Origin of the sequence: Mycolicibacterium peregrinum (genome assembly GCF_001665625.1) — a bacterium.
In the GTDB taxonomy this organism is placed as follows: Bacteria; Actinomycetota; Actinomycetes; order Mycobacteriales; family Mycobacteriaceae; genus Mycobacterium; species Mycobacterium peregrinum_B.
Genome location: NZ_LZSY01000096.1, coordinates 1 through 57,671, shown reverse-complemented (window position 1 = coordinate 57,671; position 57,671 = coordinate 1). Strand labels below are relative to the sequence as shown.

Below are 57,671 nucleotides of genomic sequence, written 5' to 3'. Positions count from 1 at the left end.
CGGGCCGTCGAACGACATCCGGCTGCCGTCCCGGGCGGCTTTCTCCACTGCCGCCCAATCGGCCACCGAGACGTGTTCGGTGATCAGCGGGAACACCTCCATCTCCTCGTCGTTGATGTGTTCGGTCAGCAGGGCCGCCAGTTCGGCCAGCTCGATGGCCATGAGGCCGGCGATGTGGCGATCACCCATCGACAGGCGGAACGCCGCGGCCCGGGCTCGCAGCTGCTCCAACCGCGGGTCCAGCGCGGCATGGTCGTCGATCAGCTCGCTCAGGTCCACGTGGTCGCCCACGCTGGCCTGGATCACCGGCCACAGCACCGCATCCTCGGTGGTGTGGTGATGGTGGATGGAATCGCACAGCCGCTCGACATACCGGGAGATGGCCCGGGCCCGGCCGGGGGTGCAGATCACATCCCGGTCGCGCATCGCCGCGGCCAGGTCGCCCAGGCGGAGCAGGTCGGCCAGCATCGCGCGGTGTGCCAACGCGATGCGCAGCAGGTCCGGCGCGGGGTCACCCGCGCAGCGAGGTGAGACGGTGATGCTTGTGGTGGTTGTCGGCACGGGACACTCCTCGGATTCGGCTGATCCGGCGTGGATCGGCACTCGCAGAGCACAGCCTGGTCCCGGCGACTTAAGAGCGACTTGTTACCGGCTTGTCGTGGCCACAGTAGGGTTGCAGCCATGATCGACATCGACCTTGCCGAATTGCGTAACTGGTTCGGCTTCGGCGTGGCCGGTAACTTCGCGGGTCACCTCGAACAGGCCGGGGAGGCCGGGGATTTCGTCAAGGTTGTTACCGAAGGGTATGCACCCAAAGGCATCTTTCCGTGGTACGCGCCGGGCCGGGACGACTTTCTGGGCGAGTTCCCGCTGTCCAGCGACGCCATCGTGATTCCTGACGTCGGCGAGGACCCCGAATTCCAGGGCCCACTGAACCTTCAGATCGAGCCCGAGGTCGGGGTGGCCTGCCGGGTGGTGTGGAACGGCGACACCGTGGTGCGGCTGGAGCCGTTCGCGCTCGGCGCCTTCAACGACTGCTCGATCCGCAGGCCGGGCGCACCCAAGATCAGCTACAAGAAGAACTGGGGCCCGGCCTCCAAAGGCGTTGCGCCGCAATTCTTCGAGATCAGTGATCTCACCCCGGACGGTCCGACCGCAACCATGCGGCTGGTCTGCTACCTGAGCGAGAACGACGGCGAGCAGCATGCCTACGGGGTGGATTCACCCCTGGTGGGCTACTCGTACTACGGCGAGGTGCTGCTGGACTGGATCGTCGAGCGGCTGGCCAACCAGAAGGGTTCGGCCGACACGCCGTTGGAGGATGTCGGTGCGTTGATGGTGGCCAGTGGCCATCCCGAGAACGTGCTGATCGGCATCGGCGCCACCCGCTACACCCCGTTGGGTGAGTCCACCTTCCTCAAGCCGGGCGACGAGGCCATCGTGCGGGTGTACGACAGTGCCTCCAGCGCGGCATCCGAACTGCGGCAGGTGGTGCGCTCCGCGCGCTGACGCCTAGCGCCCCAGCAGTTCGTCGAGTACCGCGATGAACTCTGCGGGCCGCTGCGGGGTGAACGCGGGGTCGGGGCGAGTCCCTTTGACCTTCAAGGTGATCAACGTCGACTTGATGGGCCGCCACACGTCCAGTGGCAGCCAGCGGCGCAGGTCTGAACTGCCCCAGATGCGGAAGCGGTTGAGGACCAGACCGAGTGATTCGGCCCGGTATCCGCTGATGGACCGCAACGGGATCACCTTCGAGGTTCCCGACGGGAAGTGGTAGCGCCGCAACGTGATCGCCTCACGGTCCAACTGGATCAGACCGTCGTCGTAGTACTGGCGCGGGGCGGTCATGACTTGCTGCACCGCAACTCGTGGCCCTTGGTGGTCAGGCATTTGCCGTTGTCCAGGTTCCACTGCCAGCCGTGCAGGTTGCAGGTGAGGGTGTTGCCTTCCACCACACCGAATTTGGACAGGTCGGCCTTCAGGTGCGGGCAACGACGCTGGATTTCCCAGCCGTCGAGGGTGATCGACGAGGAGTCGTCGTGCGCCTCGGCGAACCAGCCGTCGGCGTAGGCGATGCGCTCATCGGTGAGGCATTTGAAGAAGGTGTACAGGTACTCGTTGTAACCGCCCACGCGCCAGGCTTTGAACCGGGTGGACAGGAAGATGGTGTTGACCCAGTCCGGTTCGTCATCCCGCAGCACGGTGCGTACCAGCTCGGGCGGGATCGCGAAGCCGTAGCGGAACTTCTCGTCGGCGATGGGTTCACGGACAAGGCGTTTCGGGAAGTCCAGCACCACGGTCTCGCTGTGGTCGGGGCCGGACAGCCGCAACTCCACCGGGTAGCCGATGCCGTCGCAGATCTGGTCGGTCTGGCTCATGATGGGTTCGAACAGAGCCCGCAGCCCGGGCAGCAGAGGTTCGCCCGCCGCCGGCGCCCACGAGGCCTTGTCGGCGGCCAGGACCGGGGCCATGCGCTGGGCGAAATCCTCGATGTAGGCAGCCTTGCCGGTGGTGAAGATCGCCTCCGGGTCCTCGACGGGGTGGGTCAACGAATTGAGTTGCGAGCCGGCGAAATCGGCGGCGCTGCCGGGGATCATCAGCAGCCCACGGTCATGCCCGTGGCGCCGCATCTGGTCCAGGAACACCACCTGGTCGGGGAAGATGTTGGCCGGATCGCCGTGGTCGTCGTTCAGATCGCGCAACTCGGGATCCAGGAAACACGGCGGACCGGCCGAGGGGATCACCCACGTCGCGCCAACCTGCGCGATGTACTGGCGGCATCGGTCCATCTGGCGCTGCCGCTTCTGGATGCCGAAGGCCTCCTTGGCGCGGGCAGGCATGTCGTAGACCATCGGATACCAGATGGCGCCGGAGTACTGCAGCATGTGCACGTCGATCTGGCCGAAGTCCGAGTGCAACATGTCCAGGTCGACGGGCCGCGCGTCGTTCATGTTGAAGACGACGGTCTCACCGTCGTCGACCACCAGACCCGAATCGCCGATCGGGCCGTCGGCCGGTGCCCGCAGCGCGATGATCATCACATCGAGGTCGCCCTTGGGGCCGCTGACGGTGTGTTTGACCGAATCGGTGGTCTCGAAGAACCGGTGAAAGCCCAGCGCCTGCAGCTCGCGCTGCAGATCGGGCACCGGGAAGTCGGGCAGCAGCACCACAGCGTCCTTGTTGACGTGGCGGCGCAGATTTTCCGGGTCGAAGTGGTCCTTGTGCAGGTGCGACACGTACAGATAGTCGACATTTCCCAGCGCCGTCCAGTCCAACTGCGTGTTGTCGGGGAACGGGAACCAGGAGGCGAAGTAGGCGGGGTTGACCCAGGGGTCGCACAGAATGCTGCCAGCCTTGGTCTCGATCAGGAAGCCGGCATGTCCGACGCTGGTGACCTGCACAAACGGCCTTTCGATGGAGTACTTCGATGCCCGCCCAGCCTAGCCCGAGTTGGGTGATGCGCCGATCCGGGCTGGGATTAGGCTGGCTACGTGGAACCGGTGTACGGGACTGTCATACAAGTTGCTCGAGCTGCCTGGCGTTTGCAGGGGCTGAAGTTCACGGTGACGGGGGTAGAGAATCTCCCGGTCACCGGCGGTGCGGTGGTGGCCATCAACCACACCAGCTACTTCGACTTCACCTTTGCCGGCTTGCCGGCCTACCTGCAGAAGCGGGGCCGCAAGGTGCGGTTCATGGCAAAGAAGGAAGTCTTCGACAACAAGATCACCGGACCGATCATGCGCAGCCTGCGCCACATCGAGGTGGACCGCGACAGCGGGGCCGCCTCGTTCGAGTCGGCGGTCGACTACCTCAAGGCGGGTGAGCTGGTCGGGGTTTACCCCGAGGCGACGATCAGCCGCAGCTTCGAGATCAAGGACTTCAAGTCCGGCGCCGCGCGGATGGCGATCGAGGCCGGGGTGCCGATCGTGCCGCACATCGTGTGGGGCGCCCAGCGCATCTGGACCAAGGGTCACCCGAAGAATCTGTACCGGCCCAAGGTGCCCATCTCGATCGCCGTCGGCGAGCCGATCCAGCCCACCCTGCCCGCGCCGGAGTTGACCGCACTGCTGCATTCGCGCATGCAACATCTGCTCACCCAGGTGCAGGACGCCTACGGCCCGTATCCGCCCGGTGAATTCTGGGTACCGCACCGGCTTGGTGGTTCGGCCCCGACGCTGGCCGAGGCCAACCGGATGGATGCCGAGGAGGCTGCCGCCAAAGCGGCCAAGAGAGCCGAGGCCGGACCCTCAGGGCCCACCGGACCTTCTGGACCGACCGACCTCTCGGGGTAAGTCGCGTATGGAACCGGTCTTCCGAAGTTTGGAGATTGCCGCCGGGCTCGTGGTGCGGGCCACCGGAACCCGGATCACCTTCCGTGGGCTGGACAATCTGCCCACCACGGGTGGAGCCGTCGTCGCCATCAACCACACCAGCTACGTCGACTTCCTGCCTGCAGCTCTGGCCGCGACCGAACGTCGTCGCCGGATGCGCTTCATGATCAAGGCGGAGATGGAGCAGGTGAGGCCGGTGGGCTACCTGATCAAACACACCGGGACGATCCCGGTGGACCGCAGGGCGGGAGCGGGCGCCTACAGCGCGGCGGTGGAGGCGTTACGCCGCGGCGAGTTGGTCGGGGTGTACCCGGAGGCGACGATCAGCCGCAGCTTCGAGCTCAAGGATTTCAAGACGGGTGCGGCGCGCATGGCCCTGGAGTCCGGTGTGCCGATCATTCCGCTGATCGTCTGGGGAGCCCAGCGCATCTGGACCAAGGACCATCCGAAGTCACTGGGACGCAAGAAGATTCCGGTGAGCGTGGCCGTCGGCGAGCCGATCTGGGCATCGGGTTCGGTCACCCAGATCGACGACACCCTGCGGGCCGCGATGTCGGCACTGCTCGAGCAGACCCATCAGGGCTACGCCGAGCCTGCCGGGGCGTACTGGGTGCCGAACCGGCTCGGTGGAAGTGCGCCGACACCGGCAGAGGCGAAGCTGCTCGACGAGGCGGAACTCGCCGAACGTGCGCGTAAGCGGGCGAGCGAAGCGACGGGAAACAACGGCCAGGCGAGCGAAGCGACGGGGAACGATTGATGAGCGACGAACGGGCGCCGGGGCTGATCGCCACCGACGTGGACGGAACGCTGCTCGACGAGGACGAGAAGGTCACGCCGCGCACGCGGGCGGCGGTACAGGCGGCGGTGGCGGCGGGGACGACATTCGTCCTGGCCACCGGACGGCCGCCGCGCTGGATCGCACCGGTGGTCGACGGCCTCGGCCTCGCACCGATGGCGGTGTGCGCCAACGGCGCCGTGATCTACGACCCGGCCACCGACCGCATCGTGTCGGCGCACACGCTCTCGACCGAGGTGCTCGGTGAGCTCGCCGAGATCGCCACGCGGGTGATCCCGGGCGCGGGGCTGGCCGTGGAACGCGTGGGTCGGTCTGCGCACGACGCGGCGACCCCGCAGTTCGTCAGCTCGCCGGGATACGAACATGCCTGGCTCAATCCGGACAACACCGAGGTGTCGGTGGAGGATCTGCTCAGTGCCCCTGCGGTGAAGCTGCTCATCCGCAAGGCCGGCGCACGTAGTGCCGACATGGCCGCCGAGCTACTCAAACACGTTGGGTTACAGGGCGATATCACCTATTCGACCAACAACGGGCTCATCGAGGTGGTGCCGCTGGGCATCAGCAAGGCCACCGGTGTGGCGGAGTTGGCCACCCCGCTGGGGCTCACCGCGACCGACATCGTCACCTTCGGCGACATGCCCAACGACATACCGATGTTGAGCTGGGCCGGGCGTGGTGTGGCGATGGGCAATGCCCACCCCGAGGCGGTGGCCGCTGCTGACGAGGTCACCGTGACCAATGCCGAGAACGGTGTGGCCCACGTGCTCGAACGCTGGTGGTCCTGAGCCGCAACCGGTTTCGGCCAGTCAGGTGATCGGGGTGAAACGCTCCAGTTGCACCGGCTGATCGTCGGGTGACGGCGGGGGCAGTTCGACCGGCACGCCGTCGACGACACGGGTGACCGTCCCCTTCTCGCGGTCGAAGTTCAGCGTGCCGTGCTGGAAGTTCTGCACGATCCACTGGGGTTCACCGATCTCGGAACTGGTCGGCAGGCCGAGGACTCCCCGTTCGAAGCCAAGGGTTCCCCACGCCTCGTAGATGGCTCCGGAGACCGGTTCGGCACCGCTGTCGGGTGACCAGTACACGGCGCCGCGCTCGAAGGTGGCGTAGCGGGTGGCACCTTCGCCCGCGGTCTCGGGCGAGGTTGGATTGCCCAGCATTCCGGCCGCACCGCCCGCGGCCTGCCACCGGTTGTAGATCGCGCCGCCACGCATCTGGTCGGCCAGGTCCGCGGGGCCGGGCGGCTGGTTGAACCGGGCGGCGATGTCGCGGATGCGATCCATCTGGGCGTACGCCGCGTTGCCTGGGCAGTCGGTGATACCGACATCACGGTGGGTGAAGATCGTCGGCAAAGTGGGGGTGGCTCCGCGCGGGAAGTGGGTGAAGGATCCGCCGGCTGAGGTGAGAACGACGGTGCCGTGCGGGTCGATGTGATCGAGGCCGAGTCGCCAGCCCAGCAGGCGGCCGGTGTTGCGCACCTGGATCTCGGTCGGTGGCACGACGTCGAAGTCGCCCATCATCGCCACACCCCAGGTGTCGATGTTGAACCCACCGGTGTGGGATCCCTCGACAGGCTTGTCCATGCCGCCTGCGCGGCCCTCGAACACCTGGCCGTATTTGTCGACCATGGCGTTGTAAGCGATGTCGCACCAGCCCAGCTCGCGGGTGTGGTACTCGTAGATCGACCGGATGATGCCCGCCGAGTCCTCGGGGGCGTAATCGTTGCTACCTGCCGTGTGATGCACGATGCCGGCTCGGATGCCCTTGTCGTACACAGTGTTTCCGCATCGCATCGATTCGTTGGCGCCCCACTGTGCGCGGCTGATGATGGTCGGCGGCTGGCCGGGGTTGATGGCGGCGGTGGGCAGCGGCCCGACGTCGACGGGGGCCTGGGGCGGGCTGATCAGGACCGCGGTGACGTTCTGGCCGATGGGTGCTTCGACGTTGGCAGGTACATAGCCGAGCGCCGGCCCGGCCTTCCCCTTCTTGCCGGGAGGCGGCGGTGGGGCTTGCGGCGCGCGGGTGACGGCGATCTGCACGGTGTTGGTACGCCCGACGAATACCGGTTCGGTGCCGCGCGGGCCGGGAGTGTCGGCGCCGACCCCGTCGAGATTCTCGGCCTGGTACCAGGGTCCCCAGCTGCCGTCGTCCTTGCGGGCGCGAACCCGGGCCGAGGTGCCGCGCAGGTCCGGCGAGGTGAGCGCGACCATCGAGAACGGGGTGTCCTGATGGACCTCGCGGATGCTCTCACCGACCGTGAGATTGTCGAGTGGTTGCTGTGTGAGCTGCGGCGCAGCGTCTGATGCGGGTTGGTGTTCGCCGGAATCGGATCCGGAGATGGCCCACGGCACGATCACAACCGTCGCCGCAAGTGCGGTGAAGAGAATCGACGGCGCGGAGCGGCGGGACTGCACGGACTGATGTTACGTATGAGTCTGGTGTTACGAATGATTCGACACGGCCCGCGCGTCACCTTTCGCACACAACGGCACCGCAGAGCCGATGGCTTCTGCGGTGCCGTTCTTTCAACCGGGCTTATTTACTAGGCGGGCGGCGGCGGGACCGGGGCCGGGGCCGCGGGCACCGGCGGCTTCATCGCCGAGGTGATCGCCGGCATGACCATGCCCTTGAGCAGATCGATGGCCTGGCCGGCGCCGAGCTGGTTGGCCGCGCTGGACAGGTCGCCGAACAGTCCGCCACCGCCGCTGCTGGTGGCGGGCATCGCGGCCAAGGACGGGTCGGCGCCCAGCAACGGGTAGGTGCCCGCACTGGGATCCAGCCCGATCGGAGCCGAGATCGGCACCTCGCCCGGGGCTCCCAGGCCACCGCTCAGGGCCGGGTCCAGGCCCGTCGGCGAGGTCAGGCCCCCGCCCAGGCCTGCCGGGGTCGTGGTCAGCCCGCCCGGTGCGGCGCCGGCCGGCGTCAATGCCGGGTTGGTCAGCGAGCCGGTCCCCGGCGGGGTGAGCGCCGGGTTGGTCAACCCGCCGGGTGCGGCCGGAAGGCCGGCGGTCGGCGAGGTCAAGCTCGGCGTCGCGCCATTGGGGCTGGTCAGCGCGGCGTCAGGGGACGTCAGGCCCGGTGAGGCGAGCCCCGGCGAAGTGAGTCCGGGTGACGTGAGCCCTGGCGAGGTCAGTCCGGGTGAGGTGAGACCCGGGTCGGTCAGGCCCGGCGCGGTCAGCCCCGGTGACGTCAGCCCCGGCGACGCCAGGCCCGGCGAGGTCAGGGTCGGCGAGCCGAGGGTCGGGGCCGGGGTGGAACTGTTGAGAAACGGCATCGGCGGCAGGTTGACGCCGAACTGGGACAGGCCCTGCGACAGTGCGGACATCAGTTCGCCCGGCAGGTCGGTGACCAGCGCTGCCTGGGTGAACTCGCGCTCCTGCGGCGCGGGGGACAGCTGCGACATGGCAACTAGGGCGACTGGACTTGCGACTGCCACTGCGGCGACTGCGCTCATGGCTGTCGAGAGCTTGCGTCGACGGCGGTTCGGCACGGAAGTCTCCTCAATATGTTTGCAGTTAAGGACTGCATTTCGGATTGCACGGGGTGCTCTCCGCTTGCTTCATCGGCGGTTCCGGACCAGGTGGTGTGGAGCCCATGAATGCCAACGAGATCGATGTTAAGGCTGTTACTCGTGTGTCTAGAGTGACGATATTGAATCGTGAGCGAATTGCGACCTGGGCCCTTCGTCGAATTCGGGGCACGGGGGCACGGTCGGATACCCTGGCTGCCGATGACGTCCTTATCTCCCCGGGTCGCTACAGACCAGTCCAGCGGACATTTCGACTTATTCGTCGTCGGTTCCGGTTTCTTCGGTCTGACGATCGCTGAGCGCGCGGCGACGCAGCTGGGCAAGCGTGTCCTTGTTATAGAACGGCGCCCGCATATCGGCGGCAACGCCTACTCGGAAGCCGAACCGCAGACCGGCATCGAGGTCCACAAGTACGGTGCCCACCTGTTCCACACCTCCAACCAGCGGGTGTGGGACTACGTGCGGCAGTTCACCGACTTCACCGGCTATCAGCACCGCGTCTTCGCGATGCATGACGGCCAGGCCTACCAGTTCCCGATGGGGCTGGGCCTGGTCTCGCAGTTCTTCGGGCGCTACTTCACCCCCGACGAGGCCCGCGCCCTGATCAAGGAGCAGGCCAGCGAGATCGCCGGGCACGAGGCGGCGAACTTCGAGGAGAAGGCCATCTCGCTGATCGGGCGCCCCCTCTACGAGGCGTTCATGAAGCACTACACCGCCAAGCAGTGGCAGACCGACCCGCGCGAGCTGCCTGCGGCCAACATCACCCGCTTGCCGGTGCGCTACACGTTCGACAACCGCTACTTCAACGACACCTACGAGGGCCTGCCGGTCGACGGGTACACCGCCTGGCTGGAGAACATGGCCGCCGACGACCGCATCGAAGTGCGGTTGGACACCGACTGGTTCGACGTCCGCGACGAATTGCGTGCCGCCAATCCCGACGCCCCGGTGGTGTACACCGGGCCGCTGGACCGCTACTTCGACTACTCCGAGGGCCGGCTGGGCTGGCGCACACTGGATTTCGATCTCGAGGTGCTCGACACCGGCGACTTCCAGGGCACACCCGTCATGAACTACAACGACGCCGACGTGGACTACACCCGGATCCACGAGTTCCGCCATTTCCATCCCGAGCGGGACTACCCGGCCGACAAGACGGTGATCATGCGCGAGTACTCGCGTTTCGCCGAAGAGAGCGACGAGCCGTACTACCCGATCAACACCGAGGCCGACCGCGCCCTGCTGGCCTCCTACCGCGCCCGGGCCAAGGCAGAGACCGCCTCGGCGAAGGTGCTTTTCGGTGGCCGGCTGGGCACCTACCAGTACCTCGACATGCACATGGCCATCGCCAGCGCGCTGAACATGTACGACAACACCCTGGCACCGCACCTGGCTGACGGTGCACCGCTGGTGAACGAGCAGACCGACAAGGAAAGCAGCAACGCATGAGTGACATCCCTTCCGGCGCACTGGAGGCCGGAGAGTCCAGGGCGGTCAGTCTGCTCGCCCGCGTGATCCTGCCGCGACCGGGTGAGCCACTGGACGTCCGCAAGCTCTATCTCGTCGAAGACCCGACCAATGCCCGCCGGGCCCACGCGCCCACCCGCACGACGCTGGAGATCGGCACCGAATCCGGCATCTCGTTCGCGACCTACTTCAACGCCTTCCCGGCCAGCTACTGGCGGCGCTGGTCCACCCTGAAGTCTGTGGTGCTGCGCGTGGAGCTGACCGGCACCGCCCGCGTCGACGTCTACCGGTCCAAGGCCACCGGCGCCCGGATCACCGTCGGCGGCGCCCCGGTGTCCAGCGGCGACTCCGCCGAACCGGCAAGTGTCGAATTCGAGATCGACCTCGCACCCTTCGAGGACGGCGGCTGGATCTGGTTCGACATCACCAGCAATACCGCGGTGCGGGTCCACAGCGCCGGTTGGTACGCCCCGACACCTGCGCCGGGCCGCGCCAACATCGCCGTCGGCATCCCGACCTTCAACCGCCCCTCCGACTGCGTCAACGCGCTCGCCGCGCTGACGTCGGATCCGTTGGTCGACGAGGTGGTCAGCGCGGTCATCGTGTCCGATCAGGGCACCAGCAAGGCCAAGGACCATCCCGGTTTCGAGGACGCCGCGGCAGCGCTCGGCAACCGGCTCACGATCCACAACCAGCCCAACCTCGGCGGGTCCGGTGGCTACAGCCGGGTGATGTACGAAGCGCTGAAGAACACCGACTGTGAGCAGATCCTGTTCATGGACGACGACATTCGCATCGAACCCGATTCGATCCTGCGCGCCCTGGCCATGAACCGGTTCGCCAAGGAACCGATCCTGGTGGGTGGCCAGATGCTCAACCTGCAGGAGCCGTCGCACCTGCACATCATGGGCGAGATGGTCGACCGGACGAACTTCATGTGGTCGGCGGCCCCCAACGCCGAGTACGACCACGACTTCGCCAAGTACGCGCTGGACGACACCGACTCCGACCGCAGCAAGCTGCTGCACCGCCGGATCGACGTCGACTTCAACGGCTGGTGGATGTGCATGATCCCCCGGCAGGTGGCCGAGGAGCTCGGGCAACCCCTGCCGTTGTTCATCAAGTGGGACGACGTCGAATACGGCTTGCGGGCCGCCGAGCACGGCTACCGCACCGTCACCCTGCCCGGCGCGGCGATCTGGCACATGGCGTGGAGCGACAAGGACGACGCCATCGACTGGCAGGCCTACTTCCACCTGCGCAACCGGCTGGTGATCGCGGCTCTGCACTGGGACGGCGACGCGCGCGGGCTTTTGGCCAGCCACCTCAAGGCCACGTTCAAACATCTTCTGTGCCTTGAGTATTCGACGGTCGCCATCCAGAACCGGGCCATGGAGGACTTCCTGGCGGGACCGGAACACATCTTCTCCATCCTTGAATCGGCCCTGCCGGACATCCGCGCGATGCGCCAGCAGTTCCCCGATGCCGTCGTGCTGGGCGGTGCCACCGAACTGCCCGCGGCCTCGGACCTCAAGCGCAAGAAGGTCCGCATCCCGGTGTCCAAGCCGGCCATCATCGTGAACCTGGCCCGCGGCGTGGTTCACCAACTGCGTCAGCACGACCCGGAAACCCACACCCGGCCGGAGATCAACGTGGCGACCCAGGACGCCCGCTGGTTCTCCCTGTGCCGGGTCGACGGGGTCACCGTCACCACCGCCGATGGGCGTGGTGTGGTGTACCGCCAGCGCGATCGCGCCAAGATGTTCGCGTTGCTCCGGGCCTCGCTGCGCCAGCAGTTGCGTGTGGTCCGTCAGTTCGACCGACTGCGCAAGGTCTATCGTGAGGCGCTGCCGGTGCTGACCAGCACCCAGAAGTGGGAGACGGTGTTGCTGACAGAGTCGGCGGAGAAAAACTGACATGACCGATGCCCCGCGCGGCGAGGACGCCGTGTTGGTTGCCGTGCAGTCTGCCCTGGCCACCCGGCCGGGCGTACTGACCGGCGCTCGTGCGCTGTCTCATTTCGGTGAGCACAGCCTGGGTTGGCTCGGGCTTGCGGCGGCCGGTGCGCTGGCCCAGCCGGCCAAGCGCAAGTCATGGTTGGCGGTGGGTGCCGGGGCTTTCCTGGCCCATGCCGCCGCGGTCCTGATCAAAAGGGTGGTACGCCGTGAGCGGCCGCACCACCCCGATATCGCCGTGAACGTCGGGACGCCGAGCCGGTTGAGCTTCCCTTCGGCACATGCCACCTCGACCGCCGCCGCCGCGGTGCTGCTGGCCCGGACCACCGGTCTGCCGGTGCGTGCGGTGCTGGTGGTGCCCATGGCGCTGTCGCGTCTGGTGCTGGGCGTGCACTATCCCACCGATGTGCTCACCGGCGTGGCCGTCGGGACGCTCGTCGGTTCTGTGGTCGGAAATACTGCCGGTGTCGGGCCGAAGGAGACTGTGGCCAAATGAGTGAGGAAGCGCAGCCGGAGGCCGGTCCGCCGAAGAACCTGGCCGTCGGCCTGGTCAAGGCCGTCCGTCCGCGTCAGTGGATCAAGAACCTGCTGGTGCTCACGGCCCCGGTGGCCGCGGTCGGCAGCGGGATCCAGTACGACTACGCCGATCTCGCCTACAAGGTGTCGATCGCGTTCGTGGTGTTCTGTCTGGCCGCGTCGTCGATCTATCTGGTCAACGACGCGCGTGACGTCGAGGCCGACCGCGCCCATCCCACGAAGCGGTTCCGGCCCATCGCGGCCGGCGTGGTCCCGGCATCGCTGGCCTACACGCTGGCTGTCGTGCTCGGGGTGGCCTCGATCGGCATCTCATGGCTGTTGAACCCGAATCTCGCTCTGGTGATGGTTGTGTACATCGCCATGCAGCTGGCGTATTGCTTCGGGCTCAAACACCAGGCCGTGCTGGACATCTGCATCGTGTCGCTGGGGTTCTTGATCCGGGCGATCGCCGGTGGTGTGGCCGCGGACATCCCGCTGTCGCAGTGGTTCCTGTTGGTGATGGCCTTCGGCGCATTGTTCATGGCGGCCGGTAAGCGGTACGCCGAGCTGCAACTGGCCGAGCGCACCGGCGCCAAGATCCGTAAGTCGCTGGAGCGCTACACCAGCAGCTACCTGCGCTTCGTGTGGACGTTGTCGGCCACTGCGGTGGTGCTCTGCTACGGCCTGTGGGCCTTCGGCCGCGACAGTGCCAGCGGCGGCTCCGGCCTGGACGGGAATGCATCGTGGTACGCGATCACGATCGTTCCCTGGACGGTCGCGATCCTGCGTTACGCGGTCGACATCGACGGTGGCATCGCCGGTGAGCCTGAGGAGATTGCGCTGAAAGACCGAGTGCTGCAGATCCTGTTCCTGGCCTGGATCGGAACCATCGGTGCAGCCATCTACTTCAGCTGACCGGATCACGCTGCGCCGCCTGGCGGGCGGCGTGGGTGCCCGGTTGGCGCGGTGGCCGGTGTTTCCCTACGACGTCTCCGTGCGGGTCAGCCTGTGGGTGAGTGTCGTCGTGGTGGCCGGGCTGTTCGGCTGGGGCGCCTGGCAGCGCCGCTGGATCGCCGACGACGGTCTGATCGTGTTGCGGACGGTCCGAAACCTGCTGGCGGGCAACGGTCCCGTCTTCAATGCGGGTGAGCGGATCGAGGCCAACACCTCCACCGCGTGGACCTATCTGGTGACGCTGGGCGCCTGGCTCGGCGGTTCGGTCCGGATGGAGTACGTGGCGTTGGCCCTCGCGCTGACGTTGAGCGTGCTCGGTGTCGTCCTGGCGATGCTCGGCACCGGCCGGTTGTATGCCCCGAGTCTGCAGGGTCGCCGCGCCCTGCTGCTGCCCGCGGGCGCGCTGGTCTACATCGCCGTCCCGCCGGCCCGCGACTTCGCCACCTCGGGGCTCGAAAACGGTTTGGTCCTCGCCTATCTGGGTCTGCTGTGGTGGATGTTGGTGTGCTGGTCGCAGGCCCTGCGCGCGGCTCCGGCAACACGGCGCGGCGCGGCCAAGGAGGCGCCGAACCCGGTGTCCAGCAAGTACTTCGATGGTGCACTGGCCACCGTGGCCGGGCTGAGTGTGCTGATCCGTCCCGAGTTGGCGTTGATCGGCGGTGGCGCACTGGTCATGATGCTGATCGCCGCCCGGGGCCGGCGTCGCCGCGTCCTGATCTTGGTGGCCGGCGGACTGCTGCCGGTCGCCTACCAGATCTTCCGGATGGGCTACTACGGGCTGATCGTGCCGGGCACTGCGGTGGCCAAGGACGCGTCGGGATCCAAGTGGGCCCAGGGCCTGACCTATCTCACCAACTTCAACCACCCGTACCTGCTGTGGGTGCCGGTGCTGTTGCTGGCCGCCCTCGGCGCGGTGCTGCTGACCACGCGGACCCGGCCGTGGTGGGTGCGCCATCAGGTGCCCCGCGGCTACGGCTGGCTGGCCCGCACTGTCCAGAGTCCTGCGGCCGTAGTGCTTTTCATGTTCGCGAGTGGGTTGCTGCAGGGCATCTACTGGGTGCGCCAGGGTGGTGACTTCATGCACGGCCGGGTGCTGCTCACCCCGCTGTTCTGCCTGCTGATGCCCGTCGCGGTCATACCGGTCGTGCTGCCCGACGGCACCAGGTTCACCCGGGAAACCGGCTACCTGCTGGCCGCGGCCACCAGTGTGTTGTGGGCATCGGTGGTGGGCTGGTCGATCTGGGCCGCCAACTCGCCGGGCCTGGGGGCCGACGGCACCCGCGTCACCTATACCGGGATCGTCGACGAGCGCCGGTTCTACTCGCAGGCCACCGGTCACGCGCACCCGCTGACCGCCGCCGACTACCTGGACTATCCCCGGATGCGTGCGGTGCTGACCGCGATCAACAACACCCCCGACGGGGCGCTGCTGTTGCCGTCGGGCAACTACGACCAGTGGGACGTCGTGCCCGCCTATCCGCCACCGCCCGATCTCAGCCCAGCCGACCGTCGGGCGCTGGAAACCCCGCACACCGTCTTCTTCACCAACATGGGCATGCTCGGCATGAACGTCGGACTCGACGTGCGGGTCATCGACCAGATCGGTCTGACGAATCCGCTGGCGATGCACACCCAGCGGCTGACCGACGGCCGCATCGGCCACGACAAGAACCTGTTCCCGGACTGGGCGGTGGCCGAAGGGCCGTTCCTCAAGACCAAGCAGTGGATCCCGCCTTACCTGGACGAGGAATGGGTCTCGCAGGCCGAGGCCGCACTGGAATGCCCGGACACCGAGTCGATGCTGAACTCGGTGCGCGGCGAGATGAGCCCACGGCGGTTCCTCTCCAACCTGGCGCACGCCTACGAGTTCACCAAGTACCGGATCGACCGCGTGCCTCTCTATGACCTGAAGCGGTGCGGCCTGCCGGTTCCCGAGCCCAAGAACCCGCCGTACACAGGGATGCCCGCCACCGGACCGTGACCGCGCGCGAGATCGTAGGACCGAATTCTGTGTATCCGGTAACGCCCGGGCGGGCGGCACCGATACCCAGACGAGCCCGCGTGATCGATCTTGAACGGACGGTACGAGAAACCGATGCTGACCTCTGGTGTCTCCGGTATGCGCCCTTGGGGTCGGCGCTTACCGATGGCCACGGCCCGTGCGTTCTCTCGCGAGACCTTCCTCACACCCGGGTTCCCGGGTCATCTGGCCGCCGACGAGCAGGTCGTCTGGACCGGGAACGCTGCGGAGGCGTTGACGATGTCGGCCGGGTCCGCGTCGAACATGTCGGTCTACCGCCCGGGCCGGCCCACCCGTGCCGCGTCGTTCCCGGCATTGCGCACCGTCGCCAGGACGCGCAACGACCCGATCAAGTGCAACAAGGACTTTCAGACTGCCCGCGGCAACGCGGGCGGGAGCAACGTGAGCTCTCATTTTCCCCCGGCGGGCAACCACGCCCGGCCGTACCGGGCCGCTCAACTGCGGGCCCTCCAACCAGACCTGATCGCGACCATCAACGGCTGAGGGGCGACCAGGGACGACAACTGCTGAAGAGAAGCATCACGCAATCGTGTGGTTGACTACACGGGCACGTGAGCCGCTTACGTCGGTCATTTATCGATGTGCGGAATACGAAGAAGAGATTCAGATAGGGAGCGGTATGAAGTTCGTTGGGAAGATGCGCGGCCTGTCGCGCCGGTTGACGGTTGCGGTCGCCGCAGCAGCCGTGCTGCCTGGCCTGGTTGGCGTCGTAGGCGGCTCGGCAACCGCTGGAGCCTGGTCTCGGCCCGGCCTACCGGTCGAGTATCTCGAAGTTCCGTCGGCAGCGATGGGACGTGACATCAAGGTCGAGTTCCAGAGCGGTGGCGCGGGTGCACCTGCGCTCTATCTGCTGGACGGTATGCGCGCTCGCGAAGACCAGAACGGGTGGGACATCGAACTGCCTACGTTCGAGTGGTTCCTGAACTCCGGCATCTCGGTTGTCATGCCGGTCGGCGGCCAGTCCAGCTTCTACAGCGACTGGTACAAGCCGGCCTGTGGCAGCAAGGACGGCGGCTGCAAGACCTACAAGTGGGAGACCTTCCTGACGCAGGAGCTCCCGGCGTGGCTGGCGGCCAACAAGGACGTGAAGTCGACCGGCAGCGCTGTGGTCGGTCTGTCGATGGCCGGTTCGTCGGCGCTGATGCTGTCGGCTCGGCACCCGGATCAGTTCATCTACGCCTCGTCCCTGTCGGGCACGTTGAACCCGTCCGAGGGCTGGTGGCCGATGCTGATCGGTATCTCGATGGGTGACGCCGGCGGCTACAAGGCCGACGACATGTGGGGCAAGACGGGTGACCCGGACAACGCCTGGAAGGCCAACGACCCGACCGAGAACGTCGCGACCCTGGCCAACAACGGCACCCGGCTCTGGGTGTACTGCGGTAACGGCAAGCCGGGCGAGCTCGGTGGCGCCGACATGCCCGCGAAGTTCCTCGAGGGCTTCGTGTGCCGCACGAACTCCACCTTCCAGGAGAAGTACATCGCGGCCGGCGGCAAGAACGCGGTGTTCAACTTCCCGCAGAGCGGTACGCACAACTGGGCCTACTGGGGCCAGCAGCTGCAGGCCATGAAGCCTGACCTGCAGCGCGTCCTGGGCGCTACCCCGACCGCCTGAGCGGACGATAGGTAGCGATCCAACGCACCTGACAACACGGAAGACGGCGGCGATCCCCACGGGGTCGCCGCCGTCAGCCGTTTCTGGGCCCCGGCTGTGGTTGCGATGTGGTTCACTACAACGCGGATTACGTGTGCGGGGGCACGCCGAACGACCGGCAGCGGGAGAGGTTGATGATGAGACGTGCGTTGAGTCTGATGCGGGCGATGCTGCTGGCGGTGGTGTTGGGAGCCGGCCTGTGGACAGCGTCGGCGACGACGAGCGCTCCGGCCCGGGCGGACGGTGTCGAGTACCTGATGGTCCCGTCGGCGGCCATGGGCCGTGACATTCCGGTGGCGTTCCAGGGCGGTGGCCCGCACGCGGTGATCCTGCTCGATGCGTTCAACGCGGCCCCCGATGTCAGCAATTGGGTCAACGCGGGTCATGCGATGTCGACCCTGGCCGGCCGCGGTATCTCGGTGGCGGCCCCGGCCGGTGGCGCGTTCAGCCTCTACACGAACTGGGAGCAGGACGGCAGCAAGCAGTGGGAGACCTTCCTCTCGGCCGAGCTGCCGGACTGGCTGGCCGCCAACAAGGGGCTGGCTCCGGGCGGGCACGGGGTCGTGGGCGCCTCGCAGGGCGGCACCGCCGCGCTGACGCTGGCTGCGTTCCACCCCGACCGGTACCGCTTCGCCGGATCGCTGTCGGGCTTCCTGACTCCGTCGGCCACCACTCTCAACGGCGCGATCACCGCGGGTATGGCCCAGTTCGGCGGGGTGGACAGCTACGGCATGTGGGGTGCCCCACAGCTGGGCCGCTGGAAGTGGCATGACCCCGACGTGCACGTGCAGTTGCTGGCCGATGCCAACACCCGGCTCTGGGTGTACAGCCCCGCCGCCCTGACATGCAGCGACCCGGCCGCCATGATCGGTGTCTGCGATCTGGCGCAGGGCAGCAACCGGTCCTTCTACCAGCACTACCGCTCGGTCGGCGGCAGCAACGGGCACTTCGACATGCCGGCCGGAGGCCAGCATGACTGGGGTAGCTGGGCGCCGCAGCTGGCGCAGATGTCGGGTGAGCTGGTCGCGACCATCAAGTAGCGGTTCGAGCGGGCCGCCGTGGTGACCAGAATCAGCTGCGCCGGGGCACTTTTCACCAGCCGGTACGGTGGAAGCGTGCAGCACACGGTACGGTCGGCCACCCTGGTGGCAGCGGTGTCCGCTGCGTCGTTGCTCACGGCGTGCGATGCGGGCGGCGACATCATGGCGCCGCTGGCCCTGCCGACGTCACAGGTCAACGGTGCGCAGCCGCAGGCGGTGTCCGCGCAACCTCAGCAGGGTCGTCCCGGTGAGCTGGACCTGACGTCGCAGCAGCACACGTATCTCGACAAGCTCAAGGACACGGGGATCAACCCGTCCAGTGAGCTGCTGGCGCTGTCGATCGGGTCGTACGTGTGCCAGGCTCACGCCGCCAAGCTGAACGACCAGGCGGTACGGGATTTCGTCCTGCCGTTGGTCCGTAGTGATGTCCGGGCTGCCCATACCTCGGAAAGCCCCACGTCCGGCGAGATCGATGCCGCCGCCACCGACTACATCCGTATCGCCACCGAACATCTCTGCTGACAAGCAGATCACCGCACCGCACGCGAGGAGCCCGAGTAACCCATGGCAAAAAATGCCGGCCGCCGGAAGCGGCACCGCATCCTGGCACTGATCGCCGCCGGGGCGATGGCACTCGTCGTGGTGCTGGTGGTGTCCATCGTGGTGATCTACCTGCGTCGCCCCGAGAGCCCGTCGGCGCCGCCGTCGGCCCAGCCGCCGGCCGGGGTTCCTGGACCGTCGACGACACGTAAGCCGCGCCCGGAGTTCCAGTCCGCCGACTGCCCCGACGTGATGCTGGTTTCGATCCCCGGCACCTGGGAGTCCTCGCCTCAGGACGACCCGTTCAACCCGACGCAGTTCCCGCTGTCGCTGATGAGCAATATCAGCCGGCCGATGTCCGAGCAGTTCGGGAAGGACCGGCTCGAGGTCTACACGGTGCCCTACACCGCGCAGTTCCATAACCCGTTCGCCGCAGACAAGCAGATGTCCTACAACGACAGCCGCGCCGAGGGGAAGCGCACCGCGGTCAAGGCGATGACGGACATGAACGACCGGTGCCCGCTGACCAGCTATGTGATCGCCGGGTTCTCGCAGGGCGCGGTGATCGGTGGGGACCTTGCCAGCGATATCGGCAACGGCCGTGGCCCGGTGGACGAGGATCTGGTGCTGGGCGCGACGTTGATCGCCGACGGGCGTCGCCAATTCGGCGTCGGGCAGGACATCGGTCCCAACCCGCCCGGCCAGGGAGCCGAGATCACGCTGCACGAGGTGCCGGTGCTGTCCGAGATGGGTCTGACCATGACGGGACCGCGGCAGGGCGGCTTCGGGGCGCTCAACGACCGGACCAATCAGATCTGCGGCAAGGGAGACCTGATCTGCTCGGCGCCGGAGGAGGCGTTCTCGATCTTCAACCTGCCCAAGACCCTGGAGACACTGACCGGCAGCGCGGCCGGCCCGGTGCACGCTCTGTACAACACCCCGCAGTTCTGGGTGGAGAACGGGGAGACCGCCACGCAGTGGACGTTGAGCTGGGCCAAGGGCCTGGTGGACAACGCGCCGCACCCCAAGCACGGTTGACACCGAACACGCCCGGACCGCGACTCGCGTGGCGGATTTGGCCGGGACCGTCACGGTCCCTTAACATTAAGAGAAAAATAAGAGCTTTGCGCGTGCGTGGTTGGTTGACTAGAGCCGTCAGCTGACTCGTAGGCGTGGTCGCCGCGCCCGGTACGATCGTCCGGGTTTGGGTACGTACGGCCGCCCGAGTGGCTGCAACGCACCTCCAGTGACGTGCGACAACGCGACGAGTACGGCTCTGACAGGAGAGTTATATGCCGTTCATCAATCCGTTCATCAAGGACGGTCAGATCAAGTTCCCTGACGGCGCCAGCATCGTCGAGCACGTCGAGCGTTGGGCCAGGGTTCGCAGCGACAAGCTGGCATACCGCTTCCTGGACTTCTCGACCGAGCGCGACGGTGTCGCCCGTGACCTGACGTGGGCGCAGTTCAGCGCCCGCAACAAGGCGGTGGCCGCCCGGCTTCAGCAGGTCACCCAACCCGGTGACCGCGTCGCCATCCTGTGCCCGCAGAACCTGGACTACCTCGTCGCCTTCTTCGGTGCCCTCTATGCCGGCCGCATCGCGGTGCCGCTGTTCGACCCGTCGGAGCCCGGCCACGTCGGCCGCCTGCACGCGGTGCTGGACGACTGCCATCCGGCGGCGGTCCTGACCACCACCGAGGCCGCCGAGGGTGTCCGCAAGTTCTTCCGCAGCCGACCGGCCAACCAGCGTCCCCGCGTCATCGCGGTGGACGCCGTGCCCGACGACGTCGCCGCCACCTGGGTCCACTTCGAGGACGTCGACGAGTCGACCATCGCCTACCTGCAGTACACCTCCGGCTCGACCCGGATCCCGACCGGTGTGCAGATCACCCACCTGAACATGGCCACCAACGTCGTGCAGATCGTCGAGGCGCTCGAAGGTGAGGAGGGCGACCGCGGACTGTCCTGGCTGCCGTTCTTCCACGACATGGGTCTGGTCACCGGTCTGATCGCCCCGATGATCGGCCACTACTTCACCTTCATGACCCCGGCCGCGTTCGTGCGCCGACCTGAACGCTGGATTCGTGAGATGGCACGCAAGGAAGGCGACACCGGCGGTGTCATCTCGGTGGCCCCGAACTTCGCGTTCGACCACGCCGCCGCGCGTGGTGTGCCCAAGGACGGGGAGCCGCTCGACCTCTCCAATGTCAAGGCCGTGCTCAACGGCAGCGAGCCGATCTCGGCGGCCACCGTGCGCCGGTTCAACGAGGCCTTCAGCCCGTTCGGGTTCCCGGCCAAGGCGATCAAGCCGTCCTACGGTCTGGCCGAAGCGACGTTGATGGTGTCGACCACGCCGTCCGCCGAAGAGCCGAAGATCATCTGTGTCGACCGCGACGAGCTCAACACCGGTCGGATCGTCGAGGTGGACGCAGACTCGCCCAAGGCGGTCGCCCAGGCCTCGGCAGGCAAGGTCGGCGTCTCCGAGTGGGCCGTCATCGTCGACGCCGAGAGTGCGACCGAGCTGCCCGACGGACAGGTCGGTGAGATCTGGATGAGCGGCCAGAACATGGGCACCGGCTACTGGGGTAAGCCCGAAGAGACCGTCCAGGTTTTCCAGAACACCCTCAAGTCGCGGACGAGCCCGTCCCACGCCGAGGGTGCCGACGACGACGCCACCTGGGTCCGCACCGGCGATTACGGCGCCTTCTACGACGGCGACCTCTACATCACCGGCCGCGTCAAGGACCTGGTGATCATCGACGGCCGCAACCACTACCCGCAGGACCTGGAGTACTCGGCGCAGGAGGCCAGCAAGGCGCTGCGCACCGGTTACGTCGCGGCCTTCTCGGTGCCGGCCAACCAGTTGCCCGACGAGGTGTTCGAGAACGCGCACGCCGGTCTGCACCGTGACGACGACGACAGCTCCGAGCAGCTGGTCATCGTCGCCGAGCGCGCTCCGGGCTCCCACAAGCTCGAAGTCGGCCCGATCACCGACGACATCCGGGCCGCGATCGCCGTGCGGCACGGTGTCACCGTGCGCGACGTGCTGCTGACCGCGGCCGGCGCCATCCCGCGTACCTCCAGCGGCAAGATCGGCCGTCGGGCCTGCCGCTCCGCGTACCTGGACGGCAGCCTGCGCAGCGGGAAGATCGCCAACGCGTTCCCCGACGAGACGGACTGACCGAACCTCTAAGCCAACGACACGTGGCCGACCAGCCCGTTCTGATGCAAGGTGACCTGAATATGGATGAAACACAAAGCAATTCGAATCTTCCAGAGGGCACCCAGCCCGCCGGGGCACCGGCGTCGCGCCCCGACCTGACCGTCGCGGAGATGCGCGAGTGGCTGCGCAAAGCGGTGGCCACCGCCACGAGTCAGTCGCCGGACGTGATCGACGAGACCACGCCGCTGATCGAGCTGGGCCTGTCCTCGCGCGACGCGGTGGCGATGGCCAGCGACATCGAGGACCTGACCGGGGTCACGCTGACGGCCACCGTGCTGTTCCGGCACCCGACCATCGAGTCGCTGGCGACGGTGATCATCGAGGGCGAGCCCGAGCCCCCGAGCACCGACGACGAGGACTGGTCGCGGGAACGCGATGTCGACGACATCGCGATTGTCGGCGTCGCCACCCGCTTCCCGGGCGACCTCAACACCCCTGACGAGATGTGGGACGCCCTGCTCGCCGGCAAGGACTGCATCACCGACCTGCCCGAGGGCCGCTGGGAAGAGTTCCTGGCCGAGCCGCGGATCGCCGAGCGCGTGGCCAAGGCCCGCACCCGGGGCGGCTACCTGTCGGACATCAAGGGATTCGACTCCGAGTTCTTCGCGCTGTCGAAGATGGAGGCCGACAACATCGACCCACAGCAGCGCATGGCGCTGGAGCTGACCTGGGAGGCCCTGGAGCACGCCCGGATCCCGGCGTCGAGTCTGCGCGGCACCAGTGTCGGTGTGTTCGTGGGCAACTCGACCAATGACTACCAGTTCCTGGCGGTCTCGGACCCGTCGGTGACCCACCCGTACGCCATCACCGGAACCGCGAGTTCGATCATCGCAAACCGGGTTTCGTACTTCTATGACTTCCGCGGCCCGTCGGTCGCCGTCGACACCGCATGCTCGAGCTCGCTGGTGGCAGCGCATCAGGGTGTGCAGGCGCTGCGTTCCGGTGAGGCCGACGTGGCCATCGTCGGTGGGGTCAACGCGTTGATCACCCCGATGGTGACGGTCGGCTTCGACGAGGTCGGTGGCGTGCTGGCGCCGGACGGCCGCATCAAGTCGTTCTCCTCGGACGCCGACGGCTATGCCCGCTCCGAAGGTGGCGGCATGCTGGTGCTCAAGCGGGTGTCCGACGCCCGCCGCGACGGCGACCAGATCCTGGCCGTCATCGCCGGTAGCGCGATCAACCACGACGGCCGGTCCAACGGGCTGCTCGCCCCGAATCCCGATGCGCAGGAAGCGGTTCTGCGTAAGGCCTACAAGAACGCCGGGATCAACCCGCGCAGCGTCGACTACATCGAGGCGCACGGCACCGGCACCATCCTGGGTGACCCGATCGAGGCCGACGCCCTGGGGCGCGTGGTCGGGCGCGGTCGCGACGCGGACAAGCCCGCGCTGCTGGGTGCGGTGAAATCCAATGTGGGTCACCTCGAGTCGGCGGCCGGTGCGGCAAGTCTGGCCAAGATGGCGCTGTCACTGGCCAACGACAAGCTGCCCCCGTCGATCAACTACGCCGGGCCCAATCCGTACATCGACTTCGACAAAGAGCACCTCAAGGTCAACGACACCGTCTCGGAGTGGCCGCGCTACAGCGGGCACGCCATCGCCGGTGTGTCGGGCTTCGGCTTCGGTGGCGCCAACGCGCACCTGGTGTTGCGCGAGGTCCTGCCATCGGATCTGGTCGAGCCGGAGCCGGAACCCGAAGCGGTCGAGGACAAGTCGGCCGCCGATGACGCCAACGCGACGTATGTCGGTGGCGTCCGGATGGATGAGTACGGCGAGTTCATCCACGACGAGGCTGAAGCTGACGAGTACCCGACGTACGACGAGGCCAACCATGAGCTGCCCGGCCTGACCGATGAGGCCAAGCGCCTGATCGAGGCGGCCCGCGAGGAGCTGGCCGCCGCCGACGCCGCCGAGCCGGTCAAGAAGGTTGTCCCGCTTGCCATCTCGGCCTTCCTGACCTCACGCAAGAAGGTCGCCGCCGCCGCGTTGGCGGACTGGATCGACAGCGAAGAGGGTCGGGCGTCGTCGCTCGAGTCCATCGGGCGCTCGCTGTCGCGCCGCAACCACGGCCGCTCGCGTGCCATCGTGCTGGCCCACGACCACGACGAGGCGGTCAAGGGGCTGCGGGCGGTCGCCGACGGGAAGCAGCATCCGAGTGTGATCTCGGCCGACGGCCCGGTCACCAACGGCCCGGTGTGGGTGCTCGCCGGTTTCGGCGCGCAGCACCGCAAGATGGGCAAAGAGCTGTACCTGCGCGAGCCGGTCTTCGCCGAGTGGATCGACAAGGTCGACGCCTACATCCAGGATGAACGCGGGTACTCGGTCGTCGAGCTGATCCTCGACGACGGGATCGACTACACGAACGAAACCTGCGAGTACCCCATCGAAGTGGTCCAGACGGTGATCTTCGCCATCCAGGTCGCGCTCGGTGAGTTCCTCAAGGCCCACGGTGCGAAACCCGGTGCAGTGGTGGGGCAGTCGCTCGGTGAGGCTGCCGCCGCATACTTCTCCGGCGGTTTGTCGCTGGCCGATGCCACCCGGACCATCTGCTCGCGCGCCCACCTGATGGGTGAGGGCGAGGCGATGTTGTTCGGCGAGTACATCCGCCTGATGGCGCTGGTCGAGTACTCGGCCGACGAGATCAAGACGGTGTTCGCCGACTACCCGGGTCTCGAGGTATGCGTTTACGCCGCCCCGACCCAGACCGTGATCGGCGGCCCGCCGGAGCAGATCGACGCGATCATCGCCCGTGCCGAAGCCGAGGGCAAGTTCGCCCGCAAGCTGCAGACCAAGGGCGCCAGCCACACCCAGCAGATGGACCCGCTGCTCGGCGAGCTGTCCGCTGAAATCCAGGGCATCGAACCCCACCCGCTGAGCACCGGCTACTTCTCGACGGTGCACGAGGGCAAGTTCATCCGGGCCGGTGCCGAGCCGATCCACGACGTGGAGTACTGGAAGAAGGGCCTGCGGCACAGCGTCTACTTCACCCACGGCATCCGCAACGCGGTGGACAACGGTCACACCACCTTCCTGGAGCTGGCCCCGAACCCGGTGGCGCTCATGCAGGTTGGGTTGACGACGGCTTCGGCCGGGCTGCACGACGCGCAGCTGATCGCGACCCTGGCCCGCAAGCAGGACGAGGTCACCTCGATGGTCACGGCCATGGCCCACCTGTTCGTCCACGGCCATGACCTGGACCTGCGGACCCTGTTCCCGCGCAAGTCCACCGGCCTGGCCGGCGCGCTGGACTTCGCCAACATCCCGCCGACCAAGTTCAAGCGCAAGCAGCACTGGCTGGACGCGCACTTCACCGGCGACAGCTCCACGGTGATGCCCGGCAACCACGTCGCCACACCCGACGGCAAGCATGTCTGGGAGTTCGTGTCGAAGGGCGCCGCTGACCTGGCTGCTCTGGTGAAAACCGCGGCCGCGCAGGTGCTTCCGGATGCCAAGCTGACCGCGTCGGAGCAGCGTGCGGTGCCCGCCGAGGGTTCCCGCCTGGTCACCACGCTGACCCGGCACCCGGGTGGTGCCTCGGTGCAGGTGCATGCCCGCATCGATGAATCGTTCACCTTGGTCTATGACGCGATCGTGACTCGTGGCGGTGCGGCGACCACGCTGCCGACCGCGGTGGGTGCCGGTGTTGTCGCCGAACAGGTTTCGGCCGCGCCGGCTCTGGCCGAGCCTGAGGTCGAGGATGATGCCGAGATCCTTCAGGACAACCTCACCAAGGGTGCCGGCATGGGCGCCGGGTTCGAGAAGTGGTCGCCGGAGTCGGGCGAGACCATCGCGCAGCGGCTCGGCGCCATCGTCGGCGGCGCCATGGGCTACGAGCCCGAGGATCTGCCGTGGGAGGTGCCGCTGATCGAGCTGGGCCTGGATTCCCTGATGGCGGTGCGGATCAAGAACCGGGTCGAGTACGACTTCGACCTGCCGCCGATCCAGCTGACCGCCGTGCGCGACGCCAACCTCTACAACGTCGAGGAGCTCATCAAGTACGCGATCGAGCACCGCGACGAGGTCGATCAGATCGCCGAATCCCAGAAGGGCAAGACGGCCGAGGAGATCGCGGCCGAGCAGTCCGAACTCCTTGGCGGTGCCTCGACGGTTGCCGAGCTCGAGGCCAAGCTGGCCGAGGCCGGACATCCGTTGAGCGAAAAGGACGAAGCAGTCACCGGGGTGGACCCCGTCGCCGAGGCCGCTGCCACCGAGGGCCTGGAGATCCCGCCGCCGCCGAGTGATCCGAGCGGACCGGCCGTCCCGGCTCCGCCGAGCGATCCGAGCGGACCGGCAGCCCCGGCGCCGTCGGGACCCAGCAAGGCCACCGCGGCTGCCGCGGCTGCCAAGGTGCTCACCCAGGAGGCCGTCACCGAGGCGCTCGGCGCCGACGTGCCCCCGCGTGACGCCGCGGAGCGGGTCACCTTCGCCACCTGGGCGATCGTCACCGGCAAGTCGCCGAGCGGCATCTTCAACGAGCTGCCCTTCGTCGATGTCGAGACCGCGACCAAGCTGTCCGAGCGGCTCTCCGAGCGCGCCGAGGGCACCGTCACCGTCGAACAGGTGCGTTCGGCCAAGACCATCGAAGAACTGTCGACGATCGTGCGCGATCAGCTCGAAGAGGGTGTGGTGGACGGATTCGTCCGTACGCTGCGGGCTCCCAAACAAGGAACCTCACACGTTCCATTGTTCGTGTTCCACCCGGCCGGTGGATCCACCGTCGTCTACGAACCGTTGATCAAGCGGCTGCCTGCCGATACCCCGATCTACGGCATCGAGCGGGTCGAGGGTGCGATCGAGGAGCGTGCCGCCGAGTACGTGCCCAAGCTGCTGGCGATGCACAACGGCCCGTTCATCCTGGCCGGCTGGTCGCTCGGTGGGGCGCTGGCCTACGCGTGTGCGATCGGTCTGAAGCAGGCCGGCGCCGATGTCCGGTTCGTCGGGCTGATCGACCTCGCGCTCCCTGGCGAGCCGATCGACCAGAGCAAGGAAGGCATGCGGGCCCGTTGGGACCGCTACGCCCTGTTCGCCCAGCGCACGTTCAATGTCGAGATCCCGGCGATTCCGTACGAGGAGCTGGAGCAGCTCGACGACGAGGGCCAGGTGAAGTTCGTCCTGGACGCGATCAAGGACAGCGGTGTGCAGATCCCCGGCGGGATCATCGAGCATCAGCGCACGTCGTACCTGGATCAGCGGGCTCTGGCCACCATCGAGGTCCAGCCCTACGACGGCCACGTCACGCTGTACCTCGCCGACCGGTACCACGATGACGCCATCGTCTTCGAGCCCGCGTACGCGACCCGCAAGCCCGACGGCGGCTGGGGCGAGTACGTCAAGGATCTCGAGGTGGTGCCCATCGGAGGCGAGCACATCCAGGCCATCGATGAGCCGTACATTGCCAAAGTCGGTGCTCACATGAGCGAGGCGATCAACCGTATCGAAGCCGAGAGCGAGAGCAAGTGACGAACAAGACCACGGCTGAACTCCTGGCCGAGCTCCGCGAGAAGCTGGAACTGGCCAAGGAGCCGGGCGACCCCAAAGCCATTGCGCGACGGGACAAGAAGGGCATCCCGAGCGCCCGTGCCCGCATCCACGCACTGCTCGATCCGGGCAGCTTCCTGGAGATCGGCGCGCTGGCCAAGACGCCGGGGGATCCCAACGCGCTCTTCGGCGACGGCGTGGTCACCGGGCACGGAACCATCAACGGCCGCCCGGTCGGCGTGTTCAGCCACGACCAGACGGTGTTCCAGGGTTCGGTCGGTGAGATGTTCGGCCGCAAGGTCGCCAAGCTCATGGAGTGGGTGGCCATGGTCGGCTGCCCGATCATCGGGATCAACGACTCCGCCGGCGCCCGCATCCAGGACGCGGCGACCTCGCTGGCCTGGTACGCCGAACTCGGCCGCCGGCACGAGATGCTGCGCGGTCTGGTCCCGGAGATCTCCATCATTCTGGGCAAATGCGCTGGCGGCGCGGTCTATTCGCCGATCCAGACCGATCTGCTGGTGGCGGTGCGCGACCAGGGCTACATGTTCATCACCGGCCCGGACGTGATCAAGGACGTCACCGGTGAAGATGTGACGTTCGACGAGCTCGGCGGCGCCGACGTCCAGGCTCAGCGCGGCAACATCCACAAGGTTGTCGAGGATGAGGCGGCCGCGTTCCAGTACGTGCGCGACTATCTTTCGTTCCTGCCCGCCAACCACTTCGACGATGCCCCGATCGTGAACCCGGGTCTGGAACCCGAGATCACGCCGCACGATCTGGAGCTGGATTCGATCGTGCCGGATTCCGACAACACCGCGTACGACATGCACGAGATCCTGCTGCGGATCTTCGACGACGGTGATGTCTTCGAGATCGCCGAGCAGCGTGGCCCGGCGATGATCACCGCGTTCGCGCGGGTGGACGGTCGGCCGGTCGGTGTGATCGCCAACCAGCCGATGTTCCTGTCCGGCGTGGTGGATACGGACGCCTCCGACAAGGCCGCGAGCTTCATCCGGTTCTGCGACTCCTTCAACCTGCCTTTGGTTTTCGTGGTCGACACCCCGGGCGCCATGCCGGGTGTGCAGCAGGAGAAGGACGGCATCATCAAGCGTGGCGGCCGGTTCTTCAACGCGATCGTCGAGGCCGACGTGCCGAAGGTGACCATCGTCGTCCGCAAGGCCTACGGCGGCGGGTACGCGGTGATGGGCTCCAAGCAGCTCTCGGCAGACCTGAACTTCGCCTGGCCGACCGCGCGTATCGCGGTGATCGGCGCCGAAGGCGCAGCGCAGCTGTTGGTGAAGCGATTCCCGGATCCGACCGCGCCCGAGGTGCAGAAGATCCGCGCCGACTTCATCGAGGGTTACAACCTCAACCTGGCCACGCCGTGGATTGCGGCCGAGCGCGGATACATCGACGGTGTGATCCAGCCGCACGAGACCAGGCTGCTGCTCCGCAAGTCCCTGCACCTGTTGCGGGACAAGCAGAACATGCCCAAGGTTCAGCGCAAGCACGGCCTGACCCCGATCTAACCTTCTTTTCCAGTGTAGGTACCCCTGAACTACGGTTTAGGGGTACCTACGCGTCTGTTCGGTGAAAGGCAGGAGGGCACCACGCATGACTACCGCGCTTGTGGTCGGCGCCGGGCCCAACGGTCTCGCGGCCGCCATCACCCTGGCGAAGGCCGGACTGGACGTCACCGTGCTGGAGGCCGCCGATGAGATCGGCGGTGGGGTACGTTCCGGCGAGGGCGAGATCGCGGGCCTGGTTCACGACCACTGCTCGGCGATCCACCCGATGGCGGTCGGCTCGGCCTTCCTGAGCGGTCTCGGGCTGGAACGCCATGGACTGCACTGGAAATGGCCTGAGATCGATTGCGCGCATCCTCTCGACGACGGTGACGCCGGCCTGCTGTATCGCGGTATCGACGACACCGCAGCGGCTCTCGGGTCGGACGGCCGCCGCTGGCGCCGGGCCTTCGGTGGGCCGTCGGCGAACTTCGACCTCCTGTCGCAGGACATCATGGGGCCGCTGTTGCGGGTGCCCAGGCATCCGGTGGCCTTGGCCCGGTTCGGTGCGCCCACCCTGCTCCCGGCGTCGGCATTCGCCCGGCTCTTCCGTACCGAACGGGCCCGGGCTCTGTTCGGTGGCGTTGCGGCACATACCTTCCGGCCCCTGCACTATCCGCTGACGTCTGCCATCGGCCTCGGTATCATCACGGCCGGGCACCGGCACGGTTGGCCGGTGGCGCAGGGCGGTTCGCAAGCCATCACCGATGCGATGGCTGCGGTGCTCGCGGAGCTCGGTGTCAAGGTGGAAACCGGCGTCCGCGTCACGTCGGCAGCGCAGCTCCCACCGGCCGAGGTGACGATGTTCGACCTTGCGCCGACGGCCGTCGTCGACATCCTGGGGGACCGGCTGCCACGGCGGGTCGCCCAGGGTCTGGGTGGATTCCGTTACGGTCCAGGTGCATTCAAGGTCGACTTCGCGGTCCAGGGCCCGGTGCCGTGGACGAATCCCGCGGTCAACGATGCCGGAACGGTACATCTGGGTGGCAGCTTCGCCGAGGTTGCGGCGACGGAGCGGGCGATCCACGCCGGCCGGATGCCGCAGCGACCGTTTGTGCTCGTCGGACAGCAGTATGTGGCCGATCCCGGCCGCTCGGTCGGCGACATCAATCCGGTGTATTCGTATGCCCATGTGCCACACGGCTATACCGGTGATGCGACCGAGGCGATCATCGGTCAGTTCGAGCGGTTCGCCCCCGGGTTTCGCGACCGGATCGTCGGGACGTCGGTGCGGTCGACGACGGAGATGTCGGTGTACAACGCCAACTACGTCGGCGGTGACATCTGTACGGGTGCCAAGGACATCCGGCAGTTGATGTTCGGCCCCCGTACTACGCTGCAGCCGTACCGAATTGGTGTCCCCGGCATGTACCTGTGCTCGGCGGCCACCCCGCCGGGGCCCGGGGCGCACGGTATGTGCGGCGCGAACGCGGCCGCGGTCGCCCTGGCCGCTCTCCCGCGGTGACACCGTTCAGGTTTGCGACAGGCCGCCGGCGCACAGCCTTACTCACAAGCGTGTAATTCGAAAACGCGGCTCTTGAAAAGCTGTGATGCCCAGGCTGCCGAAAACTATCCACAAGTTGTCCACAGGGCACTTGTGTTCGCTGTAATCAATTCCGCAGGCCTGCGATGAAGATCTCGAGTAGCCGGTTCACGGTTGCTTCGAAGTCGGTGACCATGGCGTTGCGCCCGGCCGAGTCCGGCGTCGCCCAGGCCCACGCGGTACCGGTAAAGGCGTGGACGGCGGCCGTCAGGGATCGGAGCTGTTCGTCGGACAACGGAAGTGACTGCTGCAGCGCCGAGCCGAGTCGCCGCTGTGCGGCTTCGCCCTGAGTCGTCAGGGTGCGGAAGCCCTCCGGGTCGAGTCGATTGATGAGCACGGGTGAGGCCGCGATGAGATCGCACAGCACCGGGTGGGCTGCCAGTGTGCGGGCCAGTGCCGCCGCGGGAGCTGACCGACCGAGTTCGTCGGCCAGGGCCTCGATCCAGGTCAGATGTTCGTCGTACATCACCCGCAGCAGCAGCGCCTCGCGTGACCCGAAGTACCGCAGGATGCCCGACTTCGCGAGTCCGGCTGCTGCGGCCACGTCGCCCAATGCCAGTGTGGCCGCACCGGTTTCCTCCAGGCATCGCCGCGTTGCGGTCAACACGTGGGACGACCGGTCCTGACGTTGCGCCTCGCTGCGTGCGCGGGTGAACGGCGGGGAGGGTTCCGGCATTCCGCAATAATAGAACATCGTTCTGTTAAAGTCCCGACCGTGAACCGCTACGAATGCGTCATTCGGCGCCACGCAACGGCGTCGCCAAAAACCCTGTTCGCCATCGTGTCCGACGGATCCCGCTGGTCCGAGTGGGCCGCACCCCTGATTCCCTATTCGGCATGGGAGACGCGGGGCTCGGCCGATGACGGCGGCGTCGGGGCGATCAGGGCGGTGGGCATGCGCCGGAAACCGACCCGCGAGATGACCACCATCCACGAACCGGACCGCCGGCACGGCTACACCATGCTCACCGACGGCCCGATCCGCGACTATCAGGCACAGGTGACGTTTGACGAGGTCGCCGACGGTACCGAGGTGACCTGGCGCGGGCGGTTCGAGACGCGTTGGCGGGTGGTCGGATTGGCCTACCGGCTGGTTCTGCTGGTCGTGCTCGGGACGCTGGCACGCAAGCTGGTTGCCGCCGCCGAAAAGTCGTCGGCTGGCTAGTGCGATTGGCCAGTTATGACACGGTTTTTCGTTGTACGCGTGTCACAACTGGCCACTCGCCGCTTCTAGGCCAACCGGAGGCGGTCGGACTCGGCCCGGTGGGCTGCCAACTGCTCTCGCGAGTAGTGCGTGCGCCAGCCCGGCTGGCCGAAGCGGCGCCGAAGGGCGAAGTAGGTCGGGCCGAACTGTCCGGCGAGCCACCTCGGCATGGTTCGCCAGAATGCGGCGTGCAACCGTCGTTCGATGAGGTCGAGCCGTGTGGTCCGCAAGCCCATCTCGGCGTGGAACTTCTCCGGCACCCCGGCCAGCACCCCGACCCGCAGGGTGCGGGTCAACGGCAGGGAGATCAAGCGCCACAACGGCATCGGTACCAGACCCCAGCCGCGCGGCTTCGGCGGGTGCAGCGCGTGGTCGACGATGAACTGCACCTGAGGGTTGACCTGCAGGGTCTCTTCTACGACGGGCTGCCAGTAGGCGACGAACTCGTCGTAGGTGTCCGGCAGGCTTCGTACACCGAACCGGCGGCCCACCTCGTTCAGTCCGCGGTACGCGTCCTCGCGTTCGCGGTCGCTGCGGAACAGTCGGAACTCTTCGGCAATGTCCATGCCGCCCTTGAGGATCGAGCCCCAGGTCCAGTTCCACATGTCCTTGTTCCACGCATGGTATGAGCTGCCGTCGGGCATGGAGCCGGCGATCGGGCGGTGCAGTTCGTGCAATCCGTGTGCCACGTCGTCGCTTTCGGGACCGGCGAACACGATGCCCATCACCATCTCGTATGTGCTGATCAGCCGTCGGGACGCGGCCTGGAGGTTGGGCAGGTCCTCGGTGCCGTTGAGCGCACGGTCTTTCTCGCTGAGCACGTGGGCGATCCTGGGGTACAGCGTCGGCATGATCAGCGCCGGGACGTTGGCGTAGAGCAGCACCAACGGGTGTCCGGTCACCCAGCGGCCGAAGGTCCCGGGTGCCAGCGGGTCGTCGTCAGATCCCGCGGACGTGGCGTCCGGACGGCGGGTCTCGGGGTCGACATCAGGCAGTGGTGTCACGACTGAACTCCTCATCACCAAAGGCAGCTATTGAGAAAACACCTGTCGTCTCATTCTGGCGCGACGATAGCACCGGCACGCCCCGCTCGGTCAAGCCGAGAAGGTCAGCCGTCGTGCTCGTCGGGAGTCAATACGATCCGCCCCAGCAGCTCCAGTGCAGGTGAGGCGATGTCCAGCAGGCTGGACGCAGGTGCCGATCCCAGATGCTGGACCACCAGCTCGTTGACCGCGCCGAGGGCGCCGATCAGCAGAATCTCATCGCCCGCCGTCGGCATCGGATCGGGGCCGGCCGGGCCGCGGACCCGGCGTAGACCCTCGACGAGGACCGACGCGAAATCGCGCAACCCCTGGGTTCGGCGTTCGCGGATCCGGTTGGTGGAGGCCACCGCCTCCACCACCAGACTCTGGGTGAATGCCGGGTTGGCGGCGAGGGTGGACAGGTAGGCCACCAGACCGGCCTCGACCGCGGCTCTGGCCGTCGTGACCGACGTCGAGGCCTCCCGCATCCGTTCCACGACGATGTCCACGGCAGCGTAGGTCGCGAGGAACGCGACCTCCTTGTCGGAGTACAGCTCGTAGAACGTCTTGGTGGAAATGCCGGCACGCGAGGCGATTTCACGCACGCTCGCGCCGGCATACCCACGTTCGGCCACCACCTCCACGGTCGCGACCCGAACCCGCGTCTCCTGAGAGTGACGCACCTCGGCCCGGGACAGCCCATGTCGGTGCCGCGGCAGTGGGCCAAGGCTGTCGTCCCGGCTGAGCTCGCGGATCTGGTCCGCGAGCGCCGGGGACTCGACATGGTCGGGTTCGGTCACGGTTACGGCTTGATACGGATCCGGCCCGGCTTGTAGAGCCCGGAATGTGTTGCCGTCCCGAGCTCGACCTCGGCGGGTGTCGCGTCGACGATGGTGTCGAACTTGCGCAGCGAGCCCCAGTCGCGACCCCAGTCCTTGTTCAGATAGGTGGCCATCACATGCTGGCGCAGCAGCAGGTCACTGATGCCCAGCAGACCGCCGTTGATGCCGTCCTCCCAGGTGTCGGTGTCCTTCATCTTGGCGTTGTAATCCGGGGTGATGCGGAACTTCGGCACCTCGGTGACACCGTTGGCGTGCAGCATCGGCTGCTGGCACGGGAAGGCCAGGCCCACAGCCCAGTCCATCAGCACGGGCTGCTGTGAGCCGATGTACTCCTGCACGGTCTTGACCTCGGGAACGCGGGGCGGGGTGACCGCGATCCAGTCGCCGAGAGACAGCGACTTGTCCTCGGCGATCACCCGGACGAACGTCGCATCCGCCGGGATCTCGCTGCGGTCGAAGCGCAGGTTGCGCCAGGACGGGATCGGACCGAGGTCGTAGGGCGTCACGCGTCCGGCCGGGACGGCGGCGCCGTCGGGCCCGGGCCGCCCGTACTCCAGCTCGACCGCCTGACCTTCGGTGCGGCCGTTGAAAATGCTGTTGCCGGTGATGGTTCCGGCCGCGGTGACGACCACGAGCGGGTGGGCGGCGTCGGGAGCGGGCAGCTGGTACCAGGCGGAGGCCAGCTTGCTCTCCTGCTGGGCCGGGCCTTCGACGTAGCTGCCTGCCAGCGGTACCCGGGCCGGGTCCAGTCCGTAGGGCAGCGGCACGGTCGAGCCGTTGATGCCCGGGGTCTTCAGCTCGGCAGGGGCATTCCAGTCGGCGTCGATGCCCGGCATCGGGACAGTGATCCGAATCGCCTCGGCGACAATGTGGTCCGGAACGCCGTTGGGGGTGAACCCGGTCGGTGCGGTACCGCCCAGCGGTCCGAGCGGGCCGTACTCGCTCGGCACCGGGGTCAGGAACCCGTCGTTGGTGTCGGGTTCGACCAGCACATCGTCGGCCAGACCGCACCCGCCGGCGAAGGCCCGCAGGTTCGAGGACGCGTTGGAGTAGGTGCCGTCCTGGCGCACCACGCCGTAGAGCATCGAACCGACGAACACCACGACCATGAACCCGGCCGCGATCGGCACCGGTGCGGTGGTCAGTGCCCGCGCCACCCGGCCCTCGGCAGAGGGTCTCAGGTGCAACCAGTACGCCCACAGCGCGGTGATGGCGAACAGCGCAAAGAAGATGGCGCTCACCGTGACTCCGCCGATGTTTGGCTTGTCGTTGTTGAACGGCACGCCGTAGCTGGAGACGTACCACCAGCCGTTGGTCGTGGCGAAGCACAGCGCCAGCACGAACAGCACAGCCGCGGTGAAGGCCATCCGGTTACGCGCCGAGCGCAGGACCGCAGGCCCGGCGAGCACCGTGACCACCGCCGCCATCGCCGCACCCACGGCGGCGAACAGGCCGAAGTGGTGCACCCACTTGGTGGGGGTGAACATCAGGCAGAACATGGTGGCGAAGATGATGCCCATCAGCCGCCATACCGGCCCGCGGGCCACACCGGGAACCCGCTTGCGCCGCAACATGATGAACAGTGAGGCGAACAGGCTCAGTGCGGTGATGATGAACCCGAACCGGCGCGACAGTGAGCCGTCGACGGTGGGCAGGATCAGGTAGTAGTAGCGGAGGTTCTCGGTGTACCACTCCTGGCTCGGGCCGATCGCGGTGCGAATCCTGGTGGCCTCCAGCACCGTTGCCAGCGTCTGGTCGGCGAACACCACGGTCAGGATCACCGTGCCCGCGGCGAGCAGTGGCAGCACCAGCGGCCACACGCCCAGCACGCGCCGGCGGCGCACCAGGATGCGCAGCAGCGGGCGGCCACCGGCGAGCAGCGCGGCGACGGCGATCAGGCCGGTCGGCTGGATGCCGAGGGTGAAGGCTGCGGAGATGATCGCCATGGCGGCCGGGGTCAGCCGTCCGGAGATGATGGCCCGTTCGATCAGCACGTAGGTGATCAGAGCGCCGGTGGCGATCTGGCCCTCGGGGCGCAGGCCGTTGTTGAACGGCATCCAGGCGGCCATCAGCACCAGGCCGGCGGCCCACAGTGCGGGCTTGGAGGCGATCACCGCAGGTCCGAGGCGCGGCAGCACCTCACGCGACAGCAGGAGCCAACAGACCAGTGCGCAGATCAGGTCGGGCAGCCGCATCCAGATGCTGGCGTCGCTGACATGGGTCATCAGGGCCAGCAGGTTGTAGAACCAGCCGAACGGGTCCTCGGGACTGCCGAACCAGCGGAAGTAGTTCGACATGTAGCCGGCATGGTCGGCCACCCGCGCCATCTGCAGGATGTAGCCGTCGTCGGACGAGTTCGCGCCGATCACATGCCAGCTCAGGAACCCGCCGACCACCACCACGTCCACGGCGCTGAACGTGCGCCAGCGAGACGGGATCACGTGGTGCATCCGCCGGCCGTCAAGCCGGTCGAGACGCCACAGCGCCAGCAGTGCCACCACGGTGGCGGCGATGCCGAGCAGGATCGCCACCAGCTTGAGTGCGGTGGGTTTGGAGGTGAACCGGGTGTCGATCGTGGCCGACAACGAAAGACCTTGCGGTGCAGCTCCGCTCAGCTCGGTGAAGACACCGACGATCTGGGGCCGCAGGTTGGGGTCGGCGAAGCCGGTGCGCAACTCTTTGCCGTCGGTACCCGTGAGCCCGACGAAAGTGGCGAAGGTGCCGGCGTCTGACGAGGTGATCTCGATGCGTTGACAAGCAGGCGAGTCTGTCTTCTCCCGCGCGACGCTGGCGATCACCACGTTGCGGTCGGTGATGTCGACGCGTTTGGCGTTGACGTTGACGAACAACGCGTTCAGCGCGGCCTGCCTGCCCTCCTTGGGGGCGGTGCCGAGCACCATCGCCCCCTCGGGCGGCACCGACCGGATCACCTCGCACGGGATCGTGATCGACATGGTGACCGGCGTCTGGGTGATCAGCGGGGCGGTGACGTTACCGAGCTGACCTTGCTGAGGCCAGTTCAGCGTCGCCGTGGTCTGCACCACCGGCAGCAGGGGTGTGGCCACCGCGCACAGGAAGCCGATGAGTCCGGCGATCATCGCGACCCAGCGGGTCATCTGCACATTCTTGTCAGCGCTGTGTTCGCGCAGGGTCACGCTCATGGCAGGGCCCGGATCGGTCCGGGCCGGCTGAAGCCGAACACTCGTTGCGTCCCTTGATCAATCGTGGCGACCGGCGCCTGGCCGGCCGGGACCACCTGGTCGTACTTCTCGATCGAGCCCCAGTCCCGGTACCAGTCGTCGCGCAGGTACGTCGGGATGGTCGACGTGCGCAGCAGCGCCTGGATGAAGAGGAAGGGGCCACCCTTCTGGGCGGACTGCCACATGTTCGACGACACCACCACTTGCTTGACGTTGGGAAGGATCCGGTACTCCGGCAGCTCGGCGACACCGAGATGCTCGGAGAACGGGCGCTGGCACGGGAAATTCGCGGCGGTCGCGATGTCCATCAGCACCGGGGTCTGCGCGCCGAGGAACTGCTGCGCGGTCTGCAGGGTCGGCACCCGCGGCGGGGTGAAGCCGAACCACTGGTCTTCGGAGAGGTTGGGATCATCGGCGACGATCCGGGCCACGTTCGCCTCCGGCGGTGCCCACGCCAGCGGGAAACGCAGGTTGCGCCAGGCGTATTGGGCGAACACGTCGATCGGCTGGACGGCGTCGAGTGCCTGGAAGCTGCCGTCGGGGCGGTGCACGCCCCACTGCAGTTTCAGCGACTGGCCGTAGTGGAACTCGTGTTCCTCGTCGTAGTACCAGATGGCGCCGGCGGCGGCGACCGTCACGAGGGGACGGTCCGCGGTGCGGGGCGGCAGCTGGTACCAGGCCGAGGTGGCCTTGGCGGCGACGGTGTTCTCCTTGTAGCTGCCCATCACCGGGGTGCGGGCCGGGTCGAGGCCGAACGGCAGGTACACCCGGGAACCGTTGACGCCGACGGGTCCGTAGCCACCACCGGTGCCTGCGGCGTATGCGATGCCGACGTTGGGTTTGTTGGGTGAACCGTCCGAGTTGACCGTGCCGGGGTTGGCGACCACGGGCTTCGGCGGTTCCAGCGTGTCGCTGATTCCGTTGGGGGTGAACCCAACTGGGTTCTCGCCGCCCAGCGGCCCGTACTCGCCGTAGGTCTGGCCCTCCACCGGCTGCAGCATGCCCGCGTTGGTGTCGGCCTCGACGAGTACGTCGTCGGCCATGGCGCAACTGTTGGACGACAACCCCGAGGTCAGCGCCGAGACGTTGGCCTTGGCGGTGGTGTAGACGGGGTAGCGCTGGACGAATCCCTTTGCCATCGAGCCGACTTCGAGGACCACCATGATGGTTGCGACCACCAGCAGCGGTGTCGACGCCAGCACGCGGTTGCGTCGGGTGTCGGCCACCTCGGTGTGCCCGGCGTAGTCGATCCGGAAGTGCAGCCAGCCGGCGAGTACCGCGGTGATGATGGCCAGCGCCAGGAAGATGGTGGTCACCGGGAACCCGGCGATCACGGGCTGGCGGTCGAACCAGGGCACGCCGTAGTTGCCGACGTAGAACCAGCCGTTGGTACCGGAGGTGGCCCACGCCAGGACGAACAGCAGCGCCGTCACGTACAGGGCGAGGTTGCGTCGGCTGTGCAGGCCCACCCGGGCGAAGGCGAACGCCGTCACCGCCCCGAGCGCGGCGGCCAGGCCGGCGAAGGCACCGAACTGCACGGCCCACTTGGTCGGGGTGAAGTGCAGCAGCAGCAGGCCGATCGCGGTGGTGCCGATCAGCCGCCAGACGGGGCCGCTGGCCAGTCCGGGTACCCGGCCCTTGCGCAGCAGGACGGCGATCATGCCGAACAGGCACAGCATCATCGCCAGGACCGCGAACCGGCGCGTCAACGAGCTGTCGACAGAATCTTCGACGGTCAGGAAGTAGTAGCGCAGGAACTCCTGGTACCACGAGATGGTCGGGCCGACGGTGTATTTGATGCGGGCCGATTCGGCGACGCTGGCCAGGGTCTGGTCGCGGAACACCACGACGAAGATCAGTGCGGCCGACCCGGCGAGCGTGGCCAGTGCGGGCAGGGCGATGCGCCGGGCTTTGATGATCCTGACGACGGTGCGGGCGCCGACCAGCAGCGGGGCCAGCGCGATGAGTCCCTGCGGGGCCAGCGTGACGCTGAACGCCGCGACGATGATCGCCAGGCAGGTCGGCCACAGGCGGTGGGTGGCGATCGTATTCTCGACCAGCGCCCACACCGCGAGCACGCCGAAGGCGATCAGTGGTTCGGGGCGCAGGCCGTTGTTGAACGGCATCCAGGCGGCCAGGAACACCGCGCCGGCGGTCCACACGGTGACGCGGTTCAGTGCGACGCGTCGTCCGAGGCGGGGGAGCACCCAGCGGCTCAGCAGCAACCAGGTGCCGATGCCGGCCAGGGTGGCGGGCAGCCGCATCCACACCCCGGCCGTACTGATCGCCGCGAAGTGGCCCAGCACGGACTGGTACCAGTCGAACGGGGCCTCGGTGGTGCCGAAGTAGCGGAAATAGTTGGCGGTGTATCCGGCGTCGGCCGACACCCGCGCGATGGTCAGGTTGTAGCCGTCGTCCGACGAGATGGCACCGATGACGTGCCACACCAGCAGGCCGCCGATGACGCCGATGTCGGCGATCCAGGTGGCGACCGGGACCTTCACGAACCGGCGCCAGGCGCTGCGGATCCGGTGGCTGCTCCGGCGGTCCAGCACGGCCAGCGCGAGGATCGACGCCACCACGCAGACCACCCCTAGCGTCATCACCAGCAGCTTCAGTGCGGTAGGCGTGGTGATGAAGCGGGTGTCGATGTCGACGCGGGCGGACAGACCCGGCTGCGGCGCCATCTTCAGGTCGGTGAACAGGCCGGCAACCTGAGGCTTCTTCTCCACGGCCGCGGTGCCGGTGGCGCCGGGGATGCCGACGAAGTCAGCGCCCACACCGCCGAGGTTCGCCCACAGGTGCAGCGCGCTGCAGCCGCCCGCGTTGATGGCGGCGCGGGGCGCGACGGCGGCCACCGAGTCGCGGAACGCCACGACCACGGTCTCGGGGTTGGCCCGCACGAACAGGCCGTTTCGGCTGGCGTCGATGCCGCCCGAGGGGATCGTGGAGAACACCAGGCCGCCCTCGGCGGGCAGCGTCGCGATCGCCGAGCACGGAATGGACACGTCGAGGGACTGCGGGGCGCCCGACACCAGCGGGGCCGTCACCGAGGTGACGTTGCCTGCGGCATCGGTGCCCTGCGGCCACTGGATGGTCGCGGTGGTCTGTTTGACGGGCAGCAGCGGCACCAGCGCGCACAGCACCACACCCGCGATGCCCGCGACGATGGCGATCAGGCGTGCGATGCCCACAACACGGTCGGTTGGCTCATCGGAAGGCACGAGGCTCGATGTTATGCGACCCGTATGTGAGCCCTGGCCACCGTCGCCCTTTTGGCGAGAGTGTGTGTGAACTTCTAATCAAGCACGGGGTTTGATCAGCTGTGCCTCAGCGGCGCCGGGCTCCACAGTCCACTGCGGATCGCGGTGCCCAGGTCCAGGCGGGCCGTTGTGGCGTCCGGATACCAGGGTGTGAGCCGTTGCAGCGAGCCCCAGTCCCGGAACCAGTCGTTCTTCAGATACGTCGGCACGCTCGACGGCCGCAGCAGCAGTTCGGAGATGCCCAGCGGGCCACCACCCAGGTAGTCCATCACCGGCGAGTTGGCCTCGGCGCCGAAGCGGTCCGGCAGGATTCGCCACTTGGGCACCTCGGTGACGCCGTACTGATGACCGAACGGGCGCTGGCACGGGAATGCCAGACCCACCAGCCAGTCGAGCAGCACCGGGTCGGATGAGCCGACCACGTCCTGCAGGCTGCGCAGTTCCGGGATCCGCGGCGGGGTCACCGCGATCCAGTGCTGCGGGGCCAGGTCGTCGTCGGAGGCGACCAGGCGGATCTGGGTGGCCTCGTGGGGGATGGCGGCCATCGGGGCGCGCAGGTTGCGCCAGGCCGGTGCTGCGCCGACATCGGCGAACCCGACACCGCCGCCGGGCTTGTTCTCGGCGGCCTGGGCATCGGTGGCCCACTGCACCACGACCTCACCCGGATCGAAGCGGCCTGCGGCCGACACGACCAGTAGCGGTCCGGCCTTGTCCCGGTCGGGCAGCCGGTACCAGGCCGAGCGCATGATCGCGGGCTGCTGGGTGCCGGAGCGCCAGCTGCCCAGCACCGGGGTCGTGGCGGGGTCGAGTCCGTATGGCAGAGACGCCCGGGAGCCGTTGACCCCGGCGGCCGCGGTGGTCCCGCCTTCGGTGCCGACCTCGCTGCCCGTCACGGTGCCCGAGTCGGTGTCGGCGAAGTTGCCCGCACCGGGCTGTTCCATCACCGGGTCGGCCGAGACGTCCGACGGGATGCCGTTGGGACCGAATCCCTGCGCGGTGACCGCGCCGAGTGCCTGCCCCGGCGGCTCGCTGATCGGTGCCAGGAGGCCGGTGTTCGCGTTCTCCTCGACCATCACGTCGTTGGCCAGTCCGCAGGTCTTGCCGGTGAGCGCCTCGAGGTTGGAGCGCCCGACCGACCAGGCCGGGTACTGCTCGGTCATCGCCAGGGTCAGCGAGACCACCTCGAACATCACCAGCACCCAGGCGGCGATCGCCAGCGGCGATTGCACGATCCGTTGCCAGCGGTGCGGCGGCTCGTCCGGGGACTGGTCGCGGTCGGTGAAGTGGAACCAGGCCGCCAGCAGAAGGGACAGCACCGACAAGCCCAGCAGCATCGTGGTGAATCCGAAGTGCCACTCGGGGAACGAGTTCGACCACGGCACTCCGAAGTTGGAGACGTACCACCAGCCGTTGACAGTCGCGAACGACAGCGCCATCACGAACAGCACGAGTGCGGCGAACATCGACCGGTTGCGCCGGGACTTCATCGCCGCGGCGGTCACCGCGACCGCGGCCAGTGCGCCGAGCGATCCGGCCAGACCGGCGAACACGCCGAAGTGGTGGGTCCACTTGGTCGGGGTGAACATCATCGCGAGGAACGAGATGATCGTGATGCCGATGATGCGTCGGCTCGGACCGGCGGCGGTGCCGGGGATGCGGCCCTTGCGCAGCGTCATCGCCACCGACACGGCCAGCGCCACCAGCAGCGTCAGCACCGCGAAGCGCCGCGCCACCGAACCGTCCGGGCTCGAGGTGAACAACCGCGAATAGCGGATGTGCTCGTCGAACCACGCCAGGCTGGGGCCGACGGCGGATTTGAAGGTGCTGGCCTGCAGCTCACCGGCCAGTGTCTGGTCGCGGAAGATCAGGATAATCGTCACGGTGCAGGCAGCCAGGATCGGCGCCAGCAGCGGCAGGTGTCCGAAGCGTGAGGTATGCCGGGCCACAATCGTTTTCAGCGGTCCCACGGCGACCAGCAGGGCGCCGACGGCAGCGATGCCGGTGGGTCCGGAGAACAGTGTCAGCGCGCCGATGATGATCGCGATCGCCACCGGCAACATGCGGTTCGTGGCCACCCCGCGCTCCACCGAACACCAGGTCAGCAGGATGCCGAGGGCGATGATCGGTTCAGGGCGCAGCCCGTTGTTGAGCGGCAGCCAGAACGCCAGGAACATGCCCGCGGCGGTCCAGGCCGCGGCGCGGTTGGTCTTGACGGCGCGGCCCAGGCGCGGGAGCACCTCGCGGCTGATCACCCACCAGCAGGCGAGTGCCATCACGAGTGTGGGCAGCCGCATCCAGACGCTGTTGGTGGAGACGTGGGCCCACAGGGCCAGCAGGTCGTAGTACCAGCCGAACGGGGCTTCGGGCGTGCCGAACCAGCGGTAGTAGTTGGCCATGTAGCCGGCGTGTTCGGACACCCGGGCCATCGTCAGGATGTAGCCGTCGTCCGACGTGTTCGCCCCGACGAAGTGCCACCACACGAGGACCGCGGTGACCAGCCCGTCCAGCGGCGTCATCGACCACCAGCGGGGTGGGAGGAAGCGTCGGTGCCGGACGCCGTCGGCGGTGTCGAGACGGTGCAGGGCGCCCAGCGCGATGACGGTCATCGCCACCCCGATGATCATCGCCAGCATCTTGAGCAGCGTCGGGGCACTGCTGTAGCGGGAGTCGATGGTGGCCGAGAACTTCAGGCCCTCGGGTGCCGGCCCGGACAGGTCGGTGAAGATGCCGACGATCTGCGGACGGAAGTCATAGCCGCCGCGCTCACCACGCAAAGGTGCGGTCGGGTCGTCGGCGGTTTCGCTGGCGTCGCCCTGTGTCAGCCCGACGAATTCGCCGGTCACCTTGTCGGCGTGCGCGGTGAACGTCAGGGACTGGCAGGCCGGGCTGAGCACGGCGGCCAGCGGCGCGCTGACCACCGGAGTGTTGCGCACGATGACTAGCAGGTCGTTGTTGACCCGCTCGATCAACAATCCGCGGTCGACTGCCTTCGGGGCCTGCTTGGGCACGGTGGACAAGAGAACCGTCTTGCCGCGATTCTCGGGCCCGGCCAGTCCGGCCGCGGCCTGGCACGGCACGGTGATGGTCAGGTCGGTGGCGACATACCCGATCAGTGGCGCGTTGATGCTCTGCCAGGTGCCGTTCTGCGGCCAGTTCAGCTGGGCGGTGGTCTGCTTGACCGGAAGCAACGGTGTTGCCACCGCCATCAATACGCCGAGCAAACCGGCGACGATCGCGATGAGCCGCACCGTCCGGTGGTTGCTGCCGGCGGTTCCCTGCGGTCCCGTCACGGGCTCTGATGCTATCGGCGTATCTGCGCCGGAACTAATGGCCATCGGGGGTTGGCTTTCTGATCGCCAGGACAAAGGGGCCGATGTCGGTCACCTCGAAACGTGGATCTTCGAACAGGGCCGCGTCGAGCGCCACGTGGTAGCGGCGCACATTCGGCTGATTGGGGTAGACGTCTGAGGCCAGGCGCAGCGTGTAGGTGTCGTTCGCGCCGTGGCGCATGAGGAACACGGTGGGCGCCTTCCAGGGCATCTCGTCGAGCGCCTTCACGAACTGGTCGGGCTTGCCCATCGTGGCCCAGCCCTCGATGGCCTTGGCCCGCTTGTCGAACTCGGCCAGCGGGTTCGCGTAGTGCGACGTCAGGCCCTGGAACCCGTAGTAGGGGTAGAACGACAGGAAGCTGTAGTCGGCGGTCAGCACCACGGTCTGGTTGCGCGGCACCCCGGTGACCTCGGCGATCTTGGCGTCGATCTCGCGGTAGTAGCGTTCGGCCCCCGGAGCCCGGCGGTCGGCGCGCAGTCCGGTGCCGTCGGTGTCGGTGTAGGCCACGTTGATGTCGGGGCGCAGCACATCGGGGATGTCCTGGCTGAAGGTGACGGCGCCGATCGCGCCGATGGCAGTGGCTGCGGCGACCACCCGCCGCGCGGTTTCGGCCCGGTAGCGCCTCGCTGCGAGACGGGCCAGGCCCTGTGCCGATTCAACGAACCCGAACGCCCCTGCGGTGGTGAGCAGGACGGTCAGGGCGGGCTGCAACCGGAAGGACAGCAGGGTGGTGCCGGCCAGGGTGGTCAGCATCGACAGCAGAGACCAGGCGTAGACGGCGAGCACCGCGATGGCCAGGGCCCCGGCCCGGGTCGAGCTGCGGGCGCGGATCACGAGCCACAGCGTGCCGAGCATGCACAGCGCGCCGAGCAGGGTGAAGCTCAGCATAGGGAAGGTCAGCTGGGCGCCGGCGTCGGGCAGGTAGTGCTGGGCGGTGCCCTTCTCGGCGGGTTCACCGCGCAACGACGCCAGTAGGTACGGGGCCCAAGTGAGCAGGGCGATGGCCCCGGAGATGACGGCGATGACGGTCAGCCGCAGCAGCGGGTCGATGCTGCGGCGCGCCACGGCCAGCACCAGCCCCATGATGGTGAGCGTGAATGCGCAGTAGAGGAACAGCAGGGTGTAGAGCAGGGCGGCGAAGCCGAGGAAGATCCCGACGCCGATGACGGCGGCCCACCCACCGTTGCGGGTTTTGCCCCGTAGCCCCGACCAGGCCAGCACGAACACCGGCGGCAACAGCACGGTGATGATCGCGGCGTAGGGCTCGGTGGAGGAGTAGGCCAGCATCGCCGCGGTGCTCGCGGTCGTCACGATCAGCGCGTACTCGAAGCGAATCATGGTGGCCCACAACACGAATGCCAGCGCCACGGCGATGGTGATCGAGACGATCGACCAGGGCTTGAACATCTCCCAGGCCGGGGTGTCGGTGGCCGCGGCGATGCGCCCGCCCATCCAGAACCAGCCCGCCGGGTAGTACGGCGGCAGCCCGAAGTAGGTCATGTCGTGCAGGCCGGGGGTGTCGGCGAGCCGGGTGAGGTATTCGGTGCGGAACTGCTGGTCGACCGAGACCCCGAACAGGTAGAGCTTGGTCGCGCCCAGCGGCATCGCCAGGGTGACCACCGAGAAGGCCGACAGGAAGATCAGGCCGACCAGCCGGGCCAGGGTGCGCCGGCCGCGCCGCCAGATCAGACCGGCGGCGAGGATTCCGGCCAGCGCGCCGACCTGGCCCACCGTGGTGAGTGCGTGCAGTTGGTTGGACGTGTTGTAGGCCGGCCATTGGACCTGGGCGATCGCCGCGATCGACACCCCGGCCACCGCCGAGGCGAGCATCAGGGCGATCACCATGTGTCCGGCCACCCTGGCCGGACCGGCCACTCCGGCCGGCATTAGATGGGGAGCTTGCGGAAGATGGAGCGCGGGATGTGCCGCAAAACCATCATCACGTAGCGGAACGCACCCGGCGCCCAGACCAGCTCCTTGCCCTTGGCCGACGCGGTGACGGCCAGTTCGGCGACGTATTCCTTGTCGACGGTCAGCGGGGCTTCCTTGACGTGGGCGCTCATCCGGGTGCGGACCTGCCCGGGCCGGATCACCAGCACCCGCGGGCCGTATTCGCGCAGCGCCTCGCCCAGGCCGAGGTAGAACCCGTCGAGCCCGGCTTTGGTGGAGCCGTAGACGAAGTTGGAGCGACGCACCCGCTCGCCGGCGGCCGAGCTCATCGCGATGATCTGGCCGTAGCCCTGTGCCCGCATCTTCTCGCCGACGAGGACACCGACCGAAACGGCTGCGGTGTAGTTGATCTCGGCGATCTGCACAGCCTTGCGCTGGTTCTGCCAAAGCTCCTCGGCATCACCGAGCAGGCCGAACGCGACGATCGCGACATCTACGTCACCGGAGGCGAACGCCTTGTCGATCACGTCCGGGTGACTGGCGGTGTCGACCGCGTCGAAGTCGATGACCTCGACCGCGCTGGCGCCCGCCTTGCGCAGCTGGGCGACGGCGTCGTCGCGGCCGGGATCACCGGGCAGGGCGGCCAGCACGATGCGGGCCGACGCGTCGCGCAGATAGCGCTCACAGATCGCCAGCCCGATCTCTGAAGTGCCGCCGAGCAGCAGAATCGTCTGGGGGTTACCTACGGCGTCGAACACCATCTAGCGCAGCTCCAAGCCTCGTGGGACATCGTGACGAGGGTACCGTGCGTCCCGTCCCGCGAGGTCGAACGTCCAGGCCAGGCCATCGGGAATCAGAAGTAGTGGCCGAGCGCGAGGTCGTCGAGCAGTCCGATCTCGGTCGGCGTCCAACCGAACCGGTCCCTGGTGTGCACGCTCGATGCGGGGACATCGAGCGAGAAGATCGTGCCGATCCAGCCGAAGTGCTCCGTCGCGGCATCCGGGGCGATGCCCGTGACGGGCAGATGCAGTTGCCTGCCGATGACGCCGGCGATGTCGCGGACCGGCATGCCCTCCTCGGCGACCGCATGAAGTCGCGAACCGGCGGGCGCCGATTCGACGGCCAGCCGGAACAGTCTCGCGGCGTCGAGTCGGTGCACGGCCGGCCAGCGGTTGGAGCCGTCGCCGGGGTAGCCCGATTCACCGCGTGCCCGGGCGATCTCGATGAGCTGCGGGACGAATCCGTGATCGCCCGGCCCGTGTACCGAGGGTGGCAGCCGCACCACCGACGAGCGCACGCCGCGGTCGGCGAACGCCAATGCCGTCGCCTCGGAGACCCGCGGTAACCCGGGCGTCGCCGCGTCGTCCTCGGTGGAGACCTCCCCAAACCGGATGCCGGTGGTGCCGGATGCCACGACCAGTGGGCGGTCCGACCCGGCGAGTGTCTCGCCGAGTGTCTCGATCGCGCGGCGGTCGATCTCGCTCGCGGCGGCGAACTCGTTGAAGTCGTGCACGAAGGCCAGGTGGATGACGCCGTCGGCGTCCTGTGCGCCTGACCGCAGGCTGTCCGGGTCGTCGAGGTCGCCGCGGTGGACCTCGGCGCCGGCGGCTCGCAGCGCAGCTGCCGACGCGTCGGAGCGGGCCAGACCGAGGACCTGATGCCCGGCCCCGATGAGCTCGGGTACGACGGCCGAGCCGATGAAGCCGGATGCGCCGGTGACGAATATCCGCATGGGAACCTCCACAGTGATGTCAGTTGCTGTCATCGCCAACGATACGCACGATGTCAGCAACTGTCATCACATAGAATCTCGGGATGGCGCGATGGGAACCCAATGCCCGTGGCCGGCTGGAAGAGGCTGCGCTCGAGCTCTTCGGGGAGCAGGGCTTCGAGCAGACCGCCGTCGCCGAGATCGCAGAGCGGGCCGGGCTTACCGAGCGCACCTACTTCCGTCATTTCGCCGACAAGCGCGAGGTGCTGTTCTGGGGTGAGCATCTGCTGAGCGACACCCTCGTGGGTGCGATCGCGGACGCGCCGGAGTCGGCCTCCGCCCTGGACATGGTCAGGGCAGGACTGGGGGCGGTGACGGCGATCTTCGTCGAACGGCGGGACCACGCCCGCCGGCGGCAGGCTGTCATCGACGCCAACCCGGGCCTTCGGGAGCGCGAGCTCGCCAAGCTCGCCGCGCTGGCCACCACCACGGCCGAGGCCCTGCGCGCCCGTGGCGTTGTCGAGCCCGCTGCGAGCCTGGCCGCGCAGGCCGGCGTCGCGGTTTTCAAAGTGGCCTTCGGGCAATGGATCTCGGCATCCGATGGCGCCGATCTGGCTGATGTGATCGACGCGATGTTCGCCGAGCTCAAAGCTGTCACGGTGAACTGACCTCCGAGCCGGGTCGATCTCCGTCGGAGATTTCGGGCGCAGGGTCTTGACCGCATTTCCTACACGACGTAGCTTTTTTCTACACCGTGTAGGAAATGGGGGAGATCATGACGATCCGCGACTGGCTGACACTGCCCGACACCGAACCGGGGGAGGACTACGGATTCTTCGGTCCCGATTCGGTGACTTGGAAGGTGTGGAGTTACCCCACCTCGCTGTCGATCGGGTTCCAGCGGGCCGTCGTCATCGAGGAACTCGACCCCGCGCTGGTCGCGGCGGTCGACAAGACCCATGAGATCTACGCGCGGCCGCGCACCCGCTATGACCGCACGCTGCGGTACTTCGTCATGGTGGCGTTCGACGACAGCCGTTCGACCACGAAGGCCGCCGATGTCCTGGTCAAGATCCACTCCAAGGCCATCGGCACCGACCCCGTCACCGGAAAGACGTATGACGCCAACGATCCCGGTTCGCAGTTGTGGATCCACCTGACTGCCTGGCATTCCATCCTGGTGGCCTACGAGAAGTACGGCCCCGGCCCGCTGTCACCCGAGGAGGAGTTGCAGTACTGGCGGGAATGCGCGGTCGCAGCCGAACTGCAGACCTGCGATCCCTCCGACGTTCCGCTGACCCGCGAGGGCATCCGCGACTACTTCGAGCAGATGCGGCCCCAGCTGATCGGCTCGGACATCGCCCGCCAGGCCATGCATCACCTGCTCGGTGCCGAGGTGATGTTGCCCAAGATGCCGCTGCTGCTGCGCCCCGGCACCACGGTCATCACTGCCTTCCTGCGCCGCGGCACCCTGGCGACGATGCCGCGCTGGATGCGGGAAATGGCCGGGCTCAGCACATCCCGGGTCCTCGACGCGCTGGCCGTGCTGCCGCTGCGGATCGGGTTCCGGGTGATCGCGATGAGTACCCGGCTCGAGCTGATCCTGCTGCGGCTGCTCTCGCCGGCGACCCTGCCCATCGGCGCCCGGGTCCTGCTGTCCGTCCCGCCGAAGGATCCCGTGACGACGACGCCGCGAGAGGCCCAGCGCCGCTTCGGTTACGACGCACCGAGTCAGGCTCACTTCGCGCTTCGCGACAGGCAGGCGGTCCGCGTGTTCGGCGAGGGCCGCGCGCCGAGTGACGAGGGGATCGTGGAATCACAGCCGATCCTTGGCACCATCGGTTGACATGGAAGATGCCGCACTAGCCAACCGGGCCCGCGCCGAACACCTGGGCCCGGACCGCCGTCGGCCGCAGGTGCTCGATACCGCGTTGGAGATCGCCGCGCACCAGGGCCTGGCCGACGTGACGATGGGGACCATCGCGCGACGTCTGGGTGTCACCCGGCCGGTGGTGTACGCCTGCTACCCCGGCCGCGGGGAAGTGCTTGCCGCACTGTTGGATCGGGAAACCGACGCGGTGCTGGCGAGCCTGCTCGAACTGTTGCCACCTGAGCGCACCGGATCGATCGAGCAACTGTTCGTCGATGGATTCCACGCGCTGCACAGCACGGTCCGCGAGCGTCCGGCCTCGTGGCGCATCATCTTCGCGGCCGATCCCGATCCGGTGCTCACCGCGGCGATCGTCGCCGGCCGGGAGCGGATCCGGGGTCAGCTCGCCACCGCGATGCGGCCACTGCTGCAACGGTGGCAGGTCGCCGATGTCGATGTCACGCTGCCGATGCTGGTCGAGGTGTTCCTGGCGATCTGTGAGGCGGCCGTCCGGAAGATGCTTGACGACGATGGCGATGCCGAGTTGGTCGCGGAGACGTTCGGTAAAGCGGCGTATCGGGCCATGCGCGCAAAAGGCCAGTGAGCCAACAACACCCCGCGAGCTTGAAGCCCGCGGGGTGTTGCGTTACCAGTCGGTCAGGCGATCAGGCCAGATCGAACCGGTCGTTGTCCATCACCTTTGTCCAAGCGGCGACGAAGTCCTTCACGAACTTCTCCTTGGAATCGTCCTCGGCGTAGACCTCGGCGAGCGCCCGCAGCTGCGAGTTCGAGCCGAACAGCAGGTCGACGCGGCTGGCGGTCCACTTCGGGGAGCCGCTGGCGCGGTCGGTGCCGACGTAGCTGCCGTCATCGGCCGGTGCCGGTGCCCACTTGATGCCCATGTCGGTGAGGTTGACGAAGTAATCGTTGGTCAGCTGACCCTTCTTGTCCGTCAAGACACCGACGTCCGAGCCACCGTGGTTGGCGCCCAGCACGCGCAGGCCGCCGATCAGCACTGTCAGCTCCGGACCCGACAGGCCGAGCAGGTTGGCCCGGTCGATCAGGCGGTACTCGGCAGGCAGGCTGTCACCCTTGGCCACGAAGTTGCGGAAACCGTCGCCCTTGGGCTCCAGGTAAGCGAACGAGTCGACGTCGGTCTGCTCCTGGGTGGCGTCGCCGCGGCCCGAGGTGAACGGCACCGCGACGTCGAAACCGGCGTCCTTGATTGCCTTTTCGAGACCCACGACGCCGCCGAGAACCACCAGATCGGCGAAGGACACCCCAGTGTCCGAACCGGCCTGGATCTCCTCGAGCTTGGCGATCACCGGTGCCAGCTCCTCGGGCTCGTTGACCTCCCAGCCGAGCTGCGGCTGCAGCCGGATCCGGCCGCCGTTGGCGCCGCCACGCATGTCGCTGGAGCGGTACGAGGCCGCCGCCTTCCACGCGGTGTCGACCAGCTGCTGGGTGGTCAGACCCGAATCCGCGATCGCCGCCTTGAGGGTGGCGACGTCGGCATCGGACAGCTGCTTACCGGCCGGGATGATGTCCTGCCACACCCAGGTCTGCTTGGGCACCAGCGGACCGAGGTAGCGGGTCACCGGACCCATGTCGCGGTGGATCAGCTTGAACCAGGCCTTGGCGTACTCCTCGGCCAGCTCCTCGGGGTGATCCAGCCAGCGGCGGGTGATCTCGCCGTAGATCGGGTCGAACCGCATGGACAGGTCGGTGGTGAGCATCGAGGGGTGGGTCTTGCCGGTGCCCTGCGCCATCGGCACCGAGTTGGCCCAGCCGCCGTCCTTGGGCTTCCACTGGTTGGCGCCCGCGGGGCTCTTGGTCAGCTCCCACTCGTTGCCGTAGAGGATCTCCAGGAAGCTGTTGTCCCACTTGGTGGGGGTGTGCGTCCAGGTCACCTCGATGCCGCTGCTGACGGTGTCGTTGCCGAGGCCGGGGTTGGCCCAGCCAAGGCCCATCTGCTCGAGCGGTGCGGCTTCGGGCTCGACACCGTTCTCGATGTCGGTGGCGCCGTGGGTCTTGCCGAAGGTGTGGCCACCGACGATCAGAGCCGCGGTCTCGATGTCGTTCATCGCCATGCGGCCGAACGTCTCGCGGATGTCGATGGCGGCGGCCAGGTAATCCGGATTGCCTTCGGGGCCTTCGGGGTTGACGTAGATCAGGCCCATGTGGCTGGCGCCCAGCGGGTTCTCCAGCTTGGTGCGGTCACCGTCGGCACCGGCGTAGCGTTCCTGCGAGCCCAGCCACTCGTGCTCGGCGCCCCAGTAGATGTCCTCCTCGGGCTCCCAGAAGTCCGGGCGGCCGAAGGCGAAGCCCGCGGTCTTGAAGCCCATGTGCTCCATCGCCCGGTTGCCGGCGTAGACGATCAGGTCGGACCACGAGATCTGCTTGCCGTACTTCTTCTTCAGCGGCCACAGCAGACGGCGGGCCTTGTCCAGGCTGACGTTGTCGGGCCAGCTGTTCAGCGGGGCGAAGCGCTGCATGCCGCGCCCGCCGCCGCCGCGGCCGTCCTCGACGCGGTAGGTGCCCGCGGCGTGCCAGGACATGCGGACGAACAGGGGACCGTAGTGACCGAAGTCGGCGGGCCACCAGTCCTGGGAATTGGTCAGCAGCTCATCGAAATCGCGCTGGAAGGCCTCGACATCGAGAGACTTGACGGCCTCGCGGTAGTCGTAACCCTCGTCCGACGGGTCGATGGCGGGGGGATTCTTCTGGAGGATCTTCAGATTGACCGCGTTCGGCCACCAGTCGCGGTTGCTGCCGCCCTCGACGGGGGGCTTGATGACCATGGGACAACCGCTTTCGGCGGGTTCGGTTTGTGCTTCACCAATCGGGGGGTGAGTTTCGGCGTCGGCCATGACAAATCCTTTCCGGGGCTGGCGGGTTAAGGGTTATCTAGTTGGGGCAGTGGAACATTCGGGGCAAGTACCCCAGTAGATGACCTCGGCTTCATCGATCTCGAAACCGTGGTCATGTGACGCGGTCAGGCATGGGGCAGACCCGGCCGCGCAGTCCACATCGGCGATTGCGCCACACGATCGGCACACGACGTGGTGGTGGTTGTCGCCGATACGTGATTCGTATCGAGCGACCGAACCGGATGGTTGGATGCGCCGCACCAGTGCTGCTGCGGTCAGCGCATGCAACGAGTCGTACACGGCTTGGTGGGAGACGTCGGGCAGGTCTTCACGCACCGACCGGATGATCGTTTCCGTATCGGCGTGCGGGTGCGCATGGACTGCATGCAGGACCGCCACTCGGGGGCGGGTCACACGCATATCGGCGCTTCTCAGCATCTGCTGGAAGTCCGCGGTTGTCGCCACGGGACCGAGTCTGGTCCGTTTTCTGGAATTAGTCAAGAATAAAATTCTCGCCAATCCGAGGTGAACGGTGAGGAGCTAGACGAGCTCCAGTCGGCGTGCCATGTCAGAGACGAACAAGCCGTCGGGATCGACCTTGCGTCGCACCGCCAGCCACTCTTCGATGCGCGGGTACATGGCGTGGAACGTCTTCGCCGTGGTCCGCGAGTCCTTGGCGGTGTAGAGCCGGCCGCCGAATTCCATTACACGCCGGTCGAGTTCGGTGAGGAACTCGCTGAGGCCGGCCTTGATCTGGAAGTCGACGCAGACGTTCCACCCGGGGATCGGGAAGCTCAGTGGCGCCTGGTTGCCCGGGCCGAACAGCTTGAACACATTGAGGAACGAGTAGTGCCCGGACCGCTGGATGTCGATCATGATGCGCTTGAACTCGTCGACGGCCTCGGTGGGCACCACGAACTGGTACTGGGTGAATCCGCTCGAACCGTAGGCGCGGTTCCATTCCCCGACCATGTCCAGCGGGTGGTAGAACTGCGTCAGGTTCTGCGCCTTACCCCGGTAGGTCTTGCCCAACCGGTACCACACCTCGGTCATCGCACCGAAGATGAGTTTGTTGCCCAGACCGTTGGGGAAGACGTCGGGTGCGGTGAAGTACTGCGGTGCATCGAATTTCAGGGGATCGCGCTGGAGGTTGGCAGGCAGTTGGTCCAGTGTCGCCAGCGAGCCGCGGGAGATCACCGCGCGTCCCAGCTTGGGCGGGGCACTCATCGCATCGAACCAGGCCGACGAGTAGGTGTAGTTGTCCTCGGTTCCGTCGCTGTGGAACTCGATGGTCTCGTCGAGGCCGTGGGTGACATCGCCGTCGGCGATGAAATACGCCGTCTCCGTTGGCGTCATCTCGATCGTGGCCCGCAGCACGATGCCCGTCAGGCCGTTGCCGCCGACCGTCGCCCAGAACAGCTCGGCTTCGGGGCCGTCCGGGGTGAGCTTGCGGATCTCCCCACTCGCGGTCAGCAGGTCGATCGAGCGCACGTGGTTGCCGAAGCTGCCTGCGCTGTGGTGGTTCTTGCCGTGGATGTCACAGCCGATGGCGCCGCCGATGGTGACCTGACGGGTACCCGGCAGCACCGGAACCCACAGACCGTGGGGCAGTGCGGCCCGCATCAGTTGGTCGAGGTTGACCCCGCCGTCCACGTCGACCAGCCGCGAACCGGCGTCGATCGAGTGGATCTGGTTCAGCGCGGACATGTCGATGACGAGCCCGCCGCCGTTCTGCGCGTTGTCGCCGTACGAGCGGCCAAGGCCGCGGGCGATCACGCCCCGGCCCTTCTCCTCGGCGGCCCTGGTCACAGCCTTGACGATGACCTCGGGATCGCTGGTAGAGAGCACCTGTGCCACGGTCGGTGCGGTCCGGCCCCAGCCTGTCAGGCGCTTGGGAGTGGTCGGCAAGTCAGTAGTCGACATCGCTAAGGAGAGTACCCGTCAGTAGCCACGGACCAGCCCGACTGAACGCCGAGTGTGACGTGATGGTTGTCAGATCGGTGCGCAGAACAACCCTGGCGTCACTCTCGTGGAGGTGATGCCAACTCAGTGCAGTTTGAAGATCACCGCACGTTGCACGATGAAGTTGATCACCGTCGCGGTGCCCTGGGCGATGACGAAAGCCACCGGCACTCGCCAGGGCTGGTTCTCGAACTGCATGTAGAACACGAAGTTGATGCCCACCTGCACCGCATAGGTGAGTGCGTAGAGAACGCAGACCGCGATGAACCGGGCCCTGCTGGGCGGCGCCTGGAAGGTCCAGCGCCGGTTGATCAGGTAGGCCGTGGTGGTTCCGGCGATGAAGCTGATGGTCTTGGCGACGTTGACCCGGACGTCCTCGTCGACGTGCCAGACCGTGGAGAACAGCCGAAGGAGGGTGACGTACAGGCCGAAGTCCACGATCGCGGCCAGTCCGCCGGTGACGAGGAACCGGAACGCCTGCGTTTTGAGGTCAAGAGTCGGCGACATGACAGGTTCGGCCACCCGGGCAGCTTAGCGAGCGCATACGGTGCACTCGTGTTGCAGACGGTGCTCAACGACCTCGGGATCGCGGTGTTCGCGTCATCGGGGGTCATGGTGGCGATCCGCAAGGGCTTCGATCTGTTCGGGATCGCGGCCCTGGGTGTGCTGACCGGTGTGAGTGGCGGGGTGATCCGTGACGTCTTCCTCGGGGTCCATCCGCCCGTCTCCATTCAGCACTGGCCGAACATCACGGTGGCGCTGGCGGCGACGGTTGTGGCCACCCTCACCGCGAAGTACCTCATCCGGTTCAACCACATCGTGTTGCCGCTGGATGCGATCGGCATGGGTTTCTTCGCGACCTCGGGCGCGGCGTTCGCCGTGGACCACGGCGCCAGCTGGTTCGCGGCAGTGCTGATCGGCATGACCACCGCCATCGGCGGCGGCATCATCCGCGATGTGCTGGTCCGCGAGATCCCGATGCTGATGCGGCCTGCCGATCTCTATGCCGTGCCCGCCTTGATCGGTGCGACTGCCTATGCCGTCATCGACTATTTCGGTCCGCAGTGGGTCGGCCTGGTGGTGGGCTCGGTGCTGGCGACGACGCTACGGCTGGCCGGATTGATGTTCGGGTGGCGGCTGCCCACCGGGCCGGCAGACCTGATCGTCGGTGAGGATTCCTAACGCAACGCAGCTGAAAGCACGCCGCACAACGCGTCGACCGCAGGCCCGAAGGCGTGCTCGGCGGGCGCTCCGAATCCGATGATCACCCCGTCGGGGTCGGGGGTGTCGGGTCCGGCCAGGGGATGACGCATGAGCGACAGCCCGTTCAACGCGATGCCGGCCTCCCCGGCCCGGCGCAGCACCTCGGGTTCGGCGCCGTCGGGCAGGGTGAGCAGCATGTTGACTCCTGCAGCCAGACCGTCGATGCGGAGGTCGAACCCGGCGAGTGCGGCGACAAGGGTGTCGCGTCGTTGCCGATAGCGGTTGCGCATCCGCCGGATGTGCCGGTCGTACCCGCCGCTGCGGATGAAGTCGGCCAGCGTCAGTGCCGTGAGGGCGTCGACGTGGTACTGCGCCCCGCCGGCCGCCGCGATGACCGGATCGATCAGTGCCTCGGGCAGCACCATCCACCCGACGCGCATCACCTGCGCCATGCTCTTACTGGCCGAGCCCAGGTAGACGACCCGTTCGGGGTTCAACGCCTGCAGGGCGCCGACAGGCTGACGGTCGTAGCGGAACTCGCCGTCGTAGTCGTCGTCCAGCACGTACCCGTTGGTGCGTTGTGCCCAGTCGATGACCGCGGTGCGGCGGGACGGGTGCAGCGCCATGCCGAACGGACTCTGATGCGCGGGAGTAAGTAGTACGGCCGAAGCGTCCAGGCGCTCCAGGTCGCCGATCACCGCCCCGTGTCCGTCGACGCCGATCGGTGTTGTCGGGACGCCCAGCGCCGCGAGCACGTCGCGAAAGATGAACAGCCCGTGGGCTTCTACCGCGACGGGGCGGCCGGTGCCCAGGACTCGCCCGATCAGGTCGACGCCGTCGCGCACCCCGGAGCAGATCACGACCGACTCCGGAGTCGTCCGCACGCCTCGCACCCGGCCCAGATACTCGGTGAGTGCCTCGCGCAGCGTCAGCGGTCCGCGCGGATCGCCCATTCGCAGCGCGGATACGGGCGCGTCGGTGATGGCCCGGCGGGCCGATGCCAACCAGGCCGACCGGGGGAACTGCGACACATCGGGCGAGCCGGGCATCAGATTGTGCCGAGGGACCGAGGGAATGCGGCGTGGGCGTGGCGCCGGCGGAGTGACGGTCGTGCGCGCTACCCAGGTGCCCGCCCCCTGACGTGAGGCCAGCCAGCCTTCGGCGACCAACTCCGCGTAGGCCTCGGCGACGGTGTTGCGGGCCAGTCCCAGATCGGAGGCCAGCGCGCGTGACGGTGGCAGTCGCGTCTCGGTGCTCAATCGGCCGGTTCGGATTCCTTCTCGGAGAGCGGTGATCAGCTGTTCGCGGGCGGTGCGGCTGCCGGGCTCAATCCTTGCGCGCAGCTCGAGGTGTAGGTCCCGACCGAAATTGGCCCGTGAAATCACCACGATATTGAACCATCTGGGCGGTACTTTCCCGGCTAGCGTTGTCGTCATGACACAGACAATCGAGCCCGCCGTGACCGTTGACCGCCTCAAGATCTACAAGGTCTCGCCGGGTCTCTACGACGCGATGATGACGCTGTCGAGCACGGCGTCCAAGGACATCGACCCGACCATCGGTGAGCTGGTCAAGATCCGGGCCTCACAGATGAACCGCTGCGCCTTCTGCCTCGACATGCACACCCACGACGCCCGCCAAAACGGCGAGACCGAGCAGCGGCTGTCGCTGATCGCCGCCTGGGAAGAGGCGGGCGATCTGTTCACCGAGCAGGAGCAGGCGGCGTTGGCGTTGACCGAGGCGGTGACCGATCTGACTCGTGGACCGGTCTCCGACGCGGTCTACGCACGCGCGGCGGCGGCTTTCACCGAACGCGAGCTGGGGCAGGTCGTCTCCATGGCGGTGACGATCAATGCGTGGAACCGCATCAATGCGGTGGTGAAGGCGGTTCCGCCTCGGCGACCATGACCGCTGAGCGGCCCCGGAAGGCACGTTCTCCAGCGCCGCAAGTGTGATGTCAACCACAAAAAGGAATAACGACTGCGAGGCCGCTGAAGGATCTTCGGCCGGTGTAGTTAATCCCGGCGTTCGGCGGCGCGTAACGGGGCGTTTACACAGCAAGCGCAAACGTGGAGCCGTCGGCGGGGCGGGTTGCGATATTGACGATGGTGACGGCAATCCTTCTGCTCAGCGTGATTGACTGCCCCGCCCTCCATGGAAATGGTGAAATAGCAGTTCCGGTGCCGTGACGGGGCTCTGGCGCGGCGTTCGCGCGGCGGGCGCAGGCGAACGCGGCGCGCCGGGCTCTCAGGCAATGGACAGCGACGGTGTGACGCGTTCGGCTGCTGATCCAGCAAACTTTGTGCCAGGGTTTGTCTGCTCGGTGGCCGGAAACCGTTGGCGTTGCCGCCTGGGAAATGCCCGGTTACGTTTCTCCTGCCAATCATGAGCACGGCATGAGAAACGGATGTGACCTGCCTAATCGGGTAGCGAATCGCCCATGTATCTCTGGGGTGGGGACCCTGGTTGGTGAAGAACGAATCGGATCACCGACACAGCTAGGGAGAACATGTTGGCATTCAGTCGGGTGCTGGTCGCATTGGTGACCGCAATGGCAGGGGTCTTTGCCGGCCTCTTCATAGGCACGGCCACTTCTCATGCGGGTCTGGACAATGAACTGAGCCTGGTCGATGGTCAGGATCGGACCCTGACGGTTCAGCAGTGGGACA

General features: G+C 67.3%; 43 protein-coding genes and 1 pseudogene (1 of these 44 running past the window's edge). 25 read left to right on the top strand and 19 right to left on the bottom strand.

Translation table 11 applies throughout. The features are described from left to right. Window positions 1-561: the 5' portion of a hemerythrin domain-containing protein gene (locus A5779_RS13990; RefSeq protein ID WP_064882838.1), read on the bottom strand. Its footprint begins 138 nt before the window's first position; the window shows 561 of its 699 coding nt (coding positions 1-561); it begins with the start codon at window positions 559-561; its stop codon lies off the left edge, out of view. A gap of 120 nt (window positions 562-681) precedes the next feature. On the opposite strand from A5779_RS13990, the gene A5779_RS13985 reads away from it, so the two are divergent. Next, window positions 682-1,509 carry a DUF5718 family protein gene (locus A5779_RS13985; protein ID WP_064882803.1) on the top strand — a complete coding sequence of 276 codons (828 nt, stop codon included), beginning with the start codon at window positions 682-684 and terminating at the stop codon, window positions 1,507-1,509. A gap of 3 nt (window positions 1,510-1,512) precedes the next feature. Here the strand turns inward: A5779_RS13985 and A5779_RS13980 are convergent, their stop codons facing one another. Next, window positions 1,513-1,848, bottom strand: coding sequence for a hypothetical protein (locus tag A5779_RS13980; RefSeq protein WP_055118703.1), 336 nt, complete (start codon window positions 1,846-1,848; stop codon window positions 1,513-1,515). After that, window positions 1,845-3,401 carry a Rieske 2Fe-2S domain-containing protein gene (locus A5779_RS13975; protein WP_064882801.1) on the bottom strand — a complete coding sequence of 519 codons (1,557 nt, stop codon included), beginning with the start codon at window positions 3,399-3,401 and terminating at the stop codon, window positions 1,845-1,847. The genes A5779_RS13980 and A5779_RS13975 overlap by 4 nt, the downstream gene beginning before the upstream one ends. Window positions 3,402-3,491: 90 nt before the next feature. Here A5779_RS13975 and A5779_RS13970 point away from each other — a divergent pair, with 90 nt between their 5' ends. The 3 genes from A5779_RS13970 to A5779_RS13960 are packed head-to-tail and all read left to right on the top strand — an operon-like array spanning window position 3,492 to window position 5,912. Continuing rightward, window positions 3,492-4,292, top strand: coding sequence for a lysophospholipid acyltransferase family protein (locus A5779_RS13970; RefSeq protein WP_064882799.1), 801 nt, complete (start codon window positions 3,492-3,494; stop codon window positions 4,290-4,292). Window positions 4,293-4,299: 7 nt separating this feature from the next. Continuing rightward, window positions 4,300-5,088, top strand: coding sequence for a lysophospholipid acyltransferase family protein (locus A5779_RS13965; RefSeq protein WP_064882797.1), 789 nt, complete (start codon window positions 4,300-4,302; stop codon window positions 5,086-5,088). Beyond that, complete coding sequence (locus tag A5779_RS13960; RefSeq protein WP_064882795.1) at window positions 5,088-5,912, top strand: Cof-type HAD-IIB family hydrolase; 825 nt, start codon at window positions 5,088-5,090, stop codon at window positions 5,910-5,912. Before A5779_RS13965 ends, A5779_RS13960 begins: the two co-directional genes overlap by 1 nt. A gap of 21 nt (window positions 5,913-5,933) precedes the next feature. Here the strand turns inward: A5779_RS13960 and A5779_RS13955 are convergent, their stop codons facing one another. Both A5779_RS13955 and A5779_RS13950 read right to left on the bottom strand, forming a co-directional pair. Next, window positions 5,934-7,541, bottom strand: coding sequence for an N-acetylmuramoyl-L-alanine amidase (locus tag A5779_RS13955; protein WP_064882793.1), 1,608 nt, complete (start codon window positions 7,539-7,541; stop codon window positions 5,934-5,936). A 128-nt stretch (window positions 7,542-7,669) separates the two neighbouring features. Further along, complete coding sequence (locus A5779_RS13950) at window positions 7,670-8,617, bottom strand: hypothetical protein (RefSeq protein WP_064882791.1); 948 nt, start codon at window positions 8,615-8,617, stop codon at window positions 7,670-7,672. 240 nt (window positions 8,618-8,857) lie between these two features. Between A5779_RS13950 and glf the strand changes: the two genes are divergently transcribed. From glf to A5779_RS13880, 14 genes are all read left to right on the top strand, one after another. Next, window positions 8,858-10,105, top strand: a complete 1,248-nt coding sequence (glf, locus tag A5779_RS13945; RefSeq protein WP_064882789.1) for a UDP-galactopyranose mutase — start codon at window positions 8,858-8,860, stop codon at window positions 10,103-10,105. Next, a complete protein-coding gene (locus tag A5779_RS13940) occupies window positions 10,102-12,039 on the top strand; it encodes a glycosyltransferase (RefSeq protein WP_064882787.1) in 1,938 nt (645 codons plus the stop codon). Before glf ends, A5779_RS13940 begins: the two co-directional genes overlap by 4 nt. 1 nt (window position 12,040) lies before the next feature. Next, entirely contained in the window at window positions 12,041-12,574 is a 534-nt protein-coding gene (locus tag A5779_RS13935) for a phosphatase PAP2 family protein (protein ID WP_064882786.1), read from the top strand. Beyond that, on the top strand, window positions 12,571-13,509 hold the full coding sequence (locus A5779_RS13930) for a decaprenyl-phosphate phosphoribosyltransferase (RefSeq protein WP_064882784.1): 939 nt from the start codon (window positions 12,571-12,573) through the stop codon (window positions 13,507-13,509). The genes A5779_RS13935 and A5779_RS13930 overlap by 4 nt, the downstream gene beginning before the upstream one ends. Continuing rightward, complete coding sequence (gene zomB, locus A5779_RS13925; RefSeq protein WP_413784918.1) at window positions 13,487-15,529, top strand: terminal beta-(1->2)-arabinofuranosyltransferase; 2,043 nt, start codon at window positions 13,487-13,489, stop codon at window positions 15,527-15,529. The genes A5779_RS13930 and zomB overlap by 23 nt, the downstream gene beginning before the upstream one ends. Window positions 15,530-15,694: 165 nt before the next feature. Continuing rightward, on the top strand, window positions 15,695-16,072 hold the full coding sequence (locus A5779_RS13920; RefSeq protein ID WP_064882781.1) for a hypothetical protein: 378 nt from the start codon (window positions 15,695-15,697) through the stop codon (window positions 16,070-16,072). A gap of 136 nt (window positions 16,073-16,208) precedes the next feature. Beyond that, window positions 16,209-17,204: an esterase family protein gene (locus A5779_RS13915; RefSeq protein ID WP_055118679.1), complete on the top strand. Its 996-nt coding sequence runs from the start codon at window positions 16,209-16,211 to the stop codon at window positions 17,202-17,204. Between the two features lie 176 nt (window positions 17,205-17,380). Then, a complete protein-coding gene (locus A5779_RS13910; RefSeq protein WP_064882779.1) occupies window positions 17,381-18,283 on the top strand; it encodes an alpha/beta hydrolase-fold protein in 903 nt (300 codons plus the stop codon). A 75-nt stretch (window positions 18,284-18,358) separates the two neighbouring features. Then, window positions 18,359-18,805 carry a hypothetical protein gene (locus tag A5779_RS13905; RefSeq protein WP_064882834.1) on the top strand — a complete coding sequence of 149 codons (447 nt, stop codon included), beginning with the start codon at window positions 18,359-18,361 and terminating at the stop codon, window positions 18,803-18,805. A gap of 42 nt (window positions 18,806-18,847) precedes the next feature. After that, window positions 18,848-19,861 (top strand): carboxylesterase Culp6, encoded by a 1,014-nt coding sequence (gene culp6 / locus A5779_RS13900; protein WP_064882777.1) that lies wholly within the window; start codon window positions 18,848-18,850, stop codon window positions 19,859-19,861. Between the two features lie 254 nt (window positions 19,862-20,115). After that, entirely contained in the window at window positions 20,116-22,005 is a 1,890-nt protein-coding gene (fadD32, locus tag A5779_RS13895; protein WP_064882775.1) for a long-chain-fatty-acid--AMP ligase FadD32, read from the top strand. 62 nt (window positions 22,006-22,067) lie between these two features. Beyond that, window positions 22,068-27,506, top strand: a complete 5,439-nt coding sequence (pks13, locus tag A5779_RS13890; protein ID WP_064882832.1) for a polyketide synthase Pks13 — start codon at window positions 22,068-22,070, stop codon at window positions 27,504-27,506. Then, window positions 27,503-29,056, top strand: coding sequence for an acyl-CoA carboxylase subunit beta (locus tag A5779_RS13885; protein WP_055118670.1), 1,554 nt, complete (start codon window positions 27,503-27,505; stop codon window positions 29,054-29,056). Before pks13 ends, A5779_RS13885 begins: the two co-directional genes overlap by 4 nt. A gap of 85 nt (window positions 29,057-29,141) precedes the next feature. Beyond that, complete coding sequence (locus tag A5779_RS13880; protein ID WP_064882774.1) at window positions 29,142-30,557, top strand: phytoene desaturase family protein; 1,416 nt, start codon at window positions 29,142-29,144, stop codon at window positions 30,555-30,557. Between the two features lie 145 nt (window positions 30,558-30,702). On the opposite strand, the gene A5779_RS13875 is transcribed toward A5779_RS13880, so the two are convergent. Further along, the gene (locus A5779_RS13875; protein ID WP_064882830.1) at window positions 30,703-31,311 is read right to left on the bottom strand and encodes a TetR/AcrR family transcriptional regulator; all 609 of its coding nucleotides are present in this window, start codon (window positions 31,309-31,311) and stop codon (window positions 30,703-30,705) included. A 39-nt stretch (window positions 31,312-31,350) separates the two neighbouring features. Between A5779_RS13875 and A5779_RS13870 the strand changes: the two genes are divergently transcribed. Further along, window positions 31,351-31,800 carry an SRPBCC family protein gene (locus tag A5779_RS13870; RefSeq protein ID WP_064882772.1) on the top strand — a complete coding sequence of 150 codons (450 nt, stop codon included), beginning with the start codon at window positions 31,351-31,353 and terminating at the stop codon, window positions 31,798-31,800. Window positions 31,801-31,865: 65 nt separating this feature from the next. Here the strand turns inward: A5779_RS13870 and A5779_RS13865 are convergent, their stop codons facing one another. From A5779_RS13865 to A5779_RS13830, 8 genes are all read right to left on the bottom strand, one after another. Continuing rightward, window positions 31,866-32,843 (bottom strand): oxygenase MpaB family protein, encoded by a 978-nt coding sequence (locus A5779_RS13865; RefSeq protein ID WP_064882769.1) that lies wholly within the window; start codon window positions 32,841-32,843, stop codon window positions 31,866-31,868. 104 nt (window positions 32,844-32,947) lie between these two features. Continuing rightward, window positions 32,948-33,661 (bottom strand): TetR/AcrR family transcriptional regulator, encoded by a 714-nt coding sequence (locus A5779_RS13860; RefSeq protein WP_064882768.1) that lies wholly within the window; start codon window positions 33,659-33,661, stop codon window positions 32,948-32,950. A 2-nt stretch (window positions 33,662-33,663) separates the two neighbouring features. Then, the gene (locus tag A5779_RS13855; protein ID WP_064882766.1) at window positions 33,664-36,864 is read right to left on the bottom strand and encodes an arabinosyltransferase domain-containing protein; all 3,201 of its coding nucleotides are present in this window, start codon (window positions 36,862-36,864) and stop codon (window positions 33,664-33,666) included. After that, window positions 36,861-40,127 carry an arabinosyltransferase domain-containing protein gene (locus A5779_RS13850; protein ID WP_064882764.1) on the bottom strand — a complete coding sequence of 1,089 codons (3,267 nt, stop codon included), beginning with the start codon at window positions 40,125-40,127 and terminating at the stop codon, window positions 36,861-36,863. The genes A5779_RS13855 and A5779_RS13850 overlap by 4 nt, the downstream gene beginning before the upstream one ends. Before the next feature lie 95 nt (window positions 40,128-40,222). Beyond that, a complete protein-coding gene (locus A5779_RS13845; RefSeq protein WP_413784917.1) occupies window positions 40,223-43,501 on the bottom strand; it encodes an arabinosyltransferase domain-containing protein in 3,279 nt (1,092 codons plus the stop codon). Then, entirely contained in the window at window positions 43,491-45,383 is a 1,893-nt protein-coding gene (locus tag A5779_RS13840) for a galactan 5-O-arabinofuranosyltransferase (RefSeq protein ID WP_110777289.1), read from the bottom strand. Before A5779_RS13840 ends, A5779_RS13845 begins: the two co-directional genes overlap by 11 nt. Then, complete coding sequence (locus tag A5779_RS13835) at window positions 45,383-46,147, bottom strand: decaprenylphospho-beta-D-erythro-pentofuranosid-2-ulose 2-reductase (RefSeq protein WP_064882760.1); 765 nt, start codon at window positions 46,145-46,147, stop codon at window positions 45,383-45,385. Before A5779_RS13835 ends, A5779_RS13840 begins: the two co-directional genes overlap by 1 nt. Before the next feature lie 92 nt (window positions 46,148-46,239). Further along, window positions 46,240-47,118 carry an SDR family oxidoreductase gene (locus tag A5779_RS13830; RefSeq protein ID WP_064882759.1) on the bottom strand — a complete coding sequence of 293 codons (879 nt, stop codon included), beginning with the start codon at window positions 47,116-47,118 and terminating at the stop codon, window positions 46,240-46,242. Window positions 47,119-47,201: 83 nt separating this feature from the next. Between A5779_RS13830 and A5779_RS13825 the strand changes: the two genes are divergently transcribed. The 3 genes from A5779_RS13825 (at window position 47,202) to A5779_RS13815 (ending at window position 49,571) form a co-directional block, all read left to right on the top strand. Beyond that, window positions 47,202-47,765 (top strand): TetR/AcrR family transcriptional regulator, encoded by a 564-nt coding sequence (locus A5779_RS13825; RefSeq protein ID WP_064882758.1) that lies wholly within the window; start codon window positions 47,202-47,204, stop codon window positions 47,763-47,765. A gap of 95 nt (window positions 47,766-47,860) precedes the next feature. Continuing rightward, the gene (locus A5779_RS13820) at window positions 47,861-48,943 is read left to right on the top strand and encodes an oxygenase MpaB family protein (protein WP_064882756.1); all 1,083 of its coding nucleotides are present in this window, start codon (window positions 47,861-47,863) and stop codon (window positions 48,941-48,943) included. A 1-nt stretch (window position 48,944) separates the two neighbouring features. Beyond that, the gene (locus tag A5779_RS13815; protein ID WP_064882755.1) at window positions 48,945-49,571 is read left to right on the top strand and encodes a TetR/AcrR family transcriptional regulator; all 627 of its coding nucleotides are present in this window, start codon (window positions 48,945-48,947) and stop codon (window positions 49,569-49,571) included. A gap of 61 nt (window positions 49,572-49,632) precedes the next feature. Here the strand turns inward: A5779_RS13815 and katG are convergent, their stop codons facing one another. The 4 genes from katG to A5779_RS13795 all read right to left on the bottom strand — a co-directional run bounded on the left by katG (window position 49,633) and on the right by A5779_RS13795 (window position 54,306). After that, window positions 49,633-51,837: a catalase/peroxidase HPI gene (gene katG, locus A5779_RS13810; protein WP_064882753.1), complete on the bottom strand. Its 2,205-nt coding sequence runs from the start codon at window positions 51,835-51,837 to the stop codon at window positions 49,633-49,635. 33 nt (window positions 51,838-51,870) lie between these two features. Further along, window positions 51,871-52,275, bottom strand: a complete 405-nt coding sequence (locus A5779_RS13805; protein ID WP_055120858.1) for a Fur family transcriptional regulator — start codon at window positions 52,273-52,275, stop codon at window positions 51,871-51,873. A gap of 102 nt (window positions 52,276-52,377) precedes the next feature. After that, on the bottom strand, window positions 52,378-53,760 hold the full coding sequence (locus A5779_RS13800; RefSeq protein WP_064882751.1) for a decaprenylphosphoryl-beta-D-ribose oxidase: 1,383 nt from the start codon (window positions 53,758-53,760) through the stop codon (window positions 52,378-52,380). Between the two features lie 123 nt (window positions 53,761-53,883). Beyond that, window positions 53,884-54,306 (bottom strand): GtrA family protein, encoded by a 423-nt coding sequence (locus tag A5779_RS13795; protein ID WP_064882827.1) that lies wholly within the window; start codon window positions 54,304-54,306, stop codon window positions 53,884-53,886. 48 nt (window positions 54,307-54,354) lie between these two features. Here A5779_RS13795 and A5779_RS13790 point away from each other — a divergent pair, with 48 nt between their 5' ends. Further along, entirely contained in the window at window positions 54,355-54,981 is a 627-nt protein-coding gene (locus A5779_RS13790; RefSeq protein WP_064882749.1) for a trimeric intracellular cation channel family protein, read from the top strand. Here A5779_RS13790 and pdxR read toward each other — a convergent pair. Beyond that, window positions 54,978-56,387, bottom strand: a complete 1,410-nt coding sequence (gene pdxR / locus A5779_RS13785; protein ID WP_064882825.1) for a MocR-like pyridoxine biosynthesis transcription factor PdxR — start codon at window positions 56,385-56,387, stop codon at window positions 54,978-54,980. The genes A5779_RS13790 and pdxR overlap by 4 nt on opposite strands. 49 nt (window positions 56,388-56,436) lie before the next feature. On the opposite strand from pdxR, the gene A5779_RS13780 reads away from it, so the two are divergent. Next, window positions 56,437-56,910: a carboxymuconolactone decarboxylase family protein gene (locus A5779_RS13780; protein ID WP_064882747.1), complete on the top strand. Its 474-nt coding sequence runs from the start codon at window positions 56,437-56,439 to the stop codon at window positions 56,908-56,910. A 601-nt stretch (window positions 56,911-57,511) separates the two neighbouring features. Beyond that, window positions 57,512-57,671: pseudogene (locus A5779_RS13775) on the top strand (MspA family porin); the annotation flags it as partial.

Excerpts from the sequence above, each read along its gene's own strand:
- A5779_RS13985 (WP_064882803.1), top strand. The coding sequence starts at position 682 with ATGATCGACATCGACCTTGCCGAATTGCGTAACTGGTTCGGCTTCGGC.
- A5779_RS13980 (WP_055118703.1), bottom strand. The coding sequence starts at position 1,848 with ATGACCGCCCCGCGCCAGTACTACGACGACGGTCTGATCCAGTTGGAC.
- A5779_RS13965 (WP_064882797.1), top strand. The coding sequence starts at position 4,300 with ATGGAACCGGTCTTCCGAAGTTTGGAGATTGCCGCCGGGCTCGTGGTG.
- A5779_RS13960 (WP_064882795.1), top strand. The coding sequence starts at position 5,088 with ATGAGCGACGAACGGGCGCCGGGGCTGATCGCCACCGACGTGGACGGA.
- glf (WP_064882789.1), top strand. The coding sequence starts at position 8,858 with ATGACGTCCTTATCTCCCCGGGTCGCTACAGACCAGTCCAGCGGACAT.
- A5779_RS13940 (WP_064882787.1), top strand. The coding sequence starts at position 10,102 with ATGAGTGACATCCCTTCCGGCGCACTGGAGGCCGGAGAGTCCAGGGCG.
- A5779_RS13935 (WP_064882786.1), top strand. The coding sequence starts at position 12,041 with ATGACCGATGCCCCGCGCGGCGAGGACGCCGTGTTGGTTGCCGTGCAG.
- A5779_RS13930 (WP_064882784.1), top strand. The coding sequence starts at position 12,571 with ATGAGTGAGGAAGCGCAGCCGGAGGCCGGTCCGCCGAAGAACCTGGCC.
- A5779_RS13920 (WP_064882781.1), top strand. The coding sequence starts at position 15,695 with ATGGCCACGGCCCGTGCGTTCTCTCGCGAGACCTTCCTCACACCCGGG.
- A5779_RS13915 (WP_055118679.1), top strand. The coding sequence starts at position 16,209 with ATGAAGTTCGTTGGGAAGATGCGCGGCCTGTCGCGCCGGTTGACGGTT.
- A5779_RS13910 (WP_064882779.1), top strand. The coding sequence starts at position 17,381 with ATGAGACGTGCGTTGAGTCTGATGCGGGCGATGCTGCTGGCGGTGGTG.
- culp6 (WP_064882777.1), top strand. The coding sequence starts at position 18,848 with ATGGCAAAAAATGCCGGCCGCCGGAAGCGGCACCGCATCCTGGCACTG.
- fadD32 (WP_064882775.1), top strand. The coding sequence starts at position 20,116 with ATGCCGTTCATCAATCCGTTCATCAAGGACGGTCAGATCAAGTTCCCT.
- pks13 (WP_064882832.1), top strand. The coding sequence starts at position 22,068 with ATGGATGAAACACAAAGCAATTCGAATCTTCCAGAGGGCACCCAGCCC.
- A5779_RS13880 (WP_064882774.1), top strand. The coding sequence starts at position 29,142 with ATGACTACCGCGCTTGTGGTCGGCGCCGGGCCCAACGGTCTCGCGGCC.
- A5779_RS13875 (WP_064882830.1), bottom strand. The coding sequence starts at position 31,311 with ATGCCGGAACCCTCCCCGCCGTTCACCCGCGCACGCAGCGAGGCGCAA.
- A5779_RS13855 (WP_064882766.1), bottom strand. The coding sequence starts at position 36,864 with ATGAGCGTGACCCTGCGCGAACACAGCGCTGACAAGAATGTGCAGATG.
- A5779_RS13845 (WP_413784917.1), bottom strand. The coding sequence starts at position 43,501 with ATGGCCATTAGTTCCGGCGCAGATACGCCGATAGCATCAGAGCCCGTG.
- A5779_RS13840 (WP_110777289.1), bottom strand. The coding sequence starts at position 45,383 with ATGCCGGCCGGAGTGGCCGGTCCGGCCAGGGTGGCCGGACACATGGTG.
- A5779_RS13835 (WP_064882760.1), bottom strand. The coding sequence starts at position 46,147 with ATGGTGTTCGACGCCGTAGGTAACCCCCAGACGATTCTGCTGCTCGGC.
- A5779_RS13830 (WP_064882759.1), bottom strand. The coding sequence starts at position 47,118 with ATGCGGATATTCGTCACCGGCGCATCCGGCTTCATCGGCTCGGCCGTC.
- A5779_RS13825 (WP_064882758.1), top strand. The coding sequence starts at position 47,202 with ATGGCGCGATGGGAACCCAATGCCCGTGGCCGGCTGGAAGAGGCTGCG.
- A5779_RS13820 (WP_064882756.1), top strand. The coding sequence starts at position 47,861 with ATGGGGGAGATCATGACGATCCGCGACTGGCTGACACTGCCCGACACC.
- A5779_RS13815 (WP_064882755.1), top strand. The coding sequence starts at position 48,945 with ATGGAAGATGCCGCACTAGCCAACCGGGCCCGCGCCGAACACCTGGGC.
- katG (WP_064882753.1), bottom strand. The coding sequence starts at position 51,837 with ATGGCCGACGCCGAAACTCACCCCCCGATTGGTGAAGCACAAACCGAA.
- A5779_RS13805 (WP_055120858.1), bottom strand. The coding sequence starts at position 52,275 with ATGCTGAGAAGCGCCGATATGCGTGTGACCCGCCCCCGAGTGGCGGTC.
- A5779_RS13800 (WP_064882751.1), bottom strand. The coding sequence starts at position 53,760 with ATGTCGACTACTGACTTGCCGACCACTCCCAAGCGCCTGACAGGCTGG.
- A5779_RS13795 (WP_064882827.1), bottom strand. The coding sequence starts at position 54,306 with ATGTCGCCGACTCTTGACCTCAAAACGCAGGCGTTCCGGTTCCTCGTC.
- A5779_RS13780 (WP_064882747.1), top strand. The coding sequence starts at position 56,437 with ATGACACAGACAATCGAGCCCGCCGTGACCGTTGACCGCCTCAAGATC.